The 57,671-nt window shown below is 43.0% G+C and carries 44 protein-coding genes, 6 tRNA genes, 2 rRNA genes, 1 pseudogene, 1 riboswitch and 1 other annotated feature (2 of these 55 cut by a window edge); of the genes and pseudogenes, 13 read left to right on the forward strand and 40 right to left on the reverse strand.

The features are described from left to right. From BQ7394_RS18585 to gltX, 5 genes are all read right to left on the reverse strand, one after another. Nucleotides 1-555: the 5' end (the start) of a RagB/SusD family nutrient uptake outer membrane protein gene (locus tag BQ7394_RS18585; protein ID WP_075558777.1), read on the reverse strand. 954 nt of this gene lie to the left of the window's left edge; the window shows 555 of its 1,509 coding nt (coding positions 1-555); it begins with the start codon at nucleotides 553-555; its stop codon lies beyond the left edge, outside the window. A gap of 28 nt (nucleotides 556-583) precedes the next feature. Further along, on the reverse strand, nucleotides 584-3,742 hold the full coding sequence (locus tag BQ7394_RS18590; protein ID WP_075558778.1) for a SusC/RagA family TonB-linked outer membrane protein: 3,159 nt from the start codon (nucleotides 3,740-3,742) through the stop codon (nucleotides 584-586). Nucleotides 3,743-3,927: 185 nt separating this feature from the next. Continuing rightward, nucleotides 3,928-5,562, reverse strand: a complete 1,635-nt coding sequence (locus BQ7394_RS18595) for a tetratricopeptide repeat protein (RefSeq protein ID WP_075558779.1) — start codon at nucleotides 5,560-5,562, stop codon at nucleotides 3,928-3,930. A gap of 114 nt (nucleotides 5,563-5,676) precedes the next feature. After that, on the reverse strand, nucleotides 5,677-6,915 hold the full coding sequence (locus BQ7394_RS18600) for a 3-deoxy-D-manno-octulosonic acid transferase (RefSeq protein ID WP_075558780.1): 1,239 nt from the start codon (nucleotides 6,913-6,915) through the stop codon (nucleotides 5,677-5,679). Nucleotides 6,916-6,918: 3 nt separating this feature from the next. Further along, nucleotides 6,919-8,436, reverse strand: coding sequence for a glutamate--tRNA ligase (gene gltX, locus BQ7394_RS18605; protein WP_075558781.1), 1,518 nt, complete (start codon nucleotides 8,434-8,436; stop codon nucleotides 6,919-6,921). A 94-nt stretch (nucleotides 8,437-8,530) separates the two neighbouring features. Here gltX and BQ7394_RS18610 point away from each other — a divergent pair, with 94 nt between their 5' ends. Beyond that, nucleotides 8,531-10,561 carry an HD family phosphohydrolase gene (locus BQ7394_RS18610; RefSeq protein WP_075558782.1) on the forward strand — a complete coding sequence of 677 codons (2,031 nt, stop codon included), beginning with the start codon at nucleotides 8,531-8,533 and terminating at the stop codon, nucleotides 10,559-10,561. On the opposite strand, the gene BQ7394_RS18615 is transcribed toward BQ7394_RS18610, so the two are convergent. The 11 genes from BQ7394_RS18615 to mutA form a co-directional block, all read right to left on the reverse strand. Further along, entirely contained in the window at nucleotides 10,536-11,024 is a 489-nt protein-coding gene (locus BQ7394_RS18615; protein ID WP_075558783.1) for a low molecular weight protein-tyrosine-phosphatase, read from the reverse strand. The genes BQ7394_RS18610 and BQ7394_RS18615 overlap by 26 nt on opposite strands. 199 nt (nucleotides 11,025-11,223) lie before the next feature. Next, nucleotides 11,224-13,686: a replication restart helicase PriA gene (gene priA, locus BQ7394_RS18620; protein ID WP_075558784.1), complete on the reverse strand. Its 2,463-nt coding sequence runs from the start codon at nucleotides 13,684-13,686 to the stop codon at nucleotides 11,224-11,226. Nucleotides 13,687-13,755: 69 nt separating this feature from the next. Beyond that, nucleotides 13,756-14,349, reverse strand: coding sequence for a porin family protein (locus BQ7394_RS18625; protein ID WP_075558785.1), 594 nt, complete (start codon nucleotides 14,347-14,349; stop codon nucleotides 13,756-13,758). 267 nt (nucleotides 14,350-14,616) lie between these two features. Continuing rightward, a riboswitch (cobalamin riboswitch) is annotated at nucleotides 14,617-14,814 on the reverse strand. 41 nt (nucleotides 14,815-14,855) lie between these two features. After that, nucleotides 14,856-15,677, reverse strand: a complete 822-nt coding sequence (gene murQ / locus BQ7394_RS18630; protein WP_075558786.1) for an N-acetylmuramic acid 6-phosphate etherase — start codon at nucleotides 15,675-15,677, stop codon at nucleotides 14,856-14,858. Between the two features lie 14 nt (nucleotides 15,678-15,691). Further along, nucleotides 15,692-16,525: an ATPase gene (locus BQ7394_RS18635; protein ID WP_075558787.1), complete on the reverse strand. Its 834-nt coding sequence runs from the start codon at nucleotides 16,523-16,525 to the stop codon at nucleotides 15,692-15,694. Nucleotides 16,526-16,545: 20 nt separating this feature from the next. After that, a complete protein-coding gene (locus BQ7394_RS18640; protein ID WP_075558788.1) occupies nucleotides 16,546-17,829 on the reverse strand; it encodes an MFS transporter in 1,284 nt (427 codons plus the stop codon). After that, on the reverse strand, nucleotides 17,826-18,761 hold the full coding sequence (locus BQ7394_RS25900; RefSeq protein WP_394333717.1) for a DUF4922 domain-containing protein: 936 nt from the start codon (nucleotides 18,759-18,761) through the stop codon (nucleotides 17,826-17,828). The genes BQ7394_RS18640 and BQ7394_RS25900 overlap by 4 nt, the downstream gene beginning before the upstream one ends. Before the next feature lie 30 nt (nucleotides 18,762-18,791). Beyond that, nucleotides 18,792-20,258 carry a glycosyltransferase family 2 protein gene (locus BQ7394_RS25905; protein ID WP_082212026.1) on the reverse strand — a complete coding sequence of 489 codons (1,467 nt, stop codon included), beginning with the start codon at nucleotides 20,256-20,258 and terminating at the stop codon, nucleotides 18,792-18,794. A 98-nt stretch (nucleotides 20,259-20,356) separates the two neighbouring features. Further along, complete coding sequence (locus tag BQ7394_RS18650) at nucleotides 20,357-21,565, reverse strand: hypothetical protein (RefSeq protein WP_075558789.1); 1,209 nt, start codon at nucleotides 21,563-21,565, stop codon at nucleotides 20,357-20,359. Nucleotides 21,566-21,689: 124 nt separating this feature from the next. Beyond that, the gene (gene scpA, locus BQ7394_RS18655; RefSeq protein ID WP_075558790.1) at nucleotides 21,690-23,840 is read right to left on the reverse strand and encodes a methylmalonyl-CoA mutase; all 2,151 of its coding nucleotides are present in this window, start codon (nucleotides 23,838-23,840) and stop codon (nucleotides 21,690-21,692) included. 12 nt (nucleotides 23,841-23,852) lie between these two features. Continuing rightward, on the reverse strand, nucleotides 23,853-25,715 hold the full coding sequence (gene mutA / locus BQ7394_RS18660; protein WP_075558791.1) for a methylmalonyl-CoA mutase small subunit: 1,863 nt from the start codon (nucleotides 25,713-25,715) through the stop codon (nucleotides 23,853-23,855). Between the two features lie 275 nt (nucleotides 25,716-25,990). Between mutA and BQ7394_RS18665 the strand changes: the two genes are divergently transcribed. Both BQ7394_RS18665 and BQ7394_RS18670 read left to right on the forward strand, forming a co-directional pair. Continuing rightward, nucleotides 25,991-26,063, forward strand: a tRNA-Glu gene (locus BQ7394_RS18665). Nucleotides 26,064-26,366: 303 nt separating this feature from the next. Then, on the forward strand, nucleotides 26,367-26,582 hold the full coding sequence (locus BQ7394_RS18670) for a winged helix-turn-helix domain-containing protein (protein WP_075558792.1): 216 nt from the start codon (nucleotides 26,367-26,369) through the stop codon (nucleotides 26,580-26,582). A gap of 75 nt (nucleotides 26,583-26,657) precedes the next feature. On the opposite strand, the gene BQ7394_RS18675 is transcribed toward BQ7394_RS18670, so the two are convergent. The 4 genes from BQ7394_RS18675 to BQ7394_RS18690 form a co-directional block, all read right to left on the reverse strand. After that, a complete protein-coding gene (locus BQ7394_RS18675) occupies nucleotides 26,658-27,020 on the reverse strand; it encodes an RNA recognition motif domain-containing protein (protein ID WP_075558793.1) in 363 nt (120 codons plus the stop codon). Between the two features lie 219 nt (nucleotides 27,021-27,239). After that, nucleotides 27,240-28,439, reverse strand: a complete 1,200-nt coding sequence (locus BQ7394_RS18680; protein ID WP_075560121.1) for an alkaline phosphatase family protein — start codon at nucleotides 28,437-28,439, stop codon at nucleotides 27,240-27,242. Nucleotides 28,440-28,520: 81 nt separating this feature from the next. Further along, nucleotides 28,521-31,709, reverse strand: coding sequence for a TonB-dependent receptor (locus BQ7394_RS18685; protein WP_075558794.1), 3,189 nt, complete (start codon nucleotides 31,707-31,709; stop codon nucleotides 28,521-28,523). Nucleotides 31,710-31,820: 111 nt separating this feature from the next. Next, complete coding sequence (locus BQ7394_RS18690) at nucleotides 31,821-33,824, reverse strand: tetratricopeptide repeat protein (protein WP_075558795.1); 2,004 nt, start codon at nucleotides 33,822-33,824, stop codon at nucleotides 31,821-31,823. 269 nt (nucleotides 33,825-34,093) lie between these two features. On the opposite strand from BQ7394_RS18690, the gene BQ7394_RS18695 reads away from it, so the two are divergent. Beyond that, nucleotides 34,094-34,285, forward strand: a complete 192-nt coding sequence (locus BQ7394_RS18695; protein WP_075558796.1) for a type II toxin-antitoxin system antitoxin — start codon at nucleotides 34,094-34,096, stop codon at nucleotides 34,283-34,285. Between the two features lie 159 nt (nucleotides 34,286-34,444). Here BQ7394_RS18695 and BQ7394_RS18700 read toward each other — a convergent pair whose 3' ends face one another. After that, complete coding sequence (locus BQ7394_RS18700; RefSeq protein WP_075558797.1) at nucleotides 34,445-35,464, reverse strand: HU domain-containing protein; 1,020 nt, start codon at nucleotides 35,462-35,464, stop codon at nucleotides 34,445-34,447. Between the two features lie 85 nt (nucleotides 35,465-35,549). Here BQ7394_RS18700 and cbiB point away from each other — a divergent pair, with 85 nt between their 5' ends. Genes cbiB through cobC form a run of 6 tightly spaced genes read left to right on the forward strand, consistent with a single transcriptional unit; the run spans nucleotide 35,550 to nucleotide 40,027 of the window. Beyond that, a complete protein-coding gene (cbiB, locus tag BQ7394_RS18705; protein ID WP_075558798.1) occupies nucleotides 35,550-36,500 on the forward strand; it encodes an adenosylcobinamide-phosphate synthase CbiB in 951 nt (316 codons plus the stop codon). Between the two features lie 15 nt (nucleotides 36,501-36,515). Beyond that, nucleotides 36,516-37,124: a S4 domain-containing protein gene (locus BQ7394_RS18710; protein WP_075558799.1), complete on the forward strand. Its 609-nt coding sequence runs from the start codon at nucleotides 36,516-36,518 to the stop codon at nucleotides 37,122-37,124. Further along, nucleotides 37,117-37,644: a bifunctional adenosylcobinamide kinase/adenosylcobinamide-phosphate guanylyltransferase gene (locus BQ7394_RS18715; protein ID WP_075558800.1), complete on the forward strand. Its 528-nt coding sequence runs from the start codon at nucleotides 37,117-37,119 to the stop codon at nucleotides 37,642-37,644. The genes BQ7394_RS18710 and BQ7394_RS18715 overlap by 8 nt, the downstream gene beginning before the upstream one ends. 15 nt (nucleotides 37,645-37,659) lie before the next feature. Continuing rightward, complete coding sequence (gene cobT / locus BQ7394_RS18720) at nucleotides 37,660-38,697, forward strand: nicotinate-nucleotide--dimethylbenzimidazole phosphoribosyltransferase (protein ID WP_075558801.1); 1,038 nt, start codon at nucleotides 37,660-37,662, stop codon at nucleotides 38,695-38,697. A gap of 33 nt (nucleotides 38,698-38,730) precedes the next feature. Then, complete coding sequence (locus BQ7394_RS18725; protein WP_075558802.1) at nucleotides 38,731-39,483, forward strand: adenosylcobinamide-GDP ribazoletransferase; 753 nt, start codon at nucleotides 38,731-38,733, stop codon at nucleotides 39,481-39,483. 10 nt (nucleotides 39,484-39,493) lie between these two features. Then, complete coding sequence (gene cobC, locus BQ7394_RS18730) at nucleotides 39,494-40,027, forward strand: alpha-ribazole phosphatase (RefSeq protein ID WP_075558803.1); 534 nt, start codon at nucleotides 39,494-39,496, stop codon at nucleotides 40,025-40,027. 165 nt (nucleotides 40,028-40,192) lie between these two features. Here cobC and rrf read toward each other — a convergent pair. The 5 genes from rrf to BQ7394_RS26485 form a co-directional block, all read right to left on the reverse strand. Continuing rightward, nucleotides 40,193-40,303: ribosomal RNA gene (gene rrf / locus BQ7394_RS18735) — 5S ribosomal RNA — on the reverse strand. 116 nt (nucleotides 40,304-40,419) lie between these two features. After that, a 23S ribosomal RNA gene (locus tag BQ7394_RS18740) occupies nucleotides 40,420-43,296 on the reverse strand. Between the two features lie 111 nt (nucleotides 43,297-43,407). Continuing rightward, a tRNA-Ala gene (locus BQ7394_RS18745) sits at nucleotides 43,408-43,481 on the reverse strand. A gap of 23 nt (nucleotides 43,482-43,504) precedes the next feature. Beyond that, nucleotides 43,505-43,578, reverse strand: a tRNA-Ile gene (locus BQ7394_RS18750). Nucleotides 43,579-43,735: 157 nt separating this feature from the next. Next, nucleotides 43,736-44,419, reverse strand: a sequence feature (16S ribosomal RNA rRNA prediction is too short). A gap of 185 nt (nucleotides 44,420-44,604) precedes the next feature. Continuing rightward, the gene (locus tag BQ7394_RS26485; RefSeq protein ID WP_262497549.1) at nucleotides 44,605-44,739 is read right to left on the reverse strand and encodes a hypothetical protein; all 135 of its coding nucleotides are present in this window, start codon (nucleotides 44,737-44,739) and stop codon (nucleotides 44,605-44,607) included. Between the two features lie 137 nt (nucleotides 44,740-44,876). Here BQ7394_RS26485 and BQ7394_RS18755 point away from each other — a divergent pair. Next, nucleotides 44,877-45,020: pseudogene (locus BQ7394_RS18755) on the forward strand (winged helix-turn-helix domain-containing protein); the annotation flags it as partial. 5 nt (nucleotides 45,021-45,025) lie between these two features. Here the strand turns inward: BQ7394_RS18755 and BQ7394_RS18760 are convergent. From BQ7394_RS18760 to mltG, 5 genes are all read right to left on the reverse strand, one after another. Beyond that, complete coding sequence (locus BQ7394_RS18760) at nucleotides 45,026-45,814, reverse strand: 4Fe-4S binding protein (protein ID WP_075558804.1); 789 nt, start codon at nucleotides 45,812-45,814, stop codon at nucleotides 45,026-45,028. 5 nt (nucleotides 45,815-45,819) lie between these two features. Then, a complete protein-coding gene (locus BQ7394_RS18765; RefSeq protein WP_075558805.1) occupies nucleotides 45,820-46,326 on the reverse strand; it encodes a peroxiredoxin family protein in 507 nt (168 codons plus the stop codon). A gap of 5 nt (nucleotides 46,327-46,331) precedes the next feature. Beyond that, nucleotides 46,332-46,913: an indolepyruvate oxidoreductase subunit beta gene (locus tag BQ7394_RS18770; protein WP_075558806.1), complete on the reverse strand. Its 582-nt coding sequence runs from the start codon at nucleotides 46,911-46,913 to the stop codon at nucleotides 46,332-46,334. Further along, a complete protein-coding gene (locus BQ7394_RS18775) occupies nucleotides 46,910-48,508 on the reverse strand; it encodes a thiamine pyrophosphate-dependent enzyme (RefSeq protein ID WP_075558807.1) in 1,599 nt (532 codons plus the stop codon). Before BQ7394_RS18775 ends, BQ7394_RS18770 begins: the two co-directional genes overlap by 4 nt. 82 nt (nucleotides 48,509-48,590) lie before the next feature. After that, complete coding sequence (gene mltG, locus BQ7394_RS18780) at nucleotides 48,591-49,634, reverse strand: endolytic transglycosylase MltG (RefSeq protein WP_075558808.1); 1,044 nt, start codon at nucleotides 49,632-49,634, stop codon at nucleotides 48,591-48,593. Nucleotides 49,635-49,779: 145 nt separating this feature from the next. Between mltG and BQ7394_RS18785 the strand changes: the two genes are divergently transcribed. Beyond that, a tRNA-Ser gene (locus BQ7394_RS18785) sits at nucleotides 49,780-49,866 on the forward strand. Between the two features lie 256 nt (nucleotides 49,867-50,122). Here BQ7394_RS18785 and BQ7394_RS18790 read toward each other — a convergent pair. Then, nucleotides 50,123-50,195 (reverse strand) — tRNA-Pro (locus tag BQ7394_RS18790). A 186-nt stretch (nucleotides 50,196-50,381) separates the two neighbouring features. Between BQ7394_RS18790 and BQ7394_RS18795 the strand changes: the two genes are divergently transcribed. Continuing rightward, a tRNA-Phe gene (locus BQ7394_RS18795) sits at nucleotides 50,382-50,454 on the forward strand. Between the two features lie 293 nt (nucleotides 50,455-50,747). Here BQ7394_RS18795 and BQ7394_RS18800 read toward each other — a convergent pair. The 8 genes from BQ7394_RS18800 to BQ7394_RS18835 form a co-directional block, all read right to left on the reverse strand. Then, on the reverse strand, nucleotides 50,748-51,038 hold the full coding sequence (locus BQ7394_RS18800; RefSeq protein ID WP_235848780.1) for a DUF202 domain-containing protein: 291 nt from the start codon (nucleotides 51,036-51,038) through the stop codon (nucleotides 50,748-50,750). Nucleotides 51,039-51,160: 122 nt separating this feature from the next. Next, the gene (locus tag BQ7394_RS18805) at nucleotides 51,161-51,418 is read right to left on the reverse strand and encodes a hypothetical protein (RefSeq protein ID WP_075560122.1); all 258 of its coding nucleotides are present in this window, start codon (nucleotides 51,416-51,418) and stop codon (nucleotides 51,161-51,163) included. Nucleotides 51,419-51,510: 92 nt separating this feature from the next. Further along, a complete protein-coding gene (locus tag BQ7394_RS18810) occupies nucleotides 51,511-52,254 on the reverse strand; it encodes an alpha/beta hydrolase (RefSeq protein WP_075558810.1) in 744 nt (247 codons plus the stop codon). Between the two features lie 75 nt (nucleotides 52,255-52,329). Continuing rightward, nucleotides 52,330-52,875: a helix-turn-helix transcriptional regulator gene (locus tag BQ7394_RS26320; protein WP_235848781.1), complete on the reverse strand. Its 546-nt coding sequence runs from the start codon at nucleotides 52,873-52,875 to the stop codon at nucleotides 52,330-52,332. A 656-nt stretch (nucleotides 52,876-53,531) separates the two neighbouring features. Next, on the reverse strand, nucleotides 53,532-54,929 hold the full coding sequence (gene fumC, locus BQ7394_RS18820; protein WP_075558812.1) for a class II fumarate hydratase: 1,398 nt from the start codon (nucleotides 54,927-54,929) through the stop codon (nucleotides 53,532-53,534). A 52-nt stretch (nucleotides 54,930-54,981) separates the two neighbouring features. Next, nucleotides 54,982-56,307, reverse strand: coding sequence for an MATE family efflux transporter (locus BQ7394_RS18825; RefSeq protein ID WP_075558813.1), 1,326 nt, complete (start codon nucleotides 56,305-56,307; stop codon nucleotides 54,982-54,984). Between the two features lie 316 nt (nucleotides 56,308-56,623). Then, nucleotides 56,624-56,992, reverse strand: coding sequence for a VOC family protein (locus BQ7394_RS18830; protein ID WP_075558814.1), 369 nt, complete (start codon nucleotides 56,990-56,992; stop codon nucleotides 56,624-56,626). Between the two features lie 86 nt (nucleotides 56,993-57,078). After that, on the reverse strand, nucleotides 57,079-57,671 hold the 3' portion of the coding sequence (locus tag BQ7394_RS18835) for a helix-turn-helix domain-containing protein (protein ID WP_075558815.1). The gene runs 229 nt beyond the window's last position; only the last 593 of its 822 coding nucleotides appear in the window; its start codon lies beyond the right edge, outside the window — the gene reads right to left on this strand; the stop codon is at nucleotides 57,079-57,081.

A 57,671-nucleotide genomic window follows, 5' to 3' on the forward strand; every position in this document is an offset into this window, starting at 1 on the left:
ACGTGTAGCCAATGCTTTATCCAACTGGTCCGTTGAAGAAATATAAGCATCACGAATAACGATTTCTTTCCAGTTCAAAAGAAGTTTCATATGATAATAACCACGCAGAAAATACGCTTCATTCAGAATGGTATTCCGTTCTTCTTCCGTTATCTTCTCGGCCGGAATATTCGGCACGTTTTCTATAACCTGATTACAGTAGTTTATACCTCTGTAAGCATCCTGCCAGTAATAAGTGAACTGGGAGTTACCATTTGTATAAGTAAAGTTTGCCAACTCTACCCAGTTCGGATAATTCAATGCATCGGAACCCAGATTAACGATATCCTCGCGGTATGCCTCCACCGGCCATTTTACTTCCGAAAAACTCCAGGTATCAGTAAATGATTCCAACTGGGAATAGGCTGCTGCCAATCCTGCCTCCGCATCTGATTTGTCACGCCAAAAAGAATCGGTAGTCAATTGGTCCGGTGACGATACTGTTAGAAAATCATCGCAACCCGTGATTGCTCCCATTAATAAGAAAGAAGCAACTATATATTTTATCTTTTTCATTGTCTATGTGATTTTAAGTAATTTGTAATTAGAATGTAAGCTGCAATCCTACGATATAAGAACGTGTGAAAGGATAAATTTCCTTATCCACACCTGTATTCAATATCTTTTCTGTAGAGAATTCAGGATCGATACCACTGTATTTGGTAATTGTAAACAGGTTCTCGCCACTTACATATAATCTAAGTTTATCAACAAACAGTTTCTTCAATAATGTTGAAGGTAATGTATACCCGATCTGTAATTGACGCAGGCGAACAAAGTTTCCATTTTCAAGGAAACGGTCGCTTTCGCGTGAGTTATTGTTCGGATCCTGTAAAACTGCACGGGGAACACTTGTATTGGTATTACTTGTTGTCCATGCATCTAATGTGGAAGCCAGCATATTGGTACCCGAACTCATTCCTTCAAAGAAATAACGGTTACCGTTATATAGCTTATGTCCCCAACCGCTACCCAGTAAGAAGGAGAAGTCAATGCCTTTATAAGAGAAACCGGCAGAAAGGTTGGCTTCCAGTTTCGGCATACCGGAACCGCAAGACTCTTTATCATCTTCGTCTATCTGGCCATCTCCATTCACATCACGAAAACGGATATCTCCCGGACGGGCATTCGGCTGCAATAAATCACCGTCGGCATTCACATGAGCGGCTACTTCTGCTTCATTCTGGAAGATACCGTCGGCACGATACAGATAGAAACTTGCAATAGGTTCACCTACACGCGTCTGAGTCGGGAAGTGTTCCGTACCCCATTTCAAACCATCACCATATAACGCTTGTTTCGGATCTGAAAGTTCCAGTACCTTGTTACTTGTTGTTGTCAGGTTCAGTCCTACATTATAATCCCAGTCGCCTTTCTTATCAGCCCAGTTGATCTCCATTTCAAAACCGGAGTTACGGATTTTACCGACATTCATCACCGGGTTATTCAGACCTACGGAAGGAGCCAGTTTCTTGGTGATCAGCATATCCTCCGTCTTGTTATAATAATAGTTCAATGCTCCCGATAAACGGCCATTCAATAAACCATAGTCGAAACCGATGTTCTTTGTATCGGTTGTTTCCCATTGCAGGTTACGGTTTGCCAACCCGGTAGCTATACTTCCCGGCCATGGACTTGATCCGTTACCCTGAACACCTCCCATCGACATATCGTTTCCGCTGGTAATCAATGCCTGGAAGTCATAATAGCCAAGTGCTTGCTCATTACCTAAACGTCCCCAGCTGGCACGTAATTTCAAATTACTGATCACACCGTCTTTCGGGAAGAATTCTTCTTCCGTTATTCTCCATCCCAAAGCGACTGATGGGAAAACACCCCAGCGGCTATCTTTACCGAACTTGGAAGAACCGTCTGCACGAACAGTAGCCTGCAACATATAACGTCCGGCATAAGAATAATTTACACGACCAAAGAAAGAAGCACGGTTATAATCATATAATGAACCATCGCCACTATAAGTACCGCCTTTACCTGCTCCGATAGTAGCGAAATTAGGATCTAAGAATCCTGACGGTTTCTCAGATGTTACCAACTGTCCGTCTTTTACCTCATAAACTGTTGTTTTACCATCTACCTGTATTTCATTCCAGTTATATTTACGTATCTGAATAGAATTACCGGCCATTACATTCAGGGAGTGATCTTTGAATTGCTTATCAAAAGTCAATACATTATCTATCACCTGATCTTCCCAGTAATAGGATTTTTCATATTGAGAAGGGTAATCTTGTTTTGCCTTTACGTCTGCCACATAAGCCGGCATGTGACGCTGGTAACGATAATGTTCCCCACGATAAGAGTAAGCGGTTTTGAATGTAAGCCATTCAGCCAAATGCATTGTCAATGCGGCATTGGCATCCATATTATATGTTTTGCCGCCACCCTGGCGATAAGTATAATCCGCCATCACGTTACGGTTGCTAGGCAGTCCATCATGGTCTGTCAGTCCGAAGCCGTATTCTTTCGTATCATCATATACCGAAACCAGTGGAGAAATACCATATACTTCTTTCAGGGAATATTGCGGCTGCTTTTCATCTTTAGCCATAAAAGACAAGTTGGCATCCAAGTCAAATATATTCTTGGTAACAGACAGTTTCATGCGGGCATTATCTTGTTTGAAGCTATTACCCAACAGGACACCTTTATCATCCGAGTGATTATAAGATACCGAATAACGAGCTTTCTCACTTCCACCGCGCACACTCACCTGATAGTTTTGTGTCAATCCGCCACGGAACATTTCGTCTTGCCAGTTTGTATTAGGATAAGAGGAAGGATTAGCCAGGAAGTTTGTTATATAAGCCGGGTAATCGACTGTCTTATTCGGATATTGAAGATTATAATTATCATACATCTGTTTATGTACCTGTACATAGCCCTCCGAGTTCAACAGTTCCAGCCGGTTAGCTACTTTCGAGAAGTTCAGATAAGCATTTACGTCTACCTTCAGATCTCCTTTTTTACCGTTTTTAGTTGTTACCATAATAACGCCATTGGCGGCAGTAGAACCATAAATAGCGGCTGCAGCACCATCCTTCAAGACTTCCATTGCAGCAATATCCTGAGGGTTCACATTGCTTATATCACCGGGAAATCCATCGATAATATACAATGGTTCATTATTACCGAAAGATTTCACACCACGTATCTTAACAGAGATTCCTGCACCTGCGTTACCTCCTTTTTTCTGGATACTGACACCAGATACTTTACCTTGTAATGCTTCTGCCGGATTGGTAGTTGCACGGCTCGTCAGTTCTTCCACATTAACCGAAGAGATAGCACCAGTTAAATCACTTTTTTTCATTGTACCATACCCTACAACGATAACCTCATCCAGTTTTTCTGCATCTTCTGCTAATCGGACTTCCAAACGAGGTTGCCCGGTATAAGTAATCTGCTGTGTTGTATAACCGATATAAGAAAAGAGAAGAATATCTCCTTTTTTTACGGACAACTCAAACTGACCATCCATGTCGGTTGTTGCCCCTTCCGTAGTCCCTTTTTTCAGGATATTCACACCGATAGCCGGAGCTCCGGTTTCATCATAAACAACACCTTTTACATTTACGTTTTGAGCGAACCCCAACATAGGTAAAAGGGAAAGGAGCATCAGAACGATTGATGTCCTCAGGAAAGAACCGGTAATAAACCGGGATTTGCATTGCGATATTCCCATGACTGTTTCAATTAGATTAAATTAATAAAGTTTTGTTGCAAGAATAGTCGTTTATTATTCCTTTGTCAATACTTTATCGGCCTATCTAATATCTACATATCACTAAAAAAGAGGATGTTTTTATCTACATGTAAAAACAAAAAGCAACTGATTAACTGCACTTTACACCAAGAAAAGATACTACATCAGATACTTTTCATATATTCAGTCAGACTCTCGTCTGTTTCCAGGTTCAGATGTTTACGCAACCGGTATCTTGCCATATTCACGGTCTTGGGAGTAGAGTCTATAACGGAAGAAATTTCCTTTGTGGACAAACCGATGCGAAGCAGGGAAGCCAAACGCTGTTCATTTTTTGACAAATCGGGATGAAGTTTAGATAGTTTATCTATAAAACGGGCATTCACTTCGTCTATCAACAATTCAGTCTCGGTATTCCGGGCATTGAATTGGGAGATATAGGCGTTAATACTTCTCAAATGGGCATCCATCTCCGGGCCGGATAATTTGTAACCTTCTTTCAGCATCGATTGTATGTTTGCCAGTAAATCATTACGGCTGCGTACAAAAAAAGCGAAGTTCGTCAATTCGTGCCGGTTATAATCTAATTCCTGCTGTGTGGTTTGGGTGGCTATTTCTGCTTGTTTCAATTTCAGGGCGATCAGTTCTTTCTCTTGTTCCTCCAGCTTCCTCGAGGCCTCCAACATTTGTATTCTTTTTTGTTGCCGGCTGTGGAAAGTAACATATAATAATATGAGCAATACGGCAATCGCAATAAGTATTGCTATAAAACTACGCATTCTCAGGCTCTTGATCTGGAAAGCTTGTTCCTGCACGATCATTTCATGTTCTTTCGCTTTCAAACGTTTTTGAATAAGGTTCAGTTCGATCTGCCTCATCTCGTCTTTAGCCGACAGGTTCTGTTCCATTTCATACAGGTCCTTCAGGTTTTTATAAGCTTTTGAATAATCCCCCATCGCTTCGTGGATCCACGAAGCGTACCGATAATTATCGGTAATCAGTTCTTTAGCATTGATCTTACGTGCATAGATCATTGCAGTGTCCAATGCAGCCATCCCCTTTCTGTATTCTTTGGCATAATAATACTGTGTTCCCAGATTATTATAATTCTCTCCGAGTGACCAGACAGTGCCTAAAGAGTCGTTTATAGCAATGGCTTCCCGCAACATACCTATCTTTTCCTGCGTATTGCCTTCATACAAACAGAGGTTATTGAGGTTTACAGCCACTAGTTTCCTTTCACCCAACTCCCTGTTTATATCCAGGGCTGCTTTAAAATTCTCTTCTGCTTTTACGTTATCCGGTACAAGTATATAAACCAGTCCACGGGCATTATAGCACATTGCCAGACTTTTCCGATCATTCGCTTTCTTACATATATCAATTGCTTTGTCAACATATTGAAAGGCTGCATTCAAATCGCCTAACTTAGTATAACATCCTGAAAGGCGTACGTAGATATAGGCACTTTGATTGGGCCGATCCGAAGGAACATTCTCCAGGGCATTCGTCATAGACTCAAACCCCATATCAAAATCACCCTGATTCATATAGGCTTCGCCCAACGTCGACTGTGCCTTGGCCAGAAGACTTTTATCGCCATTCTTTTGTGCTTCCGTTATGGCTACATTAGAATAATATATCGCTTTGGAAGGATCTATTTTAAGCATATCTTCTGCCTTACCGATAAGATCGTTAACAGTTTCTTCCGTATTTGTGTTTTGTGAAAAAGCCGGCAAAAGTATAAACAGGCCAAGAAGAGTCGGCATAAGATAGGTTACGTTCAATAGTTTTTTCATGTGTCCCTGCTGTTTTAGGAAAACAAATATAACAAAATCAGAAGAAACAACAACTACAAACAGAGAGGATATGATAAAAAAAGAGGATGCTTAAAAAACATCCTCTTTCTATCTCTAAAGTGGTAACACTTTTAATATCTTATCCGTAGCCCCTACATTGTCATTGACAAAATGTCCGGCACTCTCACCCGCAGCTTCGAGCACCTCATGATAGGTAAGAAGTTCATCCATTTTCTCGCGGAAGACCTGCTCGTCGGCAACAGAAAAACCTCCTCCTACCGCTATCAGATCACGTGCTTCCTTAAATTTGTGATATTTAGGTCCGAACAGGACAGGGATACCGTACACGGCTGCTTCCAAAGTATTGTGTATACCAGCACCAAAGCCTCCTCCAATATAAGCGATAGCCCCATACCGATAGATAGAAGAAAGCAAACCGAAACTATCTACGATCAGACAGTCCTTTCCTTCCAGCAAGCTTTCATCATGGATCACATCCGACAAACGTACTGAAGGCCGTTTCAATAACGATTCGATATACATCAAATGTTCACGATGGATCTCATGCGGAGCAATGATCAACTTCATTTCAGGATGTTCATTGAAATAGGGGATCAGGATCTCTTCATCTTGGGGCCACGAACTTCCGGCAACAAGCGTCAGATTTCTTTTCCCATTCTTATCGTAAACAAAATGCTCAACCTGTGACAAGTCACGAGCTTGTTTACGAACATCCAATACCCGGTCAAACCGGGTATCTCCCGTCACAGTCACATTCGTTATGCCAAATTCATTCAACAAAGCAGCCGAACGTTCATCCTGTACAAAGAGATGCGTGAAACAATAAAGCATCTTCCGGTATGAGAAACCATACCACTGGAAGAAAAGTTGATCCGGACGGAATATGGAAGAAATAATATAAACAGGTATATTCCTATGTTTCAACTCATGCAGGTAATTTCCCCAAAACTCATATTTGATAAATACGGCTATGGCCGGATTGGCCAGGTTCAGGAATTTATTAACCCGGTAAGGTGTATCGAAGGGCAGATAACAAATGACATCTGCCCCGTTATAATTCTTACGAACTTCATATCCCGAAGGTGAAAAGAAAGTAAGCAGTATTTTATACTCCGGATGTTCCGCCTTGATTTTTTCCATCATCGGACGGCCTTGTTCGAATTCGCCCAACGAAGAAGCATGAAACCAGATATATTTTGCATTCCGGTCGATCTTCTCCCGAAGAATGGAATTCGTCTTCCACTGCCCCAGACGCATCATCCGGGCCTTCTTATGAAATGGAGAAATCAACGCAATAATAAATGCGTAAAAGTGGATTGCCAGACTATACATAACTTATTTTAGCACTTCAATCGCTCTTTCGATACGACGAATAGATTCTTCTTTTCCCAATGCTTCAGTAATATCAAAAATATGAGGACCTTTTCCTTCACCGACCAGAGCCAGACGGGTAGCATTCATGATGTTACCTAAATGGTATCCTTTACTTTCGATCCAGGCCTTTACCTCTTCTTCCGTTCCTTCGATATCGAACGGTTCACGGGGGCGAAGCACTTCGATCAACTCAGTCAACTGAGCTGCAGAATCAGCCTTCCAGCGTTTCTTGGTTGTTTTCTCGTCATATTCGGTCGGAGCAACAAAGAAGAATGCACAAACATCCCATAATTCTTTAATAAAAGATACACGGTCTTTCATCATTCCGACAACCTTTTCCACATAAGCAGGTTCGGCTTTTACACCGTGACTTTCAAGGATAGGCATGAACAATGCGGCTACTTCTTTATTATCCTTTTTCTGGATATATTGGTGGTTGAACCATTTTCCCTTTTCATAATCGAACTTGGCACCGGCCTTGCTGCAACGGGTAAGATCGAAATATTTGATCAGTTCATCCATATTCATCATTTCCTGGTCGTTACCCGGATTCCATCCTAATAAAGCCAGGAAGTTTACAACTGCTTCGGGCAGATAACCACTCTCGCGGTATCCTGAAGAGATATCACCGGTTTTCGGATCATGCCATTCCAACGGGAAGACAGGGAATCCCAGACGGTCACCGTCACGTTTACTCAGCTTACCATTTCCTTCCGGTTTCAACAACAGGGCCAGGTGAGCAAACTGCGGCATTGTTTCAGTCCAGCCGAAATAACGGTACAGCAATACGTGAAGCGGTGCACTCGGCAACCATTCTTCACCACGGATCACATGAGTGACTTCCATCAAATGGTCGTCTACGATATTTGCCAGGTGATAGGTCGGCAACTGGTCAGCCGATTTATATAAAACTTTATCATCTAATATAGAGGAATTGATTATAACTTCTCCACGGATGATATCGTTTACATGAATATCTTCATTCGGTTCGATCTTTACACGGACTACATACTGATTTCCGGCATCGATCAATGCTTTTGTTTCTTCAGCAGAAAGAGTCAGCGAGTTACGCATCTGAAGACGTGTGGATGCATCATATTGGAAGTTTGCGATCTCTTTACGTTTAGCATCCAGTTCTTCGGGGGTGTCAAATGCAATGTAAGCCAAGCCATCATTCAGCAACTGATCAACATACTGTTTGTATATTTCTCTTCTTTCGCTCTGACGATAAGGTCCCTGATCACCACCAAAGTTCACACCTTCATCGAACTTGATACCTAACCAGGTAAGGGCTTCAATGATATAGGCTTCTGCGCCGGGAACAAACCGCCCGGAATCGGTATCTTCAATACGGAGAATAAGATCACCGCCATTTTGTTTGGCAAATAAATAATTGTATAAAGCTGTACGAACACCGCCGATATGCAGCGCCCCTGTCGGGCTGGGTGCAAAACGGACTCTAACTTTCCTTTGAGTCATAATTCTTTGATTCTATAATAATGCGGCAAAAGTAGGCCTTTTTTTTCTCTTAATAAACTTTTTTACGTACATTTCGACCTTAAATGAGAAACTTATGAAACTGAAAAACTATAACATACATCCGGCGGTATATTTCATTGTCGCATCATTACTGATTGCTTACTTTTTTCCACGGGAAGGAAAGTTCCGTTATCAATTCTACGAAGGTAAACCCTGGAGGTACGGATTACTCACGGCTCCCAGTGATTTCCCTATCTATAAGACCGATGCGGAAGTAGAAGCAGAAAAGGATAGTGTCCTGAAATATTTCGAACCCTATTTCCGTTTGGATGCATCGGTTGAAAATACCGAAGTCGATAAGTTGCGTACCGCTTACACCAACAGCCTGAGCCATAAAGCGACACCGGCCTACATGCAGTATATTGAAAACAGTCTCGTTAAATTGTATAAAAACGGCATTATTTCATCGCAAGAACTGGATGACCTGAAAAAGAACCAGTACGAACGAGTCAACCTGCTTGAGAATAATGTGGCGCATTCCCGTTATGCCAGCGACTTCTTTACGATTAAGACAGCTTATGAGTTTATTATAAACAATTGTCCGCCGCGCCTGGATAAGTCGGTCTTACAGTCGTGTGATATCAATAACTACCTGACAGAAAACATTTCATACGACAAAACGATGTCGGAAAAGGTCAAAGAAGATATGTTGCGCAGTGTGGCGCTTGCCAATGGAATGGTACAGGCAGGAGAACGTATTGTAGACAGGGGAGAAATTATCGACAACCATACATACAACGTCCTCCGCTCACTTAAGATCGTACACGAATCCAAGTCGGGAGGCGCCCAACGCCAGAGCATTATCCTGGGAGGACAATTTGTATTGGTACTAGGTCTTATCTTCTGTTTCTGGTTATATCTCTGGTCTTTCCGATTAAAAATTTTACATAACAGGCGAAATGCGTTGTTTCTTATCCTTTGTATATTCGTCAGCTGTGTACTGACCGAGTTATGTATTACCTATGCATTATTTAATGTATATATATTACCGTTTGCAATCGTCCCGATCGTGGTGCGAACCTTTTTCGATTCACGCACGGCTTTATTTATTCATCTGGTCATTGTATTGATCTGTTCACTTATGGTTCCTTTTCCGCATGAATTCCTGTTATTACAGATCATTGCCGGTATGGTGGTCACATTCAGTCTGAAAGATTTGTCGGAACGTTCCCAGTTGATCCGTTGTGCATTCCTGATCTTTATGTCTTATACATTATGTTATATCAGCCTGGCATTATACCAGGAAGCTGATTTCAACAAGATCAACTGGCTGATGATCCTGTATTTCGGTATTAATTTCATCCTTTTGATGTTCACCTACATTCTGGTGTACATGCTGGAAAAAACATTCGGGTATGTATCGAGCATCACTTTGGTCGAACTGTCCAATATCAACACTCCCATCCTGAAAAAACTGTCGGAAACTTCCCCCGGAACCTTCCAGCATTCGCTGCAAGTGTCTATCCTGGCCTCAGAAGCGGCAGCAAAGATCGGAGCCAATGCCCAGCTGGTGCGTACGGGAGCGATGTATCATGATATAGGGAAAATGGCCAACCCTGCTTTTTTCACAGAAAATCAGAGTAGCGTAAACCCACACGGTCAACTCACTTTCGATCAAAGTGCCAAAGTAATCATCAATCACGTAACCGATGGTGTCAGAATTGCAGAAAAGGCTTTATTACCCAAAGCAGTTATCGACTTTATCCGCACGCATCACGGATTGGGTAAAGCAAAATATTTCTATAACTCATTCAAAAATCAATATCCCGACAGGGAAATCGACGAAGAGACATTTACCTATCCGGGGCCGAACCCATTCTCTAAAGAAACAGCCATATTAATGATGGCCGATTCAGTAGAAGCAGCTTCCCGTAGTCTGAAAGAACATACGGAAGAAAGCATCAAACAACTGGTGGATAAAATCATCGACGGACAAATTGCAGACGGACTACTGAAAAGTGCCCCCCTGACTTTCCGGGATGTGGAAATGATTAAAAGCGTCTTTGTTGACAAACTAAAGACTATGTTCCATACACGTATCAGCTATCCGGACCTGAAGAAATAGTATCCAATAATCCGCCACAAGCATCTTCCAGTAAATCCAATACAAGTTCAAAACCCGTGGCACCACCGTAATACGGGTCGGGCACATAGTCGTACAATTTATTACGGCTATATTCCGTCATCTGGTGGATCTTAGCTACGGATTCCAGGTCGGGAGCTTTGTGTTTCAGATCATCCACATTCCGGTCATCCATACCGATGATCAGGTCGAAGTCATAGAAATCCGTCGTACGGACAGGGCGTGAGATAGAGTCTAGCACGTATCCTCGCCGGGCAGCATGCGCCCGCATACGTTCATCAGCCCGTTCACCTTCATGATAGCCCATAATACCGGCCGAATCTATTTCGATCTGCTTCTCCAGACCCGCATCCTTCACCAGTTTCTTCATCACTGCCTCGGCAGAGGGGGAACGACAAATATTCCCAAGACATACAAATAACAATCTTATCTTTTCTTGTTTCATAACAATGATATTATCTTTTAGAACAAAAACATCCGTCTTACTTCGAGCGAACCGTCTTGCCATACGATTGTCAAAGTTCTGCCATCAGTGTGGCAAGACTGTGCCATGCTAATGGCAAGAGAGTGCCATCCTGTTGGCAAAGCTGTGCCATGCCGTTGGCAAAACCTAGTCGTTGCAACAACACAGCATTGTGACTTCCTTAAGCCGGATCTACATCGTAGTGTACCAGCAATTGTTTAAAAGGAAGATAACGTTGCATTTCCGAATGAATAGCCTCCAGTATTTCCCTGACCGGAGCAATCGCTGCCGCTATTTCGATTTTTAATACAATCTTTTTAATATGAAGTGTTTGCACACGAGTCACCGGCGGCGTAACAGGCCCCAATACACGTTCTCCCAGACGGGCGCGCAGTTTCTCGGCATACAAAACAGACATCTCCTGCAGGATCGCCTCGTTACGACTGCGAAGTACGAGCACAATCAACCTGTAGTAAGGCGGATACCTGAACATACTTCGTTCGCTGAGTTGCAAACCGACCATTTCTTTATAAGCAAAATGCTGCACCATACGTATCAACGGATGTTCAGGTTGCGAGGTCTGTAAGATAACCGTCCCCTGCTTGTCCCTTCTTCCGGCACGTCCGCTTACCTGCACCATCAACTGGAATGCCCGTTCATGCGCCCTGAAATCCGGATAGTTCATCAGGTTGTCGGCATTCAGTATGCCTACCACACTGACATTTCCGAAGTCCAGTCCTTTCGATAACATCTGGGTTCCGATAAGGATATGCGTTTTACCTTTCTCAAAGTCAGCGATGATCCGTTCATAGGCTGTGCGGGTACGGGCAGTATCAAAATCCAACCGCTCCACTTTTGCCGACGGGAACAGGGAAGCAATCTCTTCCTCCACCTTTTCCGTACCAAAACCCATCATCTTTAATTCCGTGCTCTGGCATTGCGGACAATGAGGCGGCAACTGGATCTTATAGCCACAATAATGACAAACCAGCTGATTATGATATTTATGATAAGTCAGGCTAACATCGCAATTTACACAATGAGGAACCCAACCACAACTCTTACATTCGATCAGCGGAGCAAATCCACGGCGGTTCTGAAAAAGAATCGCCTGTTCGCCACGGGCCAGAGCCGCGTTTACTTTCTCTACCAATAATGGGGAGAAAAGCGTATCCTTCATGATCTTCTTCCGTTTCAATTCCTTGATATCGACAGAGATAATCTCCGGCATCAGGCAGTCGCCAAAACGTGCAGTCAGTTCAACTAGGCCATATTTGTCGGAAGTTGCATTAAAATAAGAATTGATTGAAGGTGTAGCCGAGCCCAGCAAAGTCTTGGCCCCATGCATGCCGGCCAACACGATCGCCGCATTACGGGCATGATAACGGGGCGCCGGGTCTTGTTGTTTGTAAGTATTCTCGTGCTCCTCATCTACGACAATCAATCCCAGATCCTTAAACGGAAGGAAGAGTGAAGAGCGTACTCCCAATACCAGCATAGGACCATTCCCATACAATAATTTATTCCAAACCTCTACCCGTTCGTTATCCGAGAATTTAGAATGATATACCAACAGTTTATCGCCGAACAATTTTGCCAACCGTTCGGTTATCTGTGTCGTGATAGCTATTTCAGGCAGCATGTAGAGCACCTGCCGTCCCATCTTCAATACCTCATCGATCAGCCGGACATAGATTTCCGTCTTGCCACTCGAAGTAACTCCATGAAGCAGGCAAACTTCCTTTGAAGTAAAGACGTCATGTATTTCACTATAAGCCTTCTCTTGTGCCGGACTTAACGGGCTGAGAGGTTGCAGACGGCAGACCGGAACCTGTAAACGCCCCACTTCTTTTTCATAACTTACCAGAACACCACGCTTCAAGAGTCCATCCAAGATCGTGGAAGAGCAACCACTACGTTCCAACAACTCCTTCTTAGAGACTTCCTGAACCAACGCCGGATTCAAGGCATGACTCAGATCCAGATAGCAAACTAATAAAAGTTCCTGTTTCTTCGCCCGCTTAAAATCTGTAAATACCGCCTGTAACCGTTCTTCAGTAGCATATTCTTCCGATAAGCGAATAAAGGTTTGCATCTTCGGGACAAATCCCCGTTTCATTTCCTCACTCACCACTACCGCTCCACGGGCCATCAGGGAAGCAACTACAGGAACTACATTACGGAGCCCTGTCTTTTTCTCCAGTTCCGACACGGTCAGTTTCAGGACACCGGTAAAAGCGTCCAGTACCGACTGTTCATTCGGCCTCAAAGGGGCATCTGCCTCAAAGTCGGGATTATAGGTGACAGCCGTTTCACTTTCCAGTTTCAAACCGGAAGGCAAGGCTGCTTTATATACATCCCCCAGTTTACACATATAGTAGGATGAGATCCATTTCCAGAAACGGAGTTGCGGACGGCGCAGTACGGGAGTCGCATCCAACAAGGCATAAATTTCTTTCGTTTCAAAATCCGTATCAGGCCTGCGTTCATGCACATCCATTACAATCGCCGTATAATAGCGCTTCTTACCGAAATGGACAATCACCCGACAACCGGGAATGACAGCAGTTTCCAGATCGGAAGGAATACTATAAGTATAGCTATTCTCTAACGGAAGGGGTAATATGACATCTGCGTATTTCATTTACGAGGTCAAAAGTAACAAAAAAGGCCGGACTGTTAAAGTCCGGCCCTGCATATCTTTTATCTGTTATCAAAACAAAACTGCAGCTGTTATAGACCATCCACGGTTCTTAGCACCTCCCAAATCCAGTTTGTCTGCACTGTAATTGTCAGTCAATCCCAATCCGTAATTTATCCCTACCTGTAAATGGCTTATCAATTCAGCCCCTACACCGAAGTTTAGTCCTGCACTGAAGTTTTTTGTTTTCATCTGTTCGCCCAAAACATTCCAGATTTTATCTCCTCCGACACGGAAACCGATATAGGGTCCGGCCGACAGATAAGCTTTAACAAGAGGAATACCGAATTTCCATTTCAAATTGACCGGTACATCGAGATAATCCGTTTTTATACTGGTCTTTTCAGTACCTTTCGCTTTCAGTTCCAGTCCTTTCTGAGAATAAAGGATCGCCGCATCCAGTCCGATACCTACCAGTGGAATTGTTGTCTCGATCATCGGACCGATCTGGAACCCTGTCACATTATCCGCTTTCAATATATCAGAATTCAGATGAACGGACGATATGTTTACTCCTCCTTTTAATCCGAACTTCAGTTGTGACTTAGCCGGCACGGCTATGAATACCATCAAAATAACCAAAACTAAACCTGTAACCTTCTTCATATTGCCTGTTGTTAATTAATTATGTTTGCAAATAAACGCACTTTTCCTATAATAAACAAGTATTCCTATCATCCTGTTCATTCATAAAAAGGAAAGCATGCACCGATTACGGAGCTCATCCCGCAAACCGATCCATGCCTCTTTTCCTAATTATTATGGCAAAATAATTAAAAACAAAAACGTTCAGACAGCTAGAGGGGAAACGGGAGTAAGAATAGTGGAGACGACAAGCTGCCCCCTGTTCTCTTCCGGCCTTTCCTCGAAGCCGTCGAAATAACATGCCTTGCAGGTCTTCTGACTTACTTCCGGTTTGAGCGCCTTCCCATTCAAAAAAGAACAGTGGCACTAGTGTTGCCCAATCCGTTATGAAGCTTACAGCAGCGGGACTGTCCGGGATTTACACCCGATTCCCTTTTAATCCTTTCCTGCGGATACAGGTCCGGAACAATGCACATCGCAAATATAGAGATATTTTCGTTTCGTTCTCCATCAGTTGATGAAAAATATCAAATATTATGTTTTCGATATTCATCAACGGCAGCCTTTACCGATCCATACATGAGAAGGAGTCGCTGCGACTGGCCATAACTCAGTCCCAACTCCTCTGCCACCATCCGCGTTCCGCGGTCGACCAGTTTCTGATTAGTCAATTGCATATTGATCATCCGGTTGCCTTTTACACGCCCCAACCGGATCATAACAGATGTTGAAATCATATTCAGAATCATCTTTTGTCCCGTACCGGACTTCATACGCGAACTACCGGTTACAAATTCCGGACCGACAATCATTTCGATCGCCACATCGGCCTGAGCAGCCATGGGTGAATCCGGATTACTAGAGATAGAGGCTGTCAGTATCCCCTGCTCACGGGCTTTACGCAAAGCTCCAATCACATAAGGGGTCGCACCGGATGCAGCAATACCGATCACCGTATCTTTGGTCGTGACCTGATGCTCCTGCAATTCCTCCCAACCACGCTCCATGTCATCTTCCGCATTCTCTACCGGATTGCGAAGAGCTGTATCGCCACCGGCAATCAGACCGATCACCAAAGTAGGGGGCATTCCGAAAGTAGGAGGTATTTCAGAAGCATCGAGCACTCCCAGCCGACCGCTTGTTCCGGCCCCCAGATAAAAGATACGCCCTCCCTGTTTCATCCGGGGAACGATCTGATCTACCAGTTTCTCTATCTGGGGGATTGTTTTTTGCACTGCCAATGCGACCTTCTGGTCTTCTGTGTTTATATCTTCCAACAACTCCCGAACAGATTTCTCTTCCAGGTCATTATATAATGAATCTTGTTCTGTTATTTTAGTAAATGACATAATCAAATATAAGTTTACTTACCATGATACGCAATCAATCCCTCCATCGGACTTTGCGCAATCGCTCCAAGATGGAGACCCAAATCAAAAGCAATATCTTTCAGTATATCCTGATAATACCAGGCGACTGAACCGACCAGGTGGACAGGTAATTCAAAACAATCATACTGCTTCACGTTTCGGGTAAAAAATGCCAGAAAGCTACGGGTGACCAGTTCCCAAATGGCAGGTTCATCCAAATGCTCCCGTATAAAAGGGGAAAGGCCGGCCAGAAAACGGTTAGGGAAAGGTTGCCGGTAAACCTTGTCCATAATCGATGCCGGAGTCAACCCATATTGTGTAAGAAACTGCTCTTTAAGGGCCGGAGGTAGTTGGTTTTTCAAGACATCCCCAATCAATAGCTTACCCAATACAGCACCGCTTCCCTCATCTCCCAGAATAAATCCCAGGGGAGAAACGTTCTTTATAATCTCTTTACCATCGTAATAACAGGAGTTCGAACCGGTTCCCAGAATACAAGCTATCCCCGGCTCGTCGCCACATAAAGCACGGGCAGCAGCCAAGAGATCACTCCCTACCTCAACAGGTACAGACAGATACCGGTTAACAGACCGACGTATCATTTCATTCTTTTCAGGGAAAGCACAACCCGCCCCGTAAAAATAGACAGCGGAAGGTATAAGGTCTTTTAATGCAGGCAGTAATCCGGTTTCAATCTCCTTCCCTATCTCCTCCTCCGTCTGAAAGAAAGGATTCATACCTCGCGTTTGAAAACGAAGGGCAGGTTTTCCTCTTTCTATTACACACCAATCTGTCTTGGTGGAACCACTGTCGGCTATTAGTATCATATTTCCGTTTTATTACTTAATTAATCGATCGTTCTGTCTTTTTTACCGAATGCCGGATCTATCTTAAGGAAAGCAGTTACAGCCAGTGTGATCAGGCAACATCCCATCACCCACCAGAAGAAGTTCACATATCCCAGTTCCTCCTGCAACCACCCGGCAATCATTCCCGGAAGCATCATCCCCAATGCCATAAAAGCGGTACATATCGCATAATGAGCCGTTTTATGTTCACCATCGGAGAAATAGATCAGGTACAACATATAGGCAGTAAAACCAAATCCGTAACCGAACTGTTCAACAAACACACATACATTAATGACCAGCAGGCTTTCAGGAAGTGCACTACTCAGGTAGATAAAAACCAGATCAGGCAATGTGATTGCCAGCGCCATCGGCCAAAGCCATTTCTTTAATCCGCCATGCGCCGCCACGATTCCCCCGATAATACCTCCCAGCGTCAGGCCTATAATACCGATTGTACCATACACCAGGCCGATCTCAGAAGTAGTAAGTCCCAAACCACCCACTTCGCGCGGATCGATCAGGAAAGGTGTTACCAGCTTGACCAGTTGTGCCTCGGGAAAACGATAGAATAGCATGAACAGTATAGCGACCAATGCCTGTTTCTTCCTGAAAAACGAGACAAATGTAGCAAAGAATTCTTTAAATATGGTAGAAGCAGTAACTGTTACAGCCGCTTTATCGGACTTCGGAACCGGCAAAATATACTTATGATACAGGCAGAGACCGATAAATAGTCCGGCCAGGATCAGGAAAGTGATCGACCAAGCGAACGGAATCTTTCCGGTGCTGTCCTCCAAAGCTCCGGCCAGCATCACAAGTAATCCTTGTCCGGCAATGGTTGCAATACGATAAAAGGTACTTCGTATCCCGACATAGAAAGCCTGATCGTGCGAGTCGAGTGCCAGCATATAAAAACCGTCCGCTGCAATATCGTGTGTAGCCGAACTGAAAGCCACCAGCCAGAAAACGGCCAGGGTCACCTGAAAGAAATGATCCATCGGGATAGTAAAAGCGATACCGGCCAATCCTGCTCCTATCAGGAACTGCATGGTGACAACCCACCAGCGTTTCGTTTTCAACAGATCGACAAACGGACTCCAGAAAGGTTTGATTACCCAGGGGAGATACAGCCAACTGGTGTACAGGGCTATATCGGTATTACTGATCCCCAGCCGTTTATACATGATAACGGAGATTGTCATCACAGCAACATAAGGCAATGCCTCTGCAAAATAAAGCGAGGGTATCCAACACCAGGGGGATGTTCGTTTTGTTTTCATAAGGAGTATGATTTAGATTTACTGATTAACTGATCCATCTCCTCCGCGGAGAGGCAAGTTTCACTTATAATTTGTTGCAGGTCTCCGGAGGTCACTTTACGGAAATCTTTTTCCAGTGGAGTGATAAAAACACCGGCCATTTCGACCGTTGCCGGACTGATCAATATATTGGCATCCCCTTCGACATAATAGCAGGCAGGATGCAGTTTCTTTCGCGGATAAACACAGGTGATCCATTGTCCGGCTTCCGTCCAGACCAATACGTTCATCATAGGTTCGTACTCCTCCGTCCTGATCGGTAGCAAAGAGTACAGGTGGTTGAAAAGAACGACAGCGTCTTCCTTATCTGCAGACACGAGAACGAACATCGGTTGCAGGAAATCCCTTAAAGCAAATAAGGTTGCCTGTCCGGAAGAAAACACCACCTCTTTCCGGACTTTCCGCCAGTTTGTCTCGAGCGGCAGGAAGCCTTTATTTCCTGCCTGAAAATGCATATGATCGGGAGCTGATGCTCCGCATTTCGGGCCGTTATAAAAAATGATGAAATCTGTCAGGGCTTCAGCCAACAACAACATATCTTTATAACGGGAAGAGATACGTTGTTCCAGATGTGCCCGAAGCGGGATGGTCAGATGTTCGCGAAAGATAGGATACGGATTCACCATGATCTGATACTCTTCCCCAAAGTCAATCCATTGTTGATTGCCGGGACGGTTCGCCTCACAAAGGAAACAGGGACGGGCAGCCAACGACTGTTTATCGATCTTCGCTGCCGACGAACGGATACGCTCCGGATTGAACTGAAGAATAACGGGATAACCATTCACCTCCAATATACGGGTCTGCACCTTTTCGAGAGCGGCATAGTTTACCTGTGCCAGCTCCCAAAAGGTAAGATGTTCGCGTATTAATTCTTTAGCCTGTTGATTTATATTTTCCATTATTCTTTATCCTTCCATGTTTCATAAAACATTTCCACGCGCCCTCAACTCCCGTGTACGCAGGCTGTCTTTATAAGCATTATATTCATTAACCTTGTGTATATCGAGTGAAGCATCCGTATTGTCTTCCCAGCGCCGGCAGAGATACAGGACATCATAAATCCGGCCGATCGCGTAAGTGCGTGAAATAGCCAGGCCGATCGCGTAATCTTCACCATAACTTACGTTCGGCATCTTTATTTCGCGAAGTATCGGAGTATAAAAGGCTCTTGGTGCTCCCAGCCCGTTAATGCGTAACGCATTATTACGTCCGTTTTCCGGGGTCCACTCCCGGTGGTCGATAATGCCCGGTGGTATTTCATTCAGGTCGAAGTCGGTCATTTTATAGGTTCCGATTACCATTGCACATTTTTCAGTGTAGAACGTATCGACAATCTTCTGCAATGTATCCGGCCCGCTATATACGTCATCGCTGTCGAGTTGCACACTGAACTTACCGCATAACGGATGAGCGGCAGCTAAATTCCAGCATCCGCCTATCCCCAAGTCGTCACGTTCGGGAATCAGATGAACCAACCGGTCGTCGGAAGCATACCGACGAATCACCTCGGTAGTTCCGTCTGTGGAATGATTATCTACAATGATCAGATTGAACTTAAACGAAGCCTGTTGCATAAACACGGAACGGATAGCATCTTCAATGGTTCGTACCCGGTTGCGGACAGGGATAATCACAGTAGCTTCATATTTGAAGCCTTTCGATGCAAACTTTACTGACTGGATTTTCTTTTTCAGATATTCTTTATTATATCTCAGGGTAGAAGTAAATGCAGCTTCCATTTCCAACTGAACATCCCTGTTTTTAGGATTTACATAATCAAACTGCTTTTCCCCGCTTTTACGGATATCTTCTTCCTGGAATGTATACAGATACTCCCTGATATGAATAATTCCCTCCACTAAAGCAGCACAATGAAGACGAAAACGATACAGACCGGCATATTTATACACGGGAGCCTTATCGGGAAGTTGCACCAGATAAGTGTCTAATGCATCATATTTAATCATCAGCAACGGCCCGAAGTCAAAATCATCCCGAACACTTCCCAACTGGTAATCATTCACCGGATGGTTCTTTTTAGTTCCGTTTGATATCTCATAATAATCGGCATAAACAATCCGGTTGTATTTACATTCCTGAAGAACCGTATCCATCCGTTCCAGTGCATATTGTCCAAACCGGATCAGGCCGGGACGGAGATAAAGCAAAACATTCTTTCCTTCCGCATGTTCATAGATAGAACGCAGCGTTTGTGTGCTGGTTAGTGTATCGACTGAGAGTATCTCACAACCGGGATATGGTTCGACATCAGGATTGGATGTCATCAGGAAAATCTTATCGATAAGACCCGTTTTATTCAACTCTTCAACAATAGGAGCGAGTAGTTCAGGAGAAATATAAGGTAAAAAACAATTGATCGATTCCATATAGTAATAAGTTTATCTTTATTGAGGCGTAAACATAAACAAAAAAGGCCGTTTCTCAAACGAAAAACGACCCTATTACTTTCTTCTAAAAGATAAATTTATCCCCAATTCCAGTCATCTTCTCCCAGGAAGCCACCACCACCGTGAGTTTGCCCGTACCGCTTCAGGAATGATTTTAAACCGGAAACAGTAGAGACTGAGGACACATATTCTTCAATGCCTTTCATATCTTTTTTATGACGGGTAAACAGCATATTCATCTGGATAGGCAGATCCTTCCATGCAAAGTTACGCAGTTGGGAGTATGGCCCTTCTACACCAGGAATCGGAGCATTTTTGATAATTCTCAACTGTTCATCAAAACAAATCAATAAATAACGAAGTTTCATATTATATGCCATAAGGTCTTTTTCTTCGGCCGGAGCTGCCATCGCTACCTCTTCCATCCATTCGATCTGTGTGATCAAAATATCTGCCAGATTTTTTTGTGCATTATCGACAGCTAATTGCTTCAAAAGTTCTTCTTTCCGGGCAGTACGCACTTCGTCTTCCACCCCTCCTTTGTAAAACTCTTTTATCATATCTACATAGAGTTTCTTCATTTCTCCGATGGCCTGGCTTATCTGAAATTGTTCAAGCAGAAATCTCTTTGATACTTTTTCCGCTCCGGCTTCTTTTGTTTTCTTACCAGCACGCGTTGCTTTTTCTCCCGCAGCAGCATTCGCCCTTCGATCCCGTGCTTTCATATAAGCAGAAATAGCAGTCAGCAACTCGTCTTCCGTCTTCGCAGCCTCCATTGCTTTATTGGGTCTGATACCACAACGATTGACAAACAGGCTTAAAGTGTCTTCTACAGCTTCCTGATCCAACTCCTCACGACTCATGCCGAGCGTCAGTTCGTCATATTTATATTTCAACTCTAAAAGATGTTCCCGCTGTTCGTCGGTAGTCACGAAATCTTCAACTCCCTGGCTTTCCTCTGCAAAAAGATCAAGGAGTGTATCCTTTTCGCTTGAAGTCAGTTCTCCACTCTCATAAGCCTCATCCAGATACACAAGGTACTTATATTTTAAAGCTGTTTCTTTTTCAAATACAGGCTTGGCATTCCGTTCAAAAAAATCCTTGATACGTTCTTCCTTTTCCGGTATCAGATAGATTTCCTCTTTTTGGCCGGCAATCGTCTTTCTTATACGATTTAATTCTAATTGTGCACCGGATAATTGCTCTCTTTCTTTTTTATCGGATAAACGACGGGAGATGTCGTTTCTTCCTGTTCTGCCCTCATGAAAATGTCGTTGTTTTGCCATCTTTGTATGTATTTAATTATGTAAGTATGTTCTTTGTGTATATAGATTCGTGCACATTGGAAAAAAGAACTGCGTAGTTCTCTACAGAAAACTACGCAGTATCAATCTGTAAGATATTCAGCTATTATTCTTCTCCTATCAGGATTTCCAGGATCTGAACAGCAGCCTTAGCCACTGAAGTACCCGGGCCGAAGATAGCAGCAACACCTGCTTTGTACAGGAAGTCGTAGTCCTGTGCAGGGATTACACCACCGGCGATGACGATGATGTCTTCGCGGCCTAACTTCTTCAGCTCATCGATAACCTGCGGGATCAATGTCTTGTGTCCGGCAGCCAGAGAAGAAACACCCATTACGTGAACGTCGTTTTCAACAGCCTGACGGGCAGCTTCTGCCGGAGTCTGGAACAACGGTCCCATATCCACGTCGAAACCACAGTCTGCATAACCTGTTGCAACAACCTTTGCACCACGGTCGTGTCCGTCCTGACCCATCTTAGCGATCATGATACGCGGCTGGCGACCTTCCTTCTTCGCAAACTTTTCAGTCAGCTCGCAAGCCTTAATGAAGTCTGCATCTTTCTTTGTTTCTGATGAATACACGCCTGATATAGTTCTGATGATTGCTTTATAACGTCCCACAACAACTTCGCAGGCATCCGAGATTTCTCCCAATGATGCACGCAGGCCAGCAGCCTTAACAGCCAGTTCCAGCAAGTTGCCTTTCTTAGTTTTCACACATTCAGTGATATCGGCCAATGCTTTCTGAACAGCTTCTTCGTCGCGGTTTTCACGCAACACCTTCAAATTGGCAATCTGTTCGTTACGAACGGCAGTGTTGTCGATTTCAAGGATATCGATCGGATCTTCTTTCGGCAGACGATATTTGTTAACACCAACGATTGTCTGAACACCTGAGTCGATACGAGCCTGTGTACGAGCAGCAGCTTCTTCGATACGCATCTTCGGAAGACCTGTTTCGATAGCTTTTGCCATACCGCCCATGCTTTCGATTTCCTGGATCAATGCCCAACCTTTGTGTACCAGTTCGTTTGTCAAAGATTCTACATAGTAAGAACCTGCCCACGGGTCGATTTCCTTACAAATCTTTGTTTCTTCCTGGATATAGATCTGTGTGTTACGAGCGATACGTGCAGAGAAGTCTGTCGGCAATGCGATAGCTTCGTCCAGCGCGTTGGTGTGCAGAGACTGTGTATGTCCCAGTGCAGCAGCCATAGCCTCGATACAAGTACGACCTACGTTATTGAACGGATCTTGTTCCGTCAACGACCATCCTGAAGTCTGGCAGTGAGTACGCAAAGCCAGTGATTTCGGGTTCTTGGCACCGAAGCTCTTCACGATCTTCGCCCACAACATACGTGCAGCACGCATCTTGGCGATTTCCATGAAGTGGTTCACACCGATAGCCCAGAAGAATGACAGACGCGGAGCGAATGCATCCACATCGATTCCTGCGTTCACACCGGCACGAAGATATTCCATACCGTCGCACAGTGTATAAGCCATTTCGATATCTGCCGTAGCACCGGCTTCCTGCATGTGGTAACCGGAGATAGAAATAGAGTTGAACTTCGGCATCTTCTGTGATGTATATTCGAAGATATCAGCGATGATCTTCATAGAGAATTCAGGCGGATAGATATAGGTGTTACGCACCATGAACTCTTTCAGGATATCGTTCTGAATTGTACCGGCCATTTCTTCCAACTTAGCGCCCTGTTCCAGACCTGCGTTGATGTAGAATGCCAATACCGGAAGAACGCCACCGTTCATGGTCATGGAAACAGACATCTTGTTCAAAGGAATACCAGCGAACAATACTTTCATGTTTTCCAGCGAACAGATGGATACACCTGCTTTACCAACGTCACCTACAACACGTTCGTTGTCGGCATCGTATCCGCGGTGTGTCGGAAGGTCGAATGCAACAGACAGACCTTTCTGACCGGAAGCCAAGTTACGACGATAGAATGCATTTGATTCTTCTGCGGTAGAGAAACCGGCATACTGACGGATTGTCCAGGGACGCATAGCGTACATACCGCTATACGGACCACGCAGATAAGGAGGCAGACCGGAAGCATAGTTCAGATGCTCCATTCCCTCCAGGTCTTCTTTCGTATAAACAGGTTTCACCTCGATATGCTCAGGTGTTTTCCAATCGGTTTCAATGCCATTGGCTTTTGCCCATTCGGCAGCATTGGTAGCTGCAAAACCGGCATTCTTGATATCTATGTTTTTAAAATTTGGTCTCATAATTGTTTCTACTTAAGCGATTCCTAATTTTGCGTTGAAAGCCTTCAATGTTTCGAGCACGTTGCTCTTTACATTGATAAATTGATCGATACCCTGAGCTTTCAGGTCTTCCATACATTCAGGAGCACCGGCTACAACGAACTCAGCACGTCCGGCCAATGCTTTATAAGCAGCAGGAGCATATTCTGCATATTCGTCATCACTAGAACAAAGAACAACGATCTGAGCACCTGCTTCCATCGCTGCATCAACGCCGGCTTCTACTGTTTCGAAACCTAAGTTATCAATTACCTTGTATCCTGCACAAGCAAAGAAGTTACTTGAGAACTGTGAACGGGCAATACGCATAGACAGGTTACCGATAGTCAACATAAACACTTTCGGAGTCTTACCGCTATTTTCCGTTGCCAGACGCAATGCTTCAAATTCAGATGCACCACGAGAGAAATCAAGAGGAGTAACAGTCGATTCACCACAAGAGTGACCACCGCCACAACAGCAGGAAGCTGTTTCTTTGATCTTACCGGCAGCTACTTCTGTGAAGTTCGGGAACTGGTTAGAACCCAGCAGGATTTCACGACGGGTAGCAACCGCTTTCTTACGGGCTACGTTAGAAGCATTTACTGCATTCTGTATGTTACCGTTAGCCACTTCAGCACCGAAACCGCCTTTGTCTTCTACTTCCAGGAACAGTTTCCAGGCAACGTCAGCCAACGAGTTAGTCAGTACTTCTACATAATAAGAACCGGCAGAAGGATCGACCACCTTATCCAGGTGACATTCTTCTTTCAGCAGTAATTGTTGGTTACGTGCGATACGTTCTGAGAAATCATCCGGAGTCTGATAAGTCTTATCGAACGGACGAACAGTGATAGAATCGACACCGGCCAAAGCGGCAGACATCGCTTCAGTCTGAGAACGCAACAGGTTTACGTGAGCATCGTAAACAGTCATGTTCCATTCGGAAGTCTGAGCATGTACATTCATCTTGCAGGCACAGTTGCATGCAGGATTGTAAGCAGCAACGATCTCAGCCCACAACCAACGGGCAGCACGGAACTTAGCGATTTCCATGAAGTAGTTGGAGCTAATACCCAGATTGAATTTGATCTTCTTGGCAACTTCGTCTGCGCTGAAACCGGCTTCAGTCAGCTTCGCCATCAGTTCGTTACCCCAAGCCAATGAATAACCCAGTTCCTGAGTGATATAAGCACCGGCATTGTTGAAGTAGAAACCGTTTACAGCTAATACTTTATAACCAGGTAAAGCCTGTCCTGCTTTGAGCACAGCAGATGCAGCTTCCACCCAATTTCCATTTTCTTTACCTTTCACTAACGGTTTCTTGAAAGGATCGTAGTTGACAGAACCGAAACATTTGTTCAGGTCTACATCTTTTCCTTTCAGGTAATATTCCAGGATGCCGATCAACTTTTCAGCCTTGCAGTTGCAAGTATTGAAGTTCAGTTCAGTAGCTTCCGGACAAATCCCGTTCAATAAAGTGGCAATATTTTCGGCATTTACTTCATCACCTTTGATGATGAAACCGAGTGAAGTAACACCTTTGGTCAGCAGGTCAAGAGCCTTTTCATTGGCTTCTTTGAAACATGTTACTTCGATGTTCTGGCGTACCTTCCAATCGTTATCCTTTTTTGTTCCGCGAACATAAGGGAATTCACCGGGAAGAGACTCGGTTGTCTTTAGTCCTTCGATGTCTTCTGCACGATAGAAAGGATTTACATTAAATCCTTCGCCTGTCTTCCAAACAAGCTTTTTCTCAAACGGAGCACCTTTCAGGTCAGCCGTGATCTTCGCCATCCATTCTTCAGTAGAGACCGGAGCGAAATCTGAGAAAAGTTTTTCTTTTAGTTCTGCCATAATATTAGTTATTTATAATACTGGTATTAGTAATTGTTCAATAGTATATTGTTCAATAACAGAGGGCAAAGGTAGAATAAATAAACAGGAAGAGCAATGAAAAATAAACGAAATTGCGCTTGCTTTTAACGCCTTTTAGTGGTACAAGGACAATTCTTGTATCATTCTGACAGAGCAGGATAAAATTCTTTACATTTTTTCCGCATAAAGAGAACATCGAAAAGAAATAATACTTAATTTTGCAGTGTCAAACAATGAAAACTATGACACGAAACGGTGCATTCGTCTAGTGGCCTAGGACGCCGCCCTCTCACGGCGGAAACTCGGGTTCGATCCCCGGACGCACTACTAAAAAAGCCTGCAGATTCATTTCTGCAGGCTTTTTTATTCATCCCCCACCACAGTGGGGATACTTTTTCACTGTAATAAAATTGCTATCCATAGTAGAGCTCTTATCCCGATCCATACTTTATAATGAGTGCTCCTGGCTGTTTCTGTGGATTAAAGTTAAGCAATCCGTGATTATTTCCAATAAGGGTTAACAGGAACCATCCGTTTTCTAAAACACGCTAAAAAAACGAAGCGATTATATCACTTTCGTTTCAAATTCTGTTTAATAATACATACCATAAACATAAAACAGAATTTGTCATGACGAAAGGAACAATTGGATTAAATGCAGGTACCATCTGGAATCTGTTACTGGATGGTGGATGTTGGAGTTTAGAGGAGCTAAAAAAAGCGACCTCATTGTGTGAAGCTGATTTATGGTCTGCAATCGGATGGCTAGCACGCGAAAATAAGATTCAGATCAAGAGTGCAAATTGCCAACTAGCTTTTTGTCCGGGAATGAATTACGATTTTTAGTGTATTATATTCCTTATGATAGAAAATAAAAAAAGCGACCATTTCTGATCGCTTTTTTATTTATCATAGATAGAATTAATATCTTCCACCGCCTCTGTTAGAGCCGTAGCCACCGCCACCTCTGTTAGAGCCGTAACCGCCACCACCTCTGTTAGAACCGTAGCAGCCTCTATTGCCGCCTCTGTCGCTTCTTTCTTCTCTGGGTCTGGCTTCTGTTACATTGATGATCTTTTCATCATAGCTTGCCTGGTTTAATTCTTCAATTGCTTTTTTTGCTAACTCTTCATCGCTTAATTCTACGAAACCAAATCCTCTTGAACGGCCGGTTTCTCTGTCTGTAATAACTTTTGCAGAAGTGATTTCACCATATTCTGCAAATAATTCTCTTAAGTCAGCATCTGTGATGTTGTAACTTAAATTTGAAATGTAAAGATTCATTTTGTAAACTTTAATTTTAATTGTTTATTGAGCCTGAATGTGTTGGATAAAAAGTTTACTTTACAAATCAAGTTGTGAGCAATTACTTCTGATACAAACTTAAGTCAATCTCAAATATGCTACAAATGTAATTGATTAATCCGGGTATTTTACTATAAAATCAACAAACTTCGTGAAAAATTCTGTTTTTTCCACTTTGTCCATATTTATTTCCTACTCCTACCGGAATAAAGCATTAACTACCAGGCTGTCTCCGTCGTTAGGAGCCGGCTTAATATCTAATAAACGTGCGATGATCTGATACAAATTCACATTTGCCATAGCCGGCAATTCTACATGCTGTTTGAAAGACGGTCCGGCGGCATAGAATATAGCCTGCATTTCCGGAGCGAAATTATCATACCCGTGTGTGGCTGCAAATCTTGGACGCGATTCGGTCCGGAAATCCAAATAGGTTCCTACATCCGGCATCACGAACAAATCGCCAATGCGGGGATTCGAGCCATAAATATATTTTTCAGGTATCTCATTTTTCTTCCACACTCTAATGTGAGGGACCTGCTTCAGAATAGCATACGCTTTATCCGTATATCCGGCTTTCGGATACAACAAAGTCGGGACACCGTCAAATACGTAATCAAAACTATCTCTGGGTAAGTAATCATTCAGATTAACATATTTATCCGGAGTATAGGTTGCCATCCCATGATCGGAAAGGACAATAAAATCTATTTTATCAAAGATATCCAGTTTGCGGGCTTCATTAAAGAAATGATTCAACACCCGGTCCAGTTCTTCTACCTTTTGCAAGGTTGCCGAAGAATCGGGGGTACAGATATGGCCGATCCCATCCGGTTCTTCTATATACCACATAACCAAATGAGGGCGTACATCTTCCGGCAAACGCAACCAGGCTACCACAGAATCCGCACGGTCTGAATAAGGAACATGTTTATCAAAAGGTTTCCAGATAGAAGGCTGACGTCCCTGAATCGGATATTCGCTGCCTACCCAGAAAAAAGAGGCGGTACGTACACCTTGTTTCTCCGCGGTATTCCAGATCGGTTCGCCGCCATAAAAACCAGGTGTCGGATCTGCCATACGATAAAGACTATCCAGGTCGGGAGCATAGAAAAAGTTATTGACCAAACCATGATGATCCGGATGTAAGCCGGTTGCCATACTATAATGGTTAGGAAAAGTGACACTCGGAAACGATGGACGGAAAGTTGAACGTATCCCGACTTTTGCCAGAGAGTCTAAGGTCGGGGTATAGGCACGATCCGGATAATCTGACCGAAAACCATCCATGGAAAGAACGACCACGTAACGGTCGTTATGCTTAGATGCAGAACAACCGGAGAGAAAAATACCGGCAAGAACTGCACATACTAAAAACAAACTTAAATATCTTTTCATATCCATATCAGCTAAAAAAAAGAGGTTCACAAAGATAGCGAACCTCTTCCGATTATTTAATTCAAATCACAAAATACCCAGTTAGAAAATATACTTTAAACCAACCTGGGCATGCCAGCGGGAAGGTATATCTTTATTCTTTACCATCTCACCCGGATCACGGAATTGATAAGAGGCAACACCATCCGCAATCTTGGTTGTCAGTGGTGCGAGGTCATATCCGGTAGCAGTCTGGTTATATAGTCCCCAGCTCTTATTGAATAAGTTACCAACATTTATTATATCGAAGTTGACCTGGATCGTATTCCGTTTACCGGCAATATCAACAAAGAAATCCTGTGCAATATGGAAATCGAAATGATGTTCGAAAGGCATTACCATCTGATAACGTTTCATATGTGTTCCTTTTGAGCCTCTTAATTCGTCATTACCATTTATCCATTTTGCCATAGCCTCTTTCTGTTCAGCGGGAGAAACTACGATCTTTTCATTTCCTACCGTCTTTGTGTACTCGGTAAAAGTCATTTTATCAAATTCGGCATCGGTGGGGACATACAGCAAATCATTGTTATAACCGTCATGATTAATATCCGAATAATCGAGCAGAGAATAACGACCGCCGGTTTGTCCGTTATAGAATAAGCTTACAGTTGTTGCAAAATGTTTTGCATATTCTTTCCGGTAAGAAACAGAGGCAATGATACGGTTACGAACATCAAAGCTCGACCAGGTTAATTCAGGATTAATATCACCGTAATAAGTTGGGTTGTATTTCCAACCGGAATAAGCCTGTGATGAATTTCCGTCGGTCAACGACTTAGCTTGTCCGTAAGTATAGGCTACCATGGCACTCAGACCGAAATCGAAATTCTTTTCCAATTTAGCTGACAGATTATAAGTATAACCATCGCTTGTATTCTTCAGGTACATTATCTGTGTAAAGTTGTTATCCTGCTTTTCATAAATAGGACGGTTATCACCACCATTATTCAATGTCTTTCCGGTCCACTGATAATTTGCATTTTCATACAAGATATTATTTAATGTTTTGGAATACAATCCTTCCAAAGTGGCTTTTACACCAAAGGGGAAAGTATGCTCCAATGCTAAATTGACACGGGCGACAGAAGGGAATTTAAAGTTTTTATCCGCCACATTGATCTCTGCAGTCGGGATAGCAGCATTACGATCATAATACTGTTTCGAAGGATCTACATTAAACTTGAATCCATCCAATTTAGCCGCTTCAAAACTTTCCTTGCTTGACAGGAAAGTCTCACTCAATTCGATACCGGCTTTCGAAATACTGTTTGAAAGCCAGACAAAAGGAACACGTCCCGTAAATATACCGGCACCACCACGCAATAAAGTTGTATGATCATCATTCAGGTTCCAGCGGAAACCGATACGGGGTGACCACAATATCCTGCTGGCCGGCATCCGGTCCGTCTTCAAATCCAAAGTAGAAGCTACCGATGAATTATTGAACAGGTCATTTGCCCTCGGAGTATCGAAAAAGACAGGAATGTCCAAACGCAAACCGTAAGTAAGACGGAAATCATTTGTCACTCTCCATTCATCCTGTGCATAAAAACCTAATTGGGCAGCACCAAAAGCCGGAGCCCAACGATTTGTCCCGGTTATTTCCTCACGCGAATAAGCATAGGTATAACGCTTCGGCATCATCTCGTTAGCTGTTCCCACAGAAAGAAAATCATCCAGTGAACTGTATACATACGAACCATAATTATTAGCAATAAACAAGTTCTCCATATGGAAGAATTCGTTATGTGTACCAAAGGTCAGGGAATGATTTCCCTTATTCCATGTAACATTATCCGCCAAAGTAAAGATACGCTGGTCCAATGCATTAGCTGCAGAAAAAGGTTCCATACCGAATTTGAGTGTAGCTCCGTTTGTCATGTTGTCAATCTGTACGGCAGGCAATGCTTGTCCAATCGGATCACGACTGTCACTCACACTTGTCCAACCGAAACGAAGTTCATTGGACCAGGCTGAATTGAACTGTGTATTTAATTCTGCTACTAACGAATGAGTTGTATTGTTCATATAATAACCGTAATGGTTCAGGTTAGCAGTTAAAGCACCATTCGAGAAAACCATTCTGCGGGCATCCAACCAACTGTAACGCAAGGTAAATTTATTCTTCCGGTTGATATTCCAGTCGATACGTGCCAGGATTTTATCTGAACGGGTGTCGATATCCTGTATGCCATAGCCACCACCGTCATAACCGCCAGTCAGCTCTGATATCTTATTAATAACCTGTTCTACTTCACTGGTACTCAACTTTGAACCTTCCTCCCCGATATTATTGGAAGACGGATAAGTTTCCTTCACCCGTTCATAGTTCGCAAAAAAGAACAATTTATTTTTAATGATCGGTCCGCCCAGTGTCAACCCATAAGTACCGCTACTCTGATCACCTAATTTTGCACGGTTAATCACATTCTTTCCAGGAGTTTTACCATAGAAGTTCTCATTATTATAATACCAATATCCTGAACCGTGGAAAGTATTGGTACCCGACTTAGTGATCGCATTGATCCCACCTCCGGTAAAACCACTCTGACGAACATCAAAAGGAGCGACAACAACCTGCAACTCTTCGATAGCTTCCAGAGAAATAGGATTGGCACCTGCCTGGTCTCCATTGGTTCCACTCGAAGAAAGGCCGAATACGTCATTGTTCACTGTCCCATCGATCTGGAACGAATTATATTTATTACTGGAACCGGCAAACGACATACCGCTTCCCGTATTCACTCCCATAGGGTTCATTTTCGTAATATCAAAAACACTACGGTTAACGGAAGGGGTAGACAAGATCTGTTCCTGATTAAAATTCTGGGCTGCCCCTGTTTTCTGAGAATTAAACAGCGCGGCCTTCGAAGCCGTTACAACCACTTCGTCCAACGATAACGATTCCGTCAAATTGACATCGAGGAGATAAGTTTCACCCAATTGAAGAGTAATGTTTTTATATATAGCTTTCTGATATCCGACATAAGACACTTCTACCGTATACGGGCCACCGATACGCATTCCCTGTAAACTATAACGCCCGTCGACATTTGTCACTGTTCCATATGTAGTACCGGAAGGTTCATGGACAGCTTGTACTGTCGCTCCAATCAGCAGTTCGCCTTCCGCCGTCACTTTTCCACTAATCCCGGAAGTTGTAACCTGGGCATCCAATGCAAATGTCAGATAAAAAAGAAAAAGAATGAATACAAATAAGCCCCTCATACTAAGTAGTGTTTAAATAAAACAATCAATACATTTTTTATAAAACACCACAAAGATATATAATCTATATTACGAAACCACTACGATTCCTCTTGATTTTTATGGTCTTTCTTAAATATTTCTATTTTCTCTCAGGCTATCTGCAATATCCTGATGCTGCCTGGCAAGCTCTTCTTCACCCACGTAACGATATGCCTCGGCCAGATACTCGTGTGCTGAAGCATGTTTCGGCTTTATGGATACGGCTTTTTGAAGGTCTGCAACAGCTTCTTCATAATACTTCATACGCAGGTAACATTTTCCACGGTTATACCTGGCTTTAAATGAAAGAGGACTCAACCGAATAGCTTCGTTCAAAGCAACCTGGGCATCATAAGTTTCACCCAAATCCAGCAATGTAACCCCTTTACGAACCCATGCATCCACATATTCCGGATAAAGTTTCAACGCTTTATCAAAAGAACGTAAAGCGGCATTCGGATCATTGGCCTTTGTAACACATTCGTTCCCCATCAAATAATACTCATGAGCATATTCTTTCAGTATTTCCCGCTGTGCATACAGTTCCTCTTTCAATTTCTTTATTTGTTCCTGCTGCGTATTGATCCGTTGAAGTTTGGAACGAAGCAACCGTTGAACCAAAGGATTACCGAGTTCATTGCGTTTTCCGACTGCCATGGAAAATGACTCTACAGCATTCTTCATATTTCCACGGTTAAAATCATGAACCGCACGTGCATAGAGGAGTTCAGCCTCACTTTCACGAAGACTTTTATCAATGAGTTCCTTATTATTAAAGATCTGACTGAACTGAACAATCTCCCTACGTACAAATATATCATGAGAAGTAACCCGGCTCTTTAAGATCAGTCCTTCAAGTGAAGTACAGCGACTTAGAGCGACATAAGTTTGTCCTCCAGCAAAAACACCTCCGGTAAGATCCACTACAACCCGGCTGAAAGTAAGTCCCTGACTTTTATGTACAGTAATAGCCCAGGCCAGACGGATAGGTAATTGTTCGAATGTTCCGACAATTTCTTCCTCTATCCTCTTTTCCTTTTCATTATATTTATACTTATAATTACGCCATGAAGTCGGCTCAACCAAATGTTCGATTCCATTTTCAAGCAAGACATAAACATTTCCATTCTCATCAATACCGGATACCATTCCGATAGTTCCGTTCACCCAGCGCCGTTCATGATCATTATCGATAAAAATAACCTGTGCCTGATCTTTTATTGCCAGGTTCAGTTGAGTTGGTAAAGACGATTCCGGGAAATCGCCGTCTATACGTCCTGTAGAAATAAATTCCTCACCGGGAAGTTCCGATAATCTTTTTTCATTGATAAAATCCACCTGGTCACGACGCGTAGCTAACGTTATATACATATCTTCGTTGCGTGGGACAAACTCCGGAAAATAACGACCATTCAATGTATCCAGTTCTTGCTTCCTGGCCGCATTATTGCGTATCCGGTCCAAGATATTGATAAAGACAGGATCCGTTTGGCGATATACTTTCTGCAATTCTATCGGCACCAGGTTGATAGAGTTAAAAACGCGGGCCGAGAAAAAGAACGGACTGGCATAGAACAGACTCAATATCTCTTTCTGGTCCGATGGGACCACCGGCTCCAACTGAAAGACATCTCCAACAAACAATAATTGTTTACCTCCGAAAGGTAAACGCATATTTCCGGAAAACACACGTAAAATACGATCTACACAATCAATTATATCGGCCCGTACCATCGAAATCTCGTCTATAATGATCAGCTCCACTTCTGAAATAATCTTCCGGTGTTCCTTTCTGTATTTAAAGAATTCAAAAATTCTTCCATCTTTCAGGCTCAGATCCGGATCATCGGGCAACATTGGACGGAACGGTAATTTAAAGAAAGAATGTAACGTCACTCCCTCTGCATTTATCGCAGCAATCCCGGTCGGTGCTAATACAACATATTTCTTTTTGGTATGAGCACAGATATACTTGAGAAATGTAGACTTACCCGTACCTGCTTTCCCGGTCAGGAAAACAGACTGGCGCGTGTGAGTGATCAGTTGCAAAGCATCCTGAAACTCCTTGTTGTCTGTATCTAATTGAAATTCCAATCGCGTAAATTTTGAGTTGACAAAGCTAAAGAATATTTTAAATACTGCCCTAAAAAAGGATATAATTTATTTGGATATATCCTTTTTTAAAGCTTAATTTGTGATATCAAAATAATATCAAATAATTATCATTACGAAATCATAAGAAAGAGCATTTAATGACATCAGTATTTCGGTTTTATCGGCAATATTATCAATGTTTGATCAACCGGTTATCAATACCGGAACATTGTACCAATGATTCTAAATTTTTAATATTAATATAAGTGATGGCCAAAAAAGAGAATGCAACCAAAAATTTTGTCCTGCGAATCGATGCAGATATGATGGATGCTATCGAAACATGGGCTGCGGACGAGTTCCGCAGCACCAATGGCCAGATCCAGTACATTCTGGACCAGGCTTTACGCAAAGCCGGCCGGCTAAAAAAGAAAAAGCAATCGAAACAAGAAGAGGAATAAATTACGATAACTCTAAAGCACGTCTACATAAAAAACTTTTTCTCCCGAGAGAAAAAGAAAAAACATCCGAAAGAAATTTTATTTTCCTTCGGATGCTTTTTTATATCAGTATTAATACGACTTGTAAAAGATCAGAAATATATACAATAAGCTGTTCTATTAGCGGCTGATAAATAACCAGGCATCCTTATATTTCTCATTAGTACGAAGCGTAGACATATAAGTTTCGGCTTGTTCGCGATTATCGAATTTATCAGCATAAATACGATATTTTCCATCACGGGCCACTTTACTAACATGCTTACATTCGTTACGATCTACACCGGCAATGTATTTATCTGCCTGTTCTGCTGTCGGAAAACTGGCTATTACGATGTGATACATTTTAGGAGCAGGTATTTTTTCAACAGATTTGGAAACAGCCTCCTGTTTTTTAACCTTGGGAACAGCGGTTACAACTGCAGTATTCTTTTTTATCTCTGCCGCTTTTGACTCCTTTGCCACAGACACAGTCGGTGAAACTTCTTCCACTTTCATTTCCGGAACACTTTTAGCAACCATTTCTGTTGGAACAAAACTGGCCGTATAAGCAGCTTGGTTCACATCCTTTACCGGAGTTGATACCAATAGGAATAAAGCGAGAGCGGCCGCAGAAGCAACAGCGACGCGGAGAAATTTTCGATTAACCGGAATGTATAAGATATCTTTCTTTTTCTTTCCCGCCAATAGAACAGCTTCTTCACGTTCTGCCAAAACAGGTTTCAACTGCGGAAAATGAAATGCAGCCAAGCCATAAGAAACAATGCTAAAGGAATCTGAATTACCCGGATGGAAAATAACCTGTCCTTCCATTCCCAGGCTAAAGGTTCCTAATACACCCAGGGATAATTTCTTTTCCTCCTGCAAAGCAGCTTTCATATCTTCAACATCTTCCTCCAACATTAACTGTGCTTTTCGGTAATTCACATCATACATTTGCATATATGATTCCGATAGTAAGCCGTCGTTATGTTGTAATGTGATGTTAAAAACAATTTCTTTGCGTTGCGGATTAAACAAATGATCTGCCCCGTTGTAAACGGAAGAGACCGTTTGCAGCACAAAACCACCGAATTTCGGCACAATTACGCAATCGTGCACCAGCAATAGTCGCTCTATATGTGTTATTATCCTTAGCATAAGACAAAGGTAGATATTTATTCGTGAATTTACAAAACAAAAAACGGTACAATTTTCTACCTTTGTCTCTCATATAACAAATGCAATGTACTGGTCATATCAACCTATATATTTAATAAAAGTAATCCCCTTTTTAGGAGGATGGCTGGCAGATCGCCTATTGGGTGATCCGGAAGGGTGGCCCCATCCCATTATATGGTTCGGCAAATTAATTTCTTTCGGTGAAAAGAAACTCAATGTAGGAAACAATCGTTTCTATAAAGGGGCTTTACTTACATTGGTCCTTGTTACAGGCATCTATTTCCTGACTTATTTACTTCTGCGATGGGGGGCAGTAATCAACACACAGTTTTATGCACTGCTTGTCGGAGTCGGAGTTTTCTATTGTCTGGCAGGAAAAACATTGATTACAGAAGTAAAAGCAGTTTTTGAAGCTGTAGACCGGAGCGTAGAAGAAGGGCGTATGCAGGTCGGTCGTATTGTCGGTCGCGACACTTCACATCTATCTCCTCAGGAAATCAGGGCGGCTGCCCTGGAAACATTAGCAGAAAACTTGAGCGACGGTGTTATTGCTCCCATGTTTTGGTTTGCTCTGCTGGGATTGCCCGGCATGATGGCTTATAAAATGATCAATACACTCGACTCCATGATCGGTTATAAAAATGAACGATATAAAGACTTCGGACAAGCAGCCGCCCGACTGGATGATGTAGCCAATTATATCCCAGCCCGGTTAACAGCCTGCCTGATGCTATTGGTTTCCGGTAACTGGCATAGAAGAAACTATCTCCAACAGTTCGGCCGTGCACATCTCAGTCCCAACTCAGGTTATCCGGAGGCTGCCCTGGCTGCTATCCTGGACTGTCGTTTCGGAGGAACACACGACTATTTTGGCCAGTCTGTTGAAAAACCATATATTGGCATCAACGACAGAGCTTTTACTGTAGAAGACATGTTAATTGCTACTAAAATAAACAGCAATACAGAACTGGCAATGGGATTGCTTGTTTGTCTTTTATCACTATTATTACATTAAAGACAATTATATACAATGGAAATAAGACTAAACAAATTACTTAGTGATGCAGGTTATTGCTCACGCAGGGAAGCGGACAAGTTCATAGAAATGGGACGGGTTACCGTTAATGGTAAACAACCGGAAGTCGGACAGAAGGTCAGTAAATCCGACATTGTCATGCTGGATGATATCCAGATCAATGTAGGTAAATACGAAAGTCAGACTCAAGAACATTCGCGTGCCGTAGTCGGCAAAACCCAAAATCTGGTTTTCGGTGAAACAACAAAAGCGCCGGAGAAAAAAGAAAAAAAGACTATAGCTGCACCTAAAGCAGAAAACAGTAATAAACCGTCTGGTTCCGGCAGTACATTGAGACCCGGAAAATACGTAAAATACAACAAATATGCAGCTGCAAGAAAAGCTGCAAAAAGTGGAACCAAACCGAAGGAGAAGCTGAGTCCGGAAGAAAAAGCGTTGAAAGATGCATTACAACCGAAGTTCGGCAAATCGTTAGGAAAAGCAGCTGTTGCACAACGTCTAGCCGCATCACCAAAGTCGGCCAGCCTGCGGAAGACCAGTAAAAACAACCCTTTAAACAAGGCTAAACGTACTGCTTCCCGTAACAAACCTAAAGATGAATAAAGTGTCGGATAAGCATATTGTACTTATAACCGGGGGACAACGTTCGGGTAAAAGCGGATACGCACAAAAGTTAGCCTTATCATTAAGCACTAACCCGGTTTATCTGGCTACCTCTCGCGTATGGGACGAGGAATTCCGTCAACGTGTTCTTCGCCACCAGGCCGACCGTGGTCCGGAATGGACAAACATCGAAGAAGAAAAATACCTGAGCCGTCATAACCTGGAAGGCCGTGTAGTTGTAATAGATTGCGTCACCCTATGGGGAACTAATTTCTTTTTTGACAATGAAAGCAATGTCGATCTGTCACTCAAAGAACTAAAAGAAGAATTCAACCGATTGGCCGAACAGCATGCTTATCTCATCTTTGTTACCAATGAAATAGGATTGGGAGGCGTATCACCCGATCCGGTACAGCGCAAGTTCACCGACTTACAGGGATGGCTGAACCAATACATTGCCTCCCGTGCCAATGAAGTCGTACTGATGATAAGTGGAATACCCATGAAAATAAAAGAATAACAAAATAATAAAACAATGATTACCTTTCATATTGAAAAACCGGATACTGCTATTGCGGAAGCACTACAAGAAAAAATAAACAACCTGACCAAACCTAAAGGTTCGTTAGGCAGATTGGAAGAAATAGCCCTTCAGGTCGGGCTGATTCAGCAGACACTTACTCCTGCATTAAATCATCCTGTCAATGTTATATACGCTTCCGATCATGGCATTGCCGATGAAGGAGTAAGCAAATCCCCAAAGGAAGTCACCCGACAAGTGATCCACAATTTCCTGAATGGTGGAGCCGGTGTCTGTTTCCTTGCACGTCAACACGGCTTCGATATAAAGATCGTCGACGGCGGGGTTGATTTCGATTTTCCTGTGATCCCGCAATTAATAGACCGTAAAATCAGAAAAGGAACCCGCAACTTCCTCCACGAAGCAGCTATGACTCGTGAAGAAATGGAATTGGCTCTTCAGTATGGTGCCGACATCGTTTCCAACTGCCATAAAGAAGGATGCAATGTTATCAGTTTCGGAGAAATGGGTATAGGTAACACAGCTGCATCCAGCATGTGGATGACTTGCCTCACAGGTATTCCTTTAATCGAATGTGTGGGTGCCGGAAGTGGTTTGGACAGCAACGGAGTGCAACATAAATATAATGTGTTAAAAGCAGCTCTTGAAAACTACAAAGGCGATAACAGTGCTTTAGATGTAATCAGTTATTTCGGAGGTTATGAAATGGTCATGGCGGTAGGTGGAATGCTCCGGGCGGCTGAACTCAAAATGCTCATCCTTGTCGATGGCTTTATTATGACCAATTGTGTGTTGGCAGCTTCCCGTCTCTATCCGGACATGCTCCCCTATTGCATATTCGGACATTGCGGAGATGAAGCAGGACACAGAAAAGTGTTGGATGTCCTCCAGGCAGAGCCGGTATTAAATCTGGGACTACGCTTAGGAGAAGGTTCCGGTTCAGTATGCGCATACCCGATCATCGACTCAGCTATACGTATGATAAATGAAATGCATACTTTCCAGCAAGCTGCTGTGACAAAATATTTCTAACCGAATGGTATTCCATTCCTAACATTTATATATATGTTACGTATATTGGCTGCATTCATATTCTTTACACGTCTACCTTTCTGGAAACTGGCCGAGGTACCCGCCGAATATTTCAAAAATATAGTTAGCCGGTGGGCATTGGTCGGTTGGTTTACTGCCGGATTAATGGTTATCGTATTGTATGCAGGTTCTCTTATTCTACCGGCCGGAATCGCTTTGACACTAGCAATGATAACCCGATTATTAATTACAGGCTGTTTACATGAAGACGGACTGGCGGATTTCTTTGACGGATTTGGAGGAGGTACCAGTCGGGAACGAATATTGACCATCATGAAAGATTCTCACATAGGAAGTTATGGAGTAATCGGTTTGATCTGTTATTTCGGCCTGTATTACTTATTACTCAGTAGCCTCCCTGTTGAATTAGCAGGCTGTGCCATACTCGCCGGCGATCCTTATAGTAAAGGAGTTGCTGGAATGATCATTAATCGTCTTCCATATGCCCGGAAAGAAGAGGAAGCTAAAAATAAGACAGTATATAGCCGCATGACGACAGGAGAATATATATTCAGTCTTATTTGCCTATTAGTTCCTTTGTGCTGGTTACCAGAACCGGTTTATTTTTTAGCTGCTCTTCTTCCCGTCACCACCTGGTATATGCTGACAGCACTCATGAGTAAGAAAATACAAGGATACACGGGGGATTGTTGCGGAGCCACATTTTTACTTTGCGAATTGAGCTTTTACCTGGGGATAGCTGTTATATATACAACAACACTTTAAATTATACCATATGAATATCTATTTGATCAGACACACCTCTGTCGATGTTCCTGCAGGCTATGCCTATGGGCAGACAGATGTTGCATTACGTCCGTCTTTTGAAGAAGAGGCTGAAAAAGTAAAAGAATCACTCTCCGGACTAAGCTTCGATAAAATTTGGTGTAGCCCATTAACACGTTGTGTACGGCTCGCATCTTACTGTGGTTATCCGGAAGCAACACGAGAAGACCGGGTAAAAGAGCTTAATTTCGGAGAGTGGGAAATGAAATCCTGGGAAGAGTTATCCTCTGATCCCCGTTCCGAAGCCTGGTTTGCAGACTGGATCAATACCAAAACACCTGGAGGGGAATCCTTAAAAGATCAGTATGAACGTGTCAGCTCGTTTCTTGAAGAAATCAGAAAAAGCGGACTACAAGATGTATGTATATTTGCTCATGGCGGCGTTTTAACCTGCGCACGGGTCTATGCAGGAGAATATGATATCAAAGAAGCCTTCAAAAATGTACCCTCCTATGGAGAGATTATTAAACTATCTTTCGACTAACTGTTTTGTTTAAATACAAAGAATCATATCATAAAAGATATGTGGATTGAAACAGCATTATGGTTTAGGCAGCTTCATAGGCTTCGGTTACATCTGTATAACTAAGAAAAGGAACCAACCTTTCGATTGATTCCTTTCTACCTTTTCAGTCTTTCGACCTGACTAAAACGGCAGCTATCTACTCTCCCACTTTTACGCAGTACCATCGACGTGGTTGGGCTTAACTTCTCTGTTCGGAATGGGAAGAGGTGGATCCCCAACGCTATAACCACCTTAATTTCTTTTTAAGATGTTTGACCTTGGACAACGCTACTCTAACAGTAACCTTTCGCTATATGGCTTTGTTGTTACACTCTACCACATCTGCTGATATATCAATCCTTCCTCCCGGAAAAAGAAAGTCTCGGGCTATTAGTACTACTCGGCTTCGACATTACTGCCCTTACACCTGTAGCCTATCAACGTCGTAGTCTACGACGACCCTTGAGGGATATCTAATCTTGAGGCTGGCTTCGTACTTAGATGCTTTCAGCACTTATCCAATCCAGACTTAGCTACCCGGCGGTGCACCTGGCGGTACAACCGGTAAACCAGTGGTCTGTCCAACACGGTCCTCTCGTACTAGTGTCAGAGCCTCTCAAATATCCTACGCCCACGATAGATAGAGACCGAACTGTCTCACGACGTTCTGAACCCAGCTCGCGTGCCACTTTAATGGGCGAACAGCCCAACCCTTGGGACCTTCTCCAGCCCCAGGATGTGACGAGCCGACATCGAGGTGCCAAACCGCTCCGTCGATATGAGCTCTTGGGAGCGATCAGCCTGTTATCCCCGGAGTACCTTTTATCCTTTGAGCGATGGCCCTTCCATACGGAACCACCGGATCACTATGCTCTAGTTTCCTACCTGATCGACTTGTATGTCTCCCAGTCAAGCACCCTTATGCCATTACACTCTACGACCGGTTACCAATCGGTCTGAGGGTACCTTTAGAAGCCTCCGTTACTCTTTTGGAGGCGACCACCCCAGTCAAACTACCCACCATACAGTGTCCCCACATTTCGCGGGTTAGAACTCAAACAACCAAAGGGCCGTATTTCAACGATGACTCCACAAACACTGGCGTGCCCGCTTCATAGTCTCCGGCCTATCCTACACATTAGTTGCCCAAATTCAATGTAAAGCTATAGTAAAGGTTCACGGGGTCTTTTCGTCCCATCGCGGGTAATCGGCATCTTCACCGATACTACAATTTCACCGAGCTCACGGTTGAGACAGTGTCCAGATCATTACACCATTCGTGCAGGTCGGAACTTACCCGACAAGGAATTTCGCTACCTTAGGACCGTTATAGTTACGGCCGCCGTTTACTGGGGCTTCAATTCAAACCTTCTCTTGCGATGAGCTCTCCTCTTAACCTTCCAGCACCGGGCAGGTGTCAGGCTGTATACTTCATATTTCTATTTCGCACAGCCATGTGTTTTTGTTAAACAGTTGCCTGGACCTATTCTCTGCGCCCTACCTTTCGATAGGGACCCTTTATCCCGAAGTTACAGGGTCAATTTGCCTAGTTCCTTAACCGTGAATCACTCGAGCGCCTCAGTATTCTCAACCCAACTACGTGTGTCCGTTTACGGTACGGGTACTTTATAAATATGCTTAGCGGATTTTCTAGGGAGCCTGCTTACATCCATATTACCTTGTACAAGTACTCGGTATACTGTCAGGTTCGACTCTCATGGCGGATTTGCCTACCACGATCAACGTCTACACCCTTTAACCAACTATTCCGTCAGTTGGCAGGATTGTCACTTCTCCGTCTCCACATCGCTCTATAAAGTAGTATGGGAATATTAAACCATTCTTCCATCGGAATCGCCGTTCGGCTTATCCTTAGGTCCCGACTTACCCTGATCCGATTAACGTTGATCAGGAAACCTTAGTCTTTCGGCGAGGAAGTTTCTCACTTCCTTTATCGTTACTTATACCTACATTTGCTTTTCCAGTTACTCCAGCAAGGGTTATCCCTTACCTTCTACGCTGCTGGAATGCTCCCCTACCATGTCTTACGACATCCATAGCTTCGGTAAACAGTTTATGCCCGAGTATTATCCACGCCAAACTCCTCGACTAGTGAGCTGTTACGCACTCTTTAAATGAATGGCTGCTTCCAAGCCAACATCCTAGCTGTCTCTGCAGTCTGACTTCGTTAGTTCAACTTAACTGTTATTTGGGGACCTTAGCTGATGGTCTGGATTCTTCTCCTCTCGGACGCGGACCTTAGCACCCGCGCCCTCACTCCAGGGCAATATATAATACGCATTCGGAGTTTATCTGGACTTGATAGGCGGTGAAGCCCTCGCATCCAATCAGTCGCTCTACCTCATATTATACTAACCCTAGGCTGCACCTAAATGCATTTCGGGGAGTACGAGCTATCTCCAAGTTTGATTAGCCTTTCACCCCTACCCACAGTTCATCCGAAAGCTTTTCAACGCTTACCGGTTCGGTCCTCCAGTTAGTGTTACCTAACCTTCAACCTGACCATGGGTAGATCACTTGGTTTCGCGTCTACTCCCTCCGACTATACCGCCCTGTTCAGACTCGCTTTCGCTTCGGCTCCGTATCTGAAATACTTAACCTTGCCGGAGAAAGTAACTCGTAGGTTCATTATGCAAAAGGCACGCCGTCACAGCTTACGCTGCTCCGACCGCTTGTAGGCAGACGGGTTCAGGGTCTATTTCACTCCTCTGTTCGAGGTTCTTTTCACCTTTCCCTCACGGTACTGGTTCGCTATCGGTCTCTCGGGAGTATTTAGCCTTACGGGATGGGCCCCGCTAATTCACACAGGATTTCTCGTGCCCCGCGCTACTCAGGATACTACTAAGCTTCGTCAGTAAGTCGTATACCGGGCTATCACCGTCTATGGCCGTTCTTTCCAAAACGTTCTACTTTACTAAGTTCTTGCTACATCGTAGTCCTACAACCCCGATATTGCCTAAACAATATCGGTTTGGGCTCTTCCGCGTTCGCTCGCCACTACTTGCGGAATCATTTTTATTTTCTTCTCCTATGGGTACTTAGATGTTTCAGTTCCCCACGTTCGCTCCTCTTACGAGGTGACAGATCTTCAATCTGACGGGTTGCCCCATTCGGAAATCCGAGGATCAAAGATTATTTGCATCTACCCCCGGCTTATCGCAGCTTATCACGTCCTTCATCGCCTCCGAGAGCCAAGGCATCCACCGTCTGCCCTTGCTTACTTTCTTTTTTCCGGTCACATCTCTGTGATTCGGATTGATATATCTTCAGCTTGCTCTTGTTACTTTATTTTACGTTGTCCATCATGTCAAAGATCTTTTACTCATTGCTGAGTTAGGTGGAGAATAACGGATTCGAACCGTTGACCCTCTGCGTGCAAGGCAGATGCTCTAGCCAGCTGAGCTAATCCCCCAGGTTTCTCGTTTAGAGATTCTGTAGTCCCAGGCAGAGTTGAACTGCCGACCTCTACATTATCAGTGTAGCGCTCTAACCAACTGAGCTATAGGACTGGCTTATCTTAATCTCCTGAAACTGCCGGATTTCCTTCAGCTTCATCTTTCTCTACTGGGTATCCAGTTTATAAGATCATATATAAATACATATTCAACCGTAGTACAAGTTAACTAATACCTTATAGTCAACTTGATAACGAATCCTTCGCTCCAGAAAGGAGGTGTTCCAGCCGCACCTTCCGGTACGGCTACCTTGTTACGACTTAGCCCCAGTCATCGGTTTTACCCTAGGCCGATCCTTGCGGTTACGGACTTTAGGTACCCCCAACTCCCATGGCTTGACGGGCGGTGTGTACAAGGCCCGGGAACGTATTCACCGCGCCATGGCTGATGCGCGATTACTAGCGAATCCAGCTTCACGAAGTCGGGTTGCAGACTTCGATCCGAACTGAGATGGGGTTTGGAGATTAGCATCCTGTCGCCAGGTAGCTGCCCTTTGTCCCCACCATTGTAACACGTGTGTCGCCCCGGATGTAAGGGCCGTGCTGATTTGACGTCATCCCCACCTTCCTCACAGCTTACGCTGGCAGTCTCTTTAGAGTCCTCAGCTCGACCTGTTAGTAACTAAAGATAAGGGTTGCGCTCGTTATGGCACTTAAGCCGACACCTCACGGCACGAGCTGACGACAACCATGCAGCACCTCGCAAATGGCTATTACTAGAAGAAGTGTTTCCACTCCGGTCCAAATGCGTTCAAACCCGGGTAAGGTTCCTCGCGTATCATCGAATTAAACCACATGTTCCTCCGCTTGTGCGGGCCCCCGTCAATTCCTTTGAGTTTCACCGTTGCCGGCNTATACTGCCAAAAAGGAAAAACGACGGATACAGTCTACATGTTTCGATTCTGACATAAGTTTACCCTGGTGTTTTGTCAACTTATTTCAGGACAGGACATCCCTTACTTTCTTTCTTTTGACTATTATCAAACGAATAAAGTATAATCATCAAACGAAAGGAATATATATGTCATTTATTCATTTGATATATATCAAACGAATCTTTTGATAGGAGCTTTATCCAATATTAATTCATAGTTACTTCTAAAAACATATCATCAAAATTAATAATAACCTGCTGAAATAAATTAATAAAGTCCAAGCCTAAAGAACCGTCCTCATTTTTCTGTGACCAATCAGCTTCCGGTTCTTTATAATTCACCTGAATATCTTTTATCTCAAAAGATGTATTCCCCAAACGTAAGGGTATCGAACTCAAACGTAACACCTCTAAATTCCGAACACCTCCAAATCCTCCTCCAAAATTTGCACTTTTATACCTTTGGTTTCAATCCATACCTGATGGAACTATGGGGTGATGACTCTTTTTTCAATGCCCGCAGTATGGATGTATTCATTACCAAACTTCGTAAAAAACTAAAAGCCGACCCCTCGGTTCAGATTGTTAATCTCCGGGGGATCGGCTATAAGCTGATTATTTAGAATGATCAAACGAACAATTCCGGTTCGCGGCGTGCACTAAAGTTCTTATGCAACATAGCCGTATAAGGAGTATCAAAAGTACGTGCCCCTTCAGGACATTCCTTTACACAAGCACAACACTTAATGCAAAGAGCAGGATCACTGAACATCCGGTCGTCTACGATCGAGATAGCAGCCACCGGACATACGTCGATACAATATTCACATTGCGTACACAACTCTTCGTCTGTAACAGGAGCCTGTGGCGTAGAAGGCCCTTTCACCTTATATGGGAAGTTTCCCTTTATTTCCAACGATGGTAATCCCGACAAAGTTGATACAGCATCCAGTTTTATCAATGTTTCATGACCGAATTCAGAGGCCTTCACCAAGTCTTCCTTATCCGGGCGACCGGCAGCAATAGGCATATCTTTCCGGCTGAAAGAATGTTCACCGACAAAAGCACCCGCACTGACAAGTACAAAACCTTGTGCGACCAATGCATCACTCAACTCCTTCAATGCATCTTCGTAGTCGCGGTTACCATATACGACAACCGGAATAACCGGGGTCTTTTCTCCCTGAAACATACGAATACGCTCCATGGCCGTTTCTGCGACACGCCCGCCATAAACAGGGACAGCCACAATAACCAGTTCGTTATCTTCTATATGAAGTGTTTCTTTCAACGCTTCATGCGTGATATCCGACTCAGACAATGTATCTCCTCCCAGCCCTTCAGCAATAGCGTATGCTATTTTTGCCGAAGTATGTGTAGGAGAAAAATAAATCAAATGTATATTCTGATATTGCATATTATTTATTTTACAGCAGTCTCGATCTTTTCCATCAATTCTGCAAACTCCTCTTCCGTGTATCCTTTGCCGACATAGATTACTTTACCATCTTTCCCTATCAAATAGCTACGCGGAATCAGATTTTTTGCAAATGCTCCGAAGATTGCACGGTTCTTATCCGGATACAAGGGGAAAGAAAATCCTTTCTTCTCATTGTATTTATCCAGTTCAGCATCCGTGTGTTCACGACCGATCACCAACAGCTGAAAGTTCTTATTGTCCTTATACTTCGGCCAGAGTTTCTGCTGCACGTCTGCCAGTTCTTTCTGACAAGGCGGACACCAGGTTGCAAAGAAGTTGACCAAAACGACTTTTCCTTTCAATGTTGCTGACGATATTTTCATTCCGTTATCGGAAACGATAGTAAATGCCGGCATTTGATCTCCCACCTTTATGATATCGCCGTCACTTTGTGCACGGACTATAAAAGCAAAGATCGTTAGAATGGCGGTTAAGAGGTATTTGTTCATACGCTTTATTTTAAACTTTGGGCAACATCATAGCCGGCTTTCAGTGCTTTCAGGTTCATTTCAACCACTTCTTCACCTTTACGGCCAAAAATACGACGAATACCGTCTTCTATCTTATTATATTCTATCCCGATAAAAGGAGTTGCAGCTCCCAGCATCACAATATTGGCAGCACGCACGGTAGCCACCTCTTTCGCTATTGCTTCCACGTCCAGGATCACTTTGTGAGGCAACTTATCCAGTTCCTCGTTCACCTTGTCGAAGTCCGGATAGTTAGGGATATTTACAAACGGTTGAGAGTTAGTAACCAGCCATCCTTCTTTTTTAAGATAAGGAAGATAACGAAGGCTTTCCATCGGTTCCAATGAAATGATCAGGTCGGCATGTCCTTTCGGTATCAGGTCGGAAGCGATCGGCTGGTCAGATAAACGCAGGTTCGACTGCACATCGCCTCCACGCTGACTCATTCCGTGTACTTCAGCCTGCTTCATATACAGACCTTCTTTCAATGCGGCTTCTCCAATAACGGCGGCAATAGAGAGGATACCTTGTCCTCCCACACCTGACAATATAATATCTGCTCTCATTTCTTACTTGCTTTTTTCTTTCTTGTTAATGTCTGAATACATTCACGACGCGGGATCAGAACGGATACACCCTTGTATTCGATCTCTTCACGGATAATCGTCTTCATTTCTTCGTAATTCTTCTTCAACGGAATCATCACACGAATATGAGCCGGATCAACACCGATACCGGCACAAATAGCTTCCAGGCGTCCTGTTCCGGCCGAATCTTGTCCACCGGTCATTGCCGTTGTTTCATTATCTGAAATCACGATCGTGATATTTGTTTCTTCGTTTACACAATCCAACAATCCTGTCATGCCGGAATGAGTGAAAGTAGAGTCACCTATTACAGACACAGCGGGGAATACACCTGCGTCGGCAGCACCCTTCGCCATCGTAATGGAAGCTCCCATATCGATACAAGTGTCGATTGCACGGAACGGAGGCAAAGCTCCTAACGTATAACAACCGATATCACCGAATACTTTCGGTTCATTGTATTCAGCCAATACTTCATTCAGGGCTTCATACATATCACGGTGACCGCAACCCTGACACAATGCAGGCGGACGTTGTTCCACCACTTCAGGAATAGCATAATAGCTGGTAATATCTTTACCCAGAGCTTTTCCTACGGCATCCGGAGTCAATTCACCATCCCGTTGCAAAGTTCCGTCCAGACGGCCGTGCACCTTAATACCTGTTCCCATATATCCTTTCAGCTGTTCTTCCACTACCGGATAACCTTCTTCCAATACCAGGATTTCCTTGCATTCGTTTACAAGTTTCTCCATCTGTTTGCGGGGAAGAGGGTACTGACTGATCTTCAATACCGGATGTTCGAATCCGTCCGGATAGTTTTCAGACAGATAGTTGAAGGCAATACCTGTCGTAATAATACCCAGATCCTTATTAGGACCATCGAAATACTGATTGTATTTTGATGTTTCAGATGAATCGACAAACTGCTTCTGAGCTTCCAATAAGACTTTGAAACGTTTCCGAGCCAAAGCCGGAAGGAGGATAAAACGCTGACGTCCGTCTGCCGGACAGTTCTTGGTGTTTTCATCCTTCATCGGACGGGTAACTACACCTGCACGAGAGTGAGCCATACGGGTAGTGATACGCATCAGGATCGGATATCCCAATTTTTCAGAAAGTTCGAAACCTTCATAAACCATATCGTATGCTTCCTGCTGACTGGAAGGTTCCAGCATCGGGATCATAGCAAAGTTACCATATACGCGATTATCTTGTTCGTTCTGTGAAGAGTGCATAGATGGGTCGTCAGCAGTAATAATGATCATACCTCCGTTAATACCGCTCATTCCTGCATTCATGAAACAGTCGGCAGCTACATTCAAACCTACGTGTTTCATACAGCAAAGTGAACGCTTTCCGGCATAACTCATACCTAATGCTGCTTCCATTGCTGTTTTTTCATTTACACTCCAACGGCTATGTATCCCCCGCTCTTTCGCAACAGCTGACCCTTGTATATACTCGGTAATTTCAGTTGAAGGGGTACCCGGATAGGCATAAACACCGGATATACCAGCATCGATCGCAGCCTGTGCGATGGCCTCATCCCCTAAGAATAGTTGTTTTTCCATGTATATTTGTTTCTTAAATTGATTTTTATGTAATACCAACTGCCAAAGATACAGCTTTTACCACAAAGAAAAAGCAAAAAGCTTATCTAATCTTTCTCCTGTTAAGTTCAGCTCTGTATCGGTTTGCGTTACGGTTATGTTCTGCCAATGTCGCCGCAAAATTATGACGTCCCGAAAAATCTTCTTTGGCGCACATATAAAGATAATTATGCTTCATATAATTCAATACGCTGTCCATTCCTTTAATAGTCGGGATGCGCAAAGGACCAGGAGGTAATCCGGCATATTTGTATGTATTATACGGAGAATCTATTTCTAGGTGTTCGAATAGGATACGCTGTAAACTAAAATCGCCAACAGCAAACTTCACTGTCGGATCAGCCTGCAAAGGTATCCCCCGATGAAGCCTGTTCAGATAAAGGCCTGCAACGATCGGATATTCATCGGACGCAGCAGTCTCTTCTTCCACAATAGAAGCCAGTGTAGCCACTTCTACGGGAGTCAGGCCAATCACCTTCGCCTTTTCCAGGCGAGCATCCGTCCAGAAGGCCTTATATTCCCGCTTCATGCGTTGCATCAATTTATCTGCCGGAATATTCCAATAGACCTCATACGTATTGGGGATGAAAAGAGAGGCGATCGTTTTCGTTGTAAATCCTAAAGAATCACAATAAGCAGAGTCATTGAGTAAGGATAGCAACTCTTCCTTATCGAGCATCAACTGTTCATCCAGCCGCTCGGCAAGGTCTTCCTTAAAACGGATATTATTAAAAGTCAAACGGATAGCCACCTGATGCCCACGCCGTAAATCATTTAATAGCTCCAGATTACTCATTCCGGGTGATATGGCATACCGTCCGGTTTTCATATTCGCCTGATATTTCAGCATACCAGCCAGTTGCTTGAAACTGCCTATCCGGTGACAACCGGCAGAGTCCTGCAGTTGCCGGCATAAATCGGTAAAGCTTTTATCCTTCCCTACATAAACATATACCGTTTCCTTTGGCACAAAGTTCGGAGCCCAGGCCAGGCGATAGCCCCAAATCCCCACACCCACCATCAAAAGGACAAAAAAGAGGGCTATTCCCGCTATTATATTTCGTTTCGACTGTTTTTTCTTATTCATTTTTTATCAAATAAAATCCTGAGTATCAGAATCGGCAACAAAAGTAGCATCTTTTTCTTAGAAAATAGATGCAAAAAGCTTTGTTTATTTAAAAACATACCTCTATCTTTGCAGCGCAATTCTAAGGAAGAAGCACAGAACACATGGAAGTGTGGGTGAGTGGCTGAAACCACCAGTTTGCTAAACTGACGTACTCGCAAGGGTACCGGGGGTTCGAATCCCCCCGCTTCCGCTCCAAAGGCTGTTAATTGAAAAATTGACAGCTTTTGTTGTTTTTAAACCATCCCCTCTTCACTTTTAGTAAATCTAAAAACATGTCTTATTCTATGTAAAACCTTTCGCCATCGCATTGGCAAAGGCCTGCCACCCTATATGCACTTTTTTGCCACTGCAGTGGCAGTACTTTTTTATTAGGAGGAATTATGTGAAACAGCTTCAGAAAAGACAAAAAAAGAGGTAAACCATTATCTGATTTACCTCATCTGTAGTCGGGATGAGAAGACTCGAACTTCCGACCTCCACGTCCCGAACGTGGCGCGCTACCAACTGTGCTACATCCCGTTTTTGATTACGGCTGCAAAGGTACAACTAATTTTGAACCTGCAAACATTTCTGGCATTTTTTTTACAGAAAACAGTAAAAAAAACAACAGACCACTCACTCCTTAAAATTTCTTGATATTTTTCTCTCAAAAGATTTGGAGTATTCAAAACTTTCCCTACCTTTGCACCCGTTAAACAAAACAACGGTGCCATAGCTCAGTTGGTAGAGCAAAGGACTGAAAATCCTTGTGTCCCCGGTTCGATTCCTGGTGGCACCACTGAAAATAAAGCAGTTATCTAAAAGATGACTGCTTTTTTTATGTCTTTTCGGTGGTTTTTACCTCAAAATCCTGTTGTTTTTTGTGTTTTTCGTGTCAGTTTACAGATGCCATGTAAACCATAAGTATTACAATCAATGTCGTATGTTACAAATCTAAAGTATTGAAAAACAATGAAAGTCCTTTAATACTGTGTATTTACAAAGACTGAAAAATGAAGTATCAAAGTATTGATATCTCATTAAACCCAGCTCATTGGGATTCCAAAACAATTTACGTATTGATGAAATACCTCATGATTGAGATTCCGTATTTTCAGTAATATACGATTTCAAATACTTCTTTAAATGATAATACCTATTAATTCCTACAATAAACAGGATTACACCTGCTACTAAACAGATCCATGCCACCATTCTCAAATGCTGGATAATTTCGATCTCAAATATCCCCATTCCTACCGTCAAAAGGTATAAAGAAGTACGTATATAAGAAAAGAGTGTCCGCTCATTAGCCAACCTGGTTCTTTCGAGTGCAAGAAGATCTCTTAAAATAATTTCCTCATGATTTTTTAATTTCTCCATGTTATCTGTCATTTTCTCTTTTAATTTTTATTGTAAGCTATATATTCAAAAAAAACAACTAAGTTCTTTAGCGGTCAAAATAATGTCCGGATTTCTGAGAGGAGTCCGGACATTTATTTATCTCAGCTTTCATACCGTTCTGCCCAGCTATGTATCACCGGGCTTTCTACATCCACGCCAAATTCCCGTGCTTTTTGCAGGATACGGTAAGCCAGCAATGGCTTTTTATCTTCCGGTGCATATCTGAAATAAGTCTCGGCCGCCCGTACATGGACACCATCAGGCATAGGAAACTCACGGGTTTCAGGAAGTCCGAAATCAGACAAAGGAAGTTCCTTACGTTCTTCTGTTGTTAATCTGTCGTTGGATTCTTTTATCATAATCATTCATTTAGGGGATTTGTTCCCTAATAACCAGCTTCACGACTATAAAGATTATGTACAGACTACTATTTAACCTACTAAAACAGTTGCTAATCTTCTTTTCGCAACAGGATACTATCGAGTATGGAGTTGACAGTACCAGCTTTCTTTACTACCATCAAATGATCTCCTCCCTCAACAGGAAACACATTTTCCAACCGGTCATAAGGAAATATCTGATCAGCCGTACCATGAATATGATACAGGTGCTCACTCTTATTGTCTGGTATCCAATCGGTAATCTGTTCAAGAGCCCATTTTATATAGACAGGATCTGTTACAGTCATATATTCTGCCAGATCTGAATTGGAGGCGTTATAAACCAATCGGTTGAAAGCATTTGTTATAAAATCGGTGGAAGAAAAGAGTCGCTTAGGCATAAATTCCATCAGGTTTACTTTCCTAACTGCCTGAAAGAGGATAGGGATTTCCTTTTTACTTTTAAAGGAAGAAATGATAACACATTTCGAAGGTTTCAGGAAAAGAGTCATCTCCTGCATAATCACTGCTCCGAAAGAATAACCTATCAGGACAAAAGGAGAAGTCGCATCTATAGCTTTCGCCATTGTACGGGCATATTCTGATAGTGTTTCATCAGGTCTGGGGATATACCACTCGATATATACTTTATTAAATCCTTTAGGAAGACGCAATTTATCGAAAACCTTGCAATTATAGCACATCCCGGAAATAAAATAGACATTGATATCCTTTACCTCCTTTTTCGAAAACCAATTTATCAATAATGATAAACGCTTCCATATCCCGGGTGATGACGCTTTATTTTCTTCCATATAGTCTTTACTCTTTATATAAGCATAAAGATAACTATTTTGTTCAAAAACTCATATTTCCAGCCAATAAAATTATTATTCCGATTTTAACTGACGTAGAAGTTCGGAGGGAGTACAACCAAACTGTTGCTTACAAAAACGAGTAAAATGGGTAGCCGAATTGAACTTGTAGAGCCTCATTATATCGCTCAAAGTATTCCCCGGCTCAGCCAGTTTGAAACGGACATGCTTTGCTTTCTGTTTCAAGATCCACTGGTGGGGAGACAAACCAAACTCTTCCCGAAACTTATTATTGAAATTCGTACGTCCCATCCCTGCTATCTTTGCCAGATCATCCACATGATCTACCTTCAGATAATTTTCCAGTATTAGCGAACGGAAATCCAGTGACTTCCCGACAATCGGATGGAACAAATAAGCCAACTCTTCTTTCTTATAAAAACCACGAAGCAGCAAAAACAGTTCCAGTGACTTTATCTCATGCAGATGTTTGCAATTCATTTGACACTCCATGTATTCGATCAGCGTATTCAGAAAAGACATCAAGGGAGGATAGATCACAATAGGTTCAAAATCATACTGTATCTTACTACATAGGGGAGCCAGGGATTGAAGTTCCATTTTATTACAAGCCCCAGGAAAACGGTCAAATGTAAATATAACAACATTCGATGCAGACAATATCCTACATGAAAAATCAGCGGATTTAGGTATCAGAATAAACTCTCCTGATCTGATTATCTTATTTCTCTGTTCATTACAACAAATGACCGCTTCTCCTTCCAGAAAAAAAATCAAATGATGATAATCCCTATCTTGTTCTCTCAGATCGTTTTCCTCATTTAATATCCGATGCTTAAACCCGACTAAAATATTCGAAGAATATTCCCTGCAAGATACATGCTCTTCCAAATAAAGCAATTTTTTCATTACACCCCCTATTTTAAAAATTCTAACATTAGTGTTTTTCTCATGCATATCCATCGAGGATAGCATTAACGGCCGGGTCTTCCATTTACAGTATAAAAGGCATTATATTCATTACATGAAACAAAAGTATAATCTTTTACACTATAAACGACACACATTTTCGCCGTTAATGTTTACATATCCACCAGCCTAATACAGCCTAATAAATTATTGACTTGCATTAAACTTAATTAGTAATTTAAGAGGTATGTATCCAAATGATTTTTAACAAAAAAGATGCAGCTTTTACGCATTCTGAAAAAGCTGCATCCCGTAAACTATCTGTCTGAATTTTATCTTTATTCGAGTTAAATCTTACCGACCATTTTTGACGGATCTACCCAGGCATCAAAGTCTTCTGCAGTTATATGACCTGATTCGACAGCTGCTTGCTTCAACGTTTTATTTTCCCTGAATGCTTTCTGTGCAATAGCAGCCGCCTTATAATAACCGATCTTTGGATTTAGAGCCGTAACCAGCATAAGCGAATCATCCAGATGTTTCTTTATATTCTCTTTCACAGCCTCGATACCGATAGCACAATTATCATTAAAGCTCCTGCAACCATCACCAATCAGGCGAGCACTATGAAGGAAGTTATAAATAATCATCGGTTTAAAAACGTTCAGCTCGAACTGCCCATTCGCTCCACCTACCGAAATAGCCACATCATTTCCCATCACCTGTGCGGCTATCATCGTCAATGCCTCACTTTGAGTTGGGTTTACTTTCCCCGGCATGATGGAAGAACCTGGCTCATTCTCCGGAAGATGGATCTCACCTATCCCGGCACGAGGACCGGAACCAAGCATACGGATATCGTTTGCAATCTTCATCAAACTGACGGCAATACCTTTCAGTGCCCCATGAGTAGACACAATTGCATCGTGAGTGGCTAATGCTTCAAATTTATTCGGAGCGGTAACAAACGGTAACCCGGTCAGTTGGGCTATTTTACGGGCAACATTCTCTCCAAAATTATCAGGTGTATTGATGCCCGTACCGACCGCGGTACCGCCTAATGCCAGTTCTGCCAAATGCGGCAAAGTACCTTTCAAGGCATGAATGCCATATTCCAATTGAGCAGCGTAACCACTAAATTCCTGTCCAAGTGTCAACGGTGTGGCATCCATAAAATGGGTACGTCCTATTTTTACGATCGGCATGAACTCACGACTTTTCATTATCAAAGTCTTATGCAGCATTTCAAGAGCCGGGATCGTATTTTCCCTAAGCATTTTATATGCTGCAATATGCATCGCCGAAGGGAAAGTATCGTTCGACGACTGCGATTTATTCACATCATCGTTAGGCGACAATATCTTTACCTCATCCGTCAATTTTCCTCCATTCAACACATGCCCACGATAGGCAATCACTTCATTTACATTCATATTAGTTTGTGTTCCGCTACCGGTTTGCCAAACGACCAGAGGGAAGGAACCCTCCAGTTTTCCATCCAGTATCTCATCACAGACACGCACTATCAAGTCACATTTTTCCGGAGATAAAACACCGGCATCTTTATTTGCCAGGGCCGCTCCCATTTTCAGATAAGCAAATGCCTGGATAATTTCTTTCGGCATCCGGTTTATATCCTGTGCAATCCTGAAGTTTTCAACACTACGTTGGGTCTGCGCGCCATAATAGGCATCGATGGGTACTTTTATGTTTCCCATCGTATCTTTTTCTATACGACATTCCATAAATCTTTTTCTTTAATATCTTTTTTATAAAACCGTACAGATAATGAAATGTTTATACCTCTGGAGCATATATTTTGAAGTAACGAACCTTCATATAGCCATAAGTAAGGACGAAAAGCACGAAAACATATAAAAGCTCGGCCGTCCAGTAAACCATCAGCGGGACATCAAACTGTACCAATACCAAAAACAGATAGGCCAGATAAATCAGGATCGTAATCAGTTCAAAAACAAAAGCAGTCCGTGTCCGGCCCGTTCCCGTTACAGCATTACAATAGATATGTGCCGGAACTGACAGGAAATAATTGGAGAGCATTACAACAAAAGGCCAGAATGCATTCCGGATCAACTCTTGATTTTTAGTATAAATACCTAATACCTCATCCGAAAAAAGGAAGGTAAATACAAGCAACGGGATTCCCAGCATGTAGCTCAAACCCATCATCTTCCGGCATAAAGGCATGATATTACGATATTCCCCGGCACCAATCAGATTGCTGACCAAAGATCCTGTTGTCGTTGAAAAGGAACAGACTATTACAAAAAATACAGTAGAGATACTACGGACTATATTTGCAATGGCTAGCTGCTCCTCTCCCAAATGTTCAATCACCACAAAAAACAAGAACCAGGGAGCCACGGCCGTAAAAGAATACATCATGCTCCATACCGAAAGCTTAAATAGCCGAAGTTGCAATTGCCAATCGTATACAGGCCGTAGTCCATAATAACGCTTGTCTATTTTGCGGCAAACATATACCACTAAAACGATCAGAAAAGAAAGTTCCGAAATGGTGGAAGCCAATGCGGCTCCGGATATTCCCAGCCGTGGAAACCCAAAATTTCCGAATATCAACAGATAATTCAATACAATATTAGTAATTACCATTACAACCGCTCCCGTTGTCAGTATCCGTGTCTTTGTTATTCCAACAAAGAAAGCACGAAAAGCCAAAGCCGGGAAAGTGAACAACAGACCGAACGTACGCCAGTCCAGATATTTTATAACAGCCGCATACACCTCTTCCGATGTGATCAGTTTAGATAACAAGATCGGAGAAAATAACCAGGACATTATAAACATAGATCCCGCCAATACAATAAGAAAGGACAGTCCCTGATAGAATACTTTCCCCGTCTCATTATAATATCCTTCTCCGTTACGACGGCCAACCATCACTTGCAATCCCAGACTGAAACCAAATCCCAGCATATAGATAGCCAGATAATACATACCAGCCAATGCGGCAGCCCCCAACTCAACCTCTCCATAGTGTCCCAGAAAGATAGCGTCTGTAATATTAATCAATTGTTCTATAAGAATGCTCATCATCACAGGAAAGTTGATGAGCCATATTTGTTTGTATGTGAAATTCATAATTCAACTTAGTATATATGCGTCACTATACATTCTTTTCAGAAGAATGCATCACGACAATTAATTATAAAATAAGATTTGTACCCTGTATAATAAGAGGGATAGCGAATTGTAGACAAAGAGGATCTTTGTCTTATGTCAAAGGAAACTACGCTATATACAGAGTTGACACTTCATAAGTTGAATAATCGGATTATTTGTAACAGTTGCAAATGTAAACGTTTTTCCTGATTATGACTACTAAAACGGCAGAAAAGAGAATTATAAAAAGGACGACACTCCTGCCGTCCTTTCCGTTCAATCACAAATGACCTTCTTATCTGTCGGAATACAGTCCAATCGTATTCCCTTCACTATCGGAAAACATAGCAAAATATCCACGACAGTCAGCTTCGATCTTTGTCTTTTCCCTAAGAACCTTTCCCCCGTTGGATTTGACCAGAGAGAGTGTAGCTTCCATATCGTCTACATGCAAATGGATAAGTACACCGTTCTTTGACGGGAGAAAATCGGTAGCCCATGATATGGCACCCGGAGCCAAACCGTCTTCATCAGGGAAGAAAGCCATCTTTTCGGCGTCGCACTCCATCACATCCAACTTCAGGCTCAACACTGTTTCGTAAAACTTCACGGCCCTTACGAAATCAGAGGCCGGAATCTCGAAGAAAGAAATTAACTTTTTCATGTTCGCTTTTTTAGATAAACAGTTTCTGTCTTTTGACAATGCAAAGATAGAGTATGCCAAAAGCCGAGACTTGGAAAAAAAGGACATTAGCCGTTCTCCCGTGAGAAATAATCGGAATAGGGAGCACAAACGCCCAGATACTCTTTCGGGGTATATCCGGAGAAAATCTTAAATTCATTAATCAGATGCGGCTGGTCATAGAAGCCACATTCATAAGCCAGTTGGGAAAAACTTATATCCGGAGTAGATTGCAGTACATATAAAGCATGCTGGAAACGGACAATCCGCAGGAACTCCTTCGGGCTAATCCCAATATGTCCGGTAAAAATACGTTGAAACTGTTTTGTACTCAGATAAACGGACGAGGCAAGATCAGAGATACGTACTTCTCCTCCCCGCTGGTTGATCGTTCGAATGGCAGAAAGCATCCGCTCGAGATTATGTTCTTTCGGTGGATTGAGACGGGACAAAAGGAAATGTTCGACCAGGCAGATACAATTCCTGTCGTCTGCTTCATATAATATACGGTCTTCCAGTTCCTTCAATTCGCGGTCGCCCAACTCACCAGCAGAAACTTTCTGGTTACAAAACTCACTGACGGGTATCCGGAAGAATGCGCTAACCGAGTGCGTATGGAAAACAACGGCCAGTATCCTGATCGTTCCGGAAAAGCTCAGTT

Origin of the sequence: Parabacteroides timonensis (assembly GCF_900128505.1) — a bacterium.
Taxonomy (GTDB): domain Bacteria; phylum Bacteroidota; class Bacteroidia; order Bacteroidales; family Tannerellaceae; genus Parabacteroides; species Parabacteroides timonensis.

What these genes read in the sequence shown, in the direction of transcription:
- BQ7394_RS18610 (WP_075558782.1), top strand. Translation starts at nt 8,531, where the DNA reads ATGAAACTGAAAAACTATAACATACATCCGGCGGTATATTTCATTGTC.
- BQ7394_RS18590 (WP_075558778.1), bottom strand. Translation starts at nt 3,742, where the DNA reads ATGGGAATATCGCAATGCAAATCCCGGTTTATTACCGGTTCTTTCCTG.
- BQ7394_RS18725 (WP_075558802.1), top strand. Translation starts at nt 38,731, where the DNA reads ATGTTACGTATATTGGCTGCATTCATATTCTTTACACGTCTACCTTTC.
- BQ7394_RS18675 (WP_075558793.1), bottom strand. Translation starts at nt 27,020, where the DNA reads ATGAATCTTTACATTTCAAATTTAAGTTACAACATCACAGATGCTGAC.
- BQ7394_RS18695 (WP_075558796.1), top strand. Translation starts at nt 34,094, where the DNA reads ATGGCCAAAAAAGAGAATGCAACCAAAAATTTTGTCCTGCGAATCGAT.
- mltG (WP_075558808.1), bottom strand. Translation starts at nt 49,634, where the DNA reads ATGAATAAGAAAAAACAGTCGAAACGAAATATAATAGCGGGAATAGCC.
- BQ7394_RS18715 (WP_075558800.1), top strand. Translation starts at nt 37,117, where the DNA reads ATGAATAAAGTGTCGGATAAGCATATTGTACTTATAACCGGGGGACAA.
- fumC (WP_075558812.1), bottom strand. Translation starts at nt 54,929, where the DNA reads ATGGAATGTCGTATAGAAAAAGATACGATGGGAAACATAAAAGTACCC.
- priA (WP_075558784.1), bottom strand. Translation starts at nt 13,686, where the DNA reads ATGAAATACGCAGATGTCATATTACCCCTTCCGTTAGAGAATAGCTAT.
- BQ7394_RS18765 (WP_075558805.1), bottom strand. Translation starts at nt 46,326, where the DNA reads ATGAACAAATACCTCTTAACCGCCATTCTAACGATCTTTGCTTTTATA.
- gltX (WP_075558781.1), bottom strand. Translation starts at nt 8,436, where the DNA reads ATGACTCAAAGGAAAGTTAGAGTCCGTTTTGCACCCAGCCCGACAGGG.
- BQ7394_RS18615 (WP_075558783.1), bottom strand. Translation starts at nt 11,024, where the DNA reads ATGAAACAAGAAAAGATAAGATTGTTATTTGTATGTCTTGGGAATATT.
- BQ7394_RS18800 (WP_235848780.1), bottom strand. Translation starts at nt 51,038, where the DNA reads ATGGAGAAATTAAAAAATCATGAGGAAATTATTTTAAGAGATCTTCTT.
- cbiB (WP_075558798.1), top strand. Translation starts at nt 35,550, where the DNA reads ATGTACTGGTCATATCAACCTATATATTTAATAAAAGTAATCCCCTTT.
- BQ7394_RS18680 (WP_075560121.1), bottom strand. Translation starts at nt 28,439, where the DNA reads ATGAAAAGATATTTAAGTTTGTTTTTAGTATGTGCAGTTCTTGCCGGT.
- BQ7394_RS18805 (WP_075560122.1), bottom strand. Translation starts at nt 51,418, where the DNA reads ATGATAAAAGAATCCAACGACAGATTAACAACAGAAGAACGTAAGGAA.
- cobC (WP_075558803.1), top strand. Translation starts at nt 39,494, where the DNA reads ATGAATATCTATTTGATCAGACACACCTCTGTCGATGTTCCTGCAGGC.
- BQ7394_RS18830 (WP_075558814.1), bottom strand. Translation starts at nt 56,992, where the DNA reads ATGAAAAAGTTAATTTCTTTCTTCGAGATTCCGGCCTCTGATTTCGTA.
- BQ7394_RS18685 (WP_075558794.1), bottom strand. Translation starts at nt 31,709, where the DNA reads ATGAGGGGCTTATTTGTATTCATTCTTTTTCTTTTTTATCTGACATTT.
- BQ7394_RS18650 (WP_075558789.1), bottom strand. Translation starts at nt 21,565, where the DNA reads ATGGCAAAACAACGACATTTTCATGAGGGCAGAACAGGAAGAAACGAC.
- BQ7394_RS18640 (WP_075558788.1), bottom strand. Translation starts at nt 17,829, where the DNA reads ATGAAAACAAAACGAACATCCCCCTGGTGTTGGATACCCTCGCTTTAT.
- BQ7394_RS18770 (WP_075558806.1), bottom strand. Translation starts at nt 46,913, where the DNA reads ATGAGAGCAGATATTATATTGTCAGGTGTGGGAGGACAAGGTATCCTC.
- BQ7394_RS18760 (WP_075558804.1), bottom strand. Translation starts at nt 45,814, where the DNA reads ATGCAATATCAGAATATACATTTGATTTATTTTTCTCCTACACATACT.
- mutA (WP_075558791.1), bottom strand. Translation starts at nt 25,715, where the DNA reads ATGGCAGAACTAAAAGAAAAACTTTTCTCAGATTTCGCTCCGGTCTCT.
- BQ7394_RS18825 (WP_075558813.1), bottom strand. Translation starts at nt 56,307, where the DNA reads ATGAATTTCACATACAAACAAATATGGCTCATCAACTTTCCTGTGATG.
- BQ7394_RS18710 (WP_075558799.1), top strand. Translation starts at nt 36,516, where the DNA reads ATGGAAATAAGACTAAACAAATTACTTAGTGATGCAGGTTATTGCTCA.
- BQ7394_RS18635 (WP_075558787.1), bottom strand. Translation starts at nt 16,525, where the DNA reads ATGATACTAATAGCCGACAGTGGTTCCACCAAGACAGATTGGTGTGTA.
- cobT (WP_075558801.1), top strand. Translation starts at nt 37,660, where the DNA reads ATGATTACCTTTCATATTGAAAAACCGGATACTGCTATTGCGGAAGCA.
- BQ7394_RS18670 (WP_075558792.1), top strand. Translation starts at nt 26,367, where the DNA reads ATGACGAAAGGAACAATTGGATTAAATGCAGGTACCATCTGGAATCTG.
- BQ7394_RS18775 (WP_075558807.1), bottom strand. Translation starts at nt 48,508, where the DNA reads ATGGAAAAACAACTATTCTTAGGGGATGAGGCCATCGCACAGGCTGCG.
- BQ7394_RS26320 (WP_235848781.1), bottom strand. Translation starts at nt 52,875, where the DNA reads ATGGAACTTCAATCCCTGGCTCCCCTATGTAGTAAGATACAGTATGAT.
- BQ7394_RS18600 (WP_075558780.1), bottom strand. Translation starts at nt 6,915, where the DNA reads ATGTATAGTCTGGCAATCCACTTTTACGCATTTATTATTGCGTTGATT.
- BQ7394_RS18810 (WP_075558810.1), bottom strand. Translation starts at nt 52,254, where the DNA reads ATGGAAGAAAATAAAGCGTCATCACCCGGGATATGGAAGCGTTTATCA.
- BQ7394_RS25905 (WP_082212026.1), bottom strand. Translation starts at nt 20,258, where the DNA reads ATGGAATCGATCAATTGTTTTTTACCTTATATTTCTCCTGAACTACTC.
- murQ (WP_075558786.1), bottom strand. Translation starts at nt 15,677, where the DNA reads ATGTCATTTACTAAAATAACAGAACAAGATTCATTATATAATGACCTG.
- BQ7394_RS18625 (WP_075558785.1), bottom strand. Translation starts at nt 14,349, where the DNA reads ATGAAGAAGGTTACAGGTTTAGTTTTGGTTATTTTGATGGTATTCATA.
- scpA (WP_075558790.1), bottom strand. Translation starts at nt 23,840, where the DNA reads ATGAGACCAAATTTTAAAAACATAGATATCAAGAATGCCGGTTTTGCA.
- BQ7394_RS18700 (WP_075558797.1), bottom strand. Translation starts at nt 35,464, where the DNA reads ATGCTAAGGATAATAACACATATAGAGCGACTATTGCTGGTGCACGAT.
- BQ7394_RS18595 (WP_075558779.1), bottom strand. Translation starts at nt 5,562, where the DNA reads ATGAAAAAACTATTGAACGTAACCTATCTTATGCCGACTCTTCTTGGC.